The following is a 54,186-nucleotide window of genomic DNA, read 5'->3' as shown; positions in this document are numbered from 1 at the left end:
CCAGCCTGGGTCGGCATGGACGTGTGGGCCGCGACCATCTGCTTCAACACCGTGGAGGCCGAGAAGCAGGGCCTGACCAAGCCGGTGAGCTGGCAGGACCTGACCAAGCCCGAGTACAAGGGCAAGATCGTCATGCCCAACCCGGCGTCCTCGGGCACCGGCTTCCTGGATGTCAGCGCCTGGTTGCAGACCTTCGGCGAGAAGCAGGGCTGGCAGTACATGGATGACCTGCACCAGAACATCGGCCAGTACGTCCATTCCGGCTCCAAGCCGTGCAAGCTGGCCGCCGCCGGCGAATTCCCCATCGGCATCTCCTTCGAATACCCGGCCGTGCAGCTCAAGCGCCAGGGCGCGCCGCTGGACATCGTGCTGCCCAAGGAAGGCCTGGGCTGGGAAATCGAAGCCACGGCACTGATCAAAGGAACACCGCATGAAGACGCGGCGAAGAAACTCGCCGACTTCTCCGCCAGCCCGGCGGCCATGGAACTGTACAAGGAAAACTTCGCCGTGCTGGCCCAGCCGGGTATTGCCAAGCCGCAGACCGAACTGCCGGCGGACTACGAGCAGTGCCTGATCAAGAACGACTTCGCCTGGGCCTCGAAGCACCGCGACCAGATCCTCGCCGAATGGCGCAAGCGCTATGACGGCAAGTCGGAAAAGGTTGCCAAGTAGCAACGATCGGTACTGCTGTGGCGAGGGAGCTTGCTCCCGCTGGGCTGCGAAGCGGCCCTGAGCCCCGACAATGCGGTGCATCTGCCTGGGAGTGCTGTGCACTCCAGCGCGAGCTTGCTTCCGCGCCACAAACAACGAGACATGAACATGACCCATCACAGCGATCTGCTGATCGTCGGCGCCGGCATTCTCGGCCTGTCCCACGCCTACGCCGCTGCCAAGCGCGGTTTGCGGGTACGAGTATTCGAGCGCAGCGCCACGCCCCTGGGCGCCTCGGTGCGCAACTTCGGCCAGGCCCTGGTCACCGGTCAACCGCCGGGCATCATGCTGGAACTGGCCCGGGCCAGCCGGGATATTTGGGCCGACTGGCAACAGCTGGCGGGCCTGCCACTCAAGCGCAACGGTTCCTACCTGTTCGCCCGCAGCGAAGCCGAGGAGCAGTTGCTGGAAGCCTTCTGCGCCGGGCGCGCGCGGGAGCACGGCTACCGCGTCGAACTGCTCCGGGGCGCGGCCCTGAACGACCTGTATGGCGGTCAGTTCCGCCATCATCGAGCGGCCTTGCACGGCCTGGACGACCAGCAGGTGTATTCCCGCGAGGCGTTGCCGCTGCTGATCGACTACCTGCGCCACGACCTGGGGGTGCAGTTCCACTTTTCGACCCTGGTCCGGGATATCCAGCCGGGCCAGTTGCACAGCACCGCCGGCAGCTTTCGTGCGCCGCAGATCGTGCTGTGTTCGGGACACGACTATCAGACCCTGCTGGCCGAGCAGATCGCTACCCTGCAGCCACAGATCTGCCGCCTGCAGATGCTCCGTGCCCGGCCCCAGGTCAACCTCAACTTGCAACATGCCTTGCTCACCGGGCTGAGCTGTGTGCACTACGGCGCCTTCGCCGACCTGCCACAAGCGGCGGCGGTGCGAGCGCAGATCCTGCGCGAGGCGCCGCACTTGGATGAGCATGGTATTCACCTGTTGATTAGCCCGACCCCCTACGGCGAGCTGATCATCGGCGATTCCCACGACTACGGCAGTGATCCGTCGCCGTTCAATGGGGAGCAGGTGGATAACTGGCTGATCGAGCTGGCCGAACAGACCCTGGGCTGCAAGGTCCAGGTGGTGGAGCGCTGGCAGGGGGTGTATGGCGCTCGCGGACCGGGGCCGTTCTCCTTCCTGGAAGCCGCGCCCGGGGTTCATGCCGCGCTGATGCACACCGGCGTGGGCATGAGCGTTGGCCCGGCGCTGGCTGAAGGCAACATCGCCCGAGTGTTGGAGGAAGCGTGATGAGTCGGCAGCGGGTGATTGACGAGGTGTTTGGTCTTTACGAGCGCTTTGGCGACAGTGATTACATCGGCGAGCCGGTGTCGCAGATCGAGCATATGTCCCAGGCGGCGCAGTTGGCCCTGGCCGAAGGTTATGACGACGAAGTGGTGCTGGCGGCGTTCTTTCACGATATCGGGCACATTTGCCAGCAGGATGCCGAGAACATGAGCGGTTTTGGTGTGATCAGCCATGAGCGCCTGGGGGCCGACTATCTGCGTCGGGCGGGCTTCAGCGAGCGTCTGGCGCGGCTGGTGGAATACCACGTCCAGGCCAAGCGCTACCTGACCTACAAGGAACCGGGCTATTACCAGCGCCTGAGCGAAGCCAGCCGCCGCACCCTGGAGTACCAGGGCGGGGCGATGGACGCGGCAGAGGCGGCGGCCTTCGAGCTCGACCCTCTGTGTGCGGTGAGTTTGCGCATGCGCCATTGGGATGAGCAGGCCAAGGACCTGTGGGTGCCGGTGATGGATTTGCAGGTGCTCAAGGACAAGGCCTTGGCGTTGCTCTGATCGTGGTCGACGCTGCTGGTCGCAACCTCGCAACCTCGCAACCTCGCAACCTCGCAGGCTGGGCAGCGGCAGAGGTGTTTTTTGTGGCCGCTGTCGCAGGCTGCGAACGGCTGCGCAGGAGGCGCCGCTCTTGGGATTGTTGAAGGTCCTGCGGACCTTGGCGCAACCTCGCGGGCTCGGCAGCGGCTACAGCAGATGTTGAGCCAAGGCTTCGATCTGCTCTTGGCGCTCGGCCTGGCTCAGGCGTTTCTGCGGATTGAGCGATGACCACTGCGGATGCGCCCGGGCCTTGTTCAAGGCTTCCGGCAGCTTGCCCTCACGCCAGCTTTTGTCCTCCGGAGTGGCCAGGCGGATGCTGTCCATCGCTGCATGCCCGCGCAGGTTCAGTGCCTGGACCAACTGGCGCTGACGCAGGGCCAGCAGGCGCAGTACGCTGTCGTCCACGGTCAGCTCGCGCTGGCCCTTGAGCTTGCCCAGCAAGCGATTGCCATAACTGCGGGCGGTCTGCAACGCGCCCCCGGCAATCGCCCCCGCCAGCGCCGCGGCTCCCAGGGTCAGGCCGCCCACCAGCAGGTCGACCCCGGCACCGGCCGCCGCGCCCGCGGCGATGCCGCCGCCGACGCGCACCCCCAGTTGTTTGAGGGTTTCCGGGTTGAACAGGTCATTGCCCCAACGGCCGTCCAGCAACGGCAGGTCGCTGGCTGAAGCGTCCTGGGGACGGAAAGCGTAGAGCTTGAGCAGCGCTTCGACACAGCGTTGCTCGCGCTGGCGAATGGCTTGGCGCAATTCGCCGATGGCGCGTTGTTCCAACTGGGTGTCGCTGGCCACGCTGCGGCGGCAGGCGGCGCAATCCACCAGCAGTTCTGCAATCAGGCGTGCCGCACTTTGCTGGCGCACCAGGCGTTGTGCCTGTTGGTCGTCGATCAGCCGCTGCAGGGCCGGGCGTGCATGCTCCAGCAGCAGGGCCAGGCTTTCATACAGGCGTCGTTCGCCGTCTTCCGGCGGCGCCACGCTGTCGAACCGCACCAGGGCGTGCAGCCCCAGGCGGGCCAGGGCTTCGCGCCAGTCGCCTTCGCGCTGCTCGGCGCTGCTGACGAAGTTCAGTACTGGCAACAGTGGCTTGCCGCAGCCGCTCAGTACTTCCAGCTCATCGCGGTACTTGGCCAGCACCGGTTCCCGGGCGTCGATCACATACAGGCCGGCGTCCGAGGCCAGTAGCTGGCGCAGGACCTTGGCTTCCTGTTCGAAGCGTTGCCGAGCCTCGCTGGCGTCGAGAAAGCGTGCCACCCGGGCCGGGCCGTCCAGGCGTTCGCCCGGGCGTTCCAGGCGCTCCAGGTAGTCCAGCAGGGCGATGGCGTCTTCCAGGCCCGGGGTGTCGTAGAGCTCCAGCAGGGGCTGGCCATCCACCGACAGGCGGGCGCCTTCCACATGCCGGGTGGTGCTGGGGCGATGGGAGACTTCACCAAAACCCACGTCCCGGGTCAGGGTGCGCAGCAGCGAGGTCTTGCCGACGTTGGTGTGGCCGACCACCGCCAGTTTCAGCGGTGGATTGCGGGCGTCAGTCATGGCCGGTCTCCAACCAGGTGAGGGGCGCGCAGTCGGCGAACGGCAGCTCCAGCTGCTGCAGGGCGGTGTGCCAGTCGCCCAGGCGAGCCGCGTCCAGGGCCTGACCGGGCGGCGCTTGCAGCAGCCAGACTCGGGTGGCCGTGGCGTTGCGGGCCAACTCGGCGATCAGCCCGAGGCTGCCACGATCCGGCGAGCGCCGTGGGTCACAGGCAATCACCAGGCGCGCCGGGGGGAAGCGGCTTATCTGCTCCAGCAGGCGGTTACGCGACTCGCGGCTGTCGAGGATGCCGGCGTCCTTGATGCTGTCCGGCAAGGCTGGCGGCCAGGGCCGTTGGTGGTCGAGTTCGATGGCCACCAACAGTGCGCCGCTGCTGTCCAGGGCGCTGACGCCTCCTTCGACGCGGTGCAACTGCTCGGGTGCCGCATCGTTGACCCCAAGGCGTTCGCTGCTGGGCATCAGGCGTTCACGCAACTGGCTGTAGCCCGGCAACTTGAGGTCCAGTTGCAGGCGGGCCTGTCCGTGTTTCCAGCGCCAGCGGCAGAACAGCATCAGCAGCAGGCGCGGCAGCACGCCGTAGATCATCACCAGCACCACCAGCCAGATGGCCCAGGATTGGCGGACCAGCTCGGTGTTGTAGACGTCCCGAGTGCTGGCCTGGATGGTCGCCACGCTCGGCGCGCCGAAGCCCAGGCTTCGGGGCATGGCACTGAGGGCGTTGGTAATGGCGACGAAGGCATCGGCGCCCAGTAGGGTGCTTTCCCAGACAAAGCTGTAGCGGTGGGTGCTCAGCAGCAACAGCAGCATGACCACGGCGCTGAACAGGGCCAGGCACCACAGGCCGTTGACCAGGGTGCCCAGGGCCCAGCGATTGAGCTTGCGCCGCTGCAGCAACAGCAGCAGGGCGGGTGGCAACTGCGCGGCTTTGGCGTCTCGGGAGAATTTTTCACTCAGCCACAGCCACAGCCGGCCCAGGCTGGCGCTGTGTTCGCCGGCGAACAGCAGGCCGATCAGCCAGCTCAGCAGCAGGATCAGGTTCAGACCCAGCAGGCTGCCCAGGGCCCAGAACACGTTGACCGGTTGCTGGGTGTTGCCCAGGGCGCTGAAGGCCAGGCCGGCACCGCTGAGGACCGCCAATACCGCCAACATCAGCAAGGCCAGGCGTGCGCCTTGCAGCCAGTGCAGCAAAGCGCTGTGCAGGCCGTCGCGCTGGGCCAGCCACAGGGCACGGGTCTGGATGCGGCTCGCCAGGTCGCCGTCCTGGTTGCGGGCCAGGCGGTTGGCTTCCTGGTCGTCCAGTGGCCCGGCGTGTTCCTCGCGCAGGCGCACGGTTTCGGTCAACCACAGTCGTTGCAGGGGAGTCAGTGCAGTCACGCGTCAGTCCATCGCTTACAAAGTGCGCTGAGCATAACTGCTGCAGCGGTGGTCAGGTGAAGTTGCCAGGCCTCGGTCCTCTGGTATTCTCGCCTGCATGAAAAAATCTCTCCCTCTCAGTCTGATCGCGGCCCTCGGTGAAAACCGCGTGATTGGCGTCGACAACAGCATGCCCTGGCACTTGCCGGGGGACTTCAAATACTTCAAGGCCACGACCCTGGGCAAGCCGATCATTATGGGGCGCAAGACCTGGGACTCGCTTGGTCGGCCGTTGCCGGGGCGCTTGAACATCGTGGTCAGTCGTCAGACCGATCTGCTGCTCGAAGGTGCCGAGGTTTATCCGTCATTGGCGGCGGCGGTGGCCCGGGCCGAGGAGTGGGCGCTGGAACAGGGCGTCGGCGAGCTGATGCTGATTGGCGGTGCGCAGCTTTATAGCCAAGGCCTGGAGCAGGCGGATCGCCTGTACCTGACGCGGGTGGCCTTGAGCCCGCAAGGCGATGCCTGGTTTCCGGAGTTCGATGAACAGCAGTGGACATTGGTGTCAGAGGTGCCGAACCCGCCGGAAGGGGACACGCCGGCGTACAGCTTTGAGGTGTGGGAAAGAAGCTGACAGCAGGCAGTTGCAAGTTTCAAGCTGCAAGCAAGAGCCCGTCGGCTTCTACTTGCAGCTTGCAGCTGCTTTTACGCGTGCTCCAGCTCCGAATGCTCATCGGCGTCCAGCAGCGCCTGGTCGGTTTGCTGCATCACCTGGCTGGTGATCGCGCCGGCGGTCATCGAACCGCTGACGTTCAGCGCCGTGCGCCCCATGTCGATCAGCGGCTCCACGGAAATCAGCAGCGCCACCAATGACACCGGCAAACCCATGGCCGGCAGTACGATCAGCGCAGCGAAAGTCGCGCCGCCGCCCACACCGGCCACGCCGGCCGAACTCAAGGTGACGATGGCCACCAGGGTGGCGATCCACAGCGGATCCAGCGGGTTGATGCCCATGGTCGGTGCAACCATCACCGCCAACATTGCTGGGTACAGGCCGGCGCAGCCGTTCTGGCCGATGGTCGCGCCGAACGAAGCGGCGAAACTGGCGATGGACTGCGGGATGCCCAGGCGCCGGGTCTGGGCTTCGATGCTCAGGGGAATGCTGGCGGCGCTGGAGCGGCTGGTGAAGGCGAAGGTCAGTACCGGCCAGACCTTGCGGAAAAAGCGCAGCGGGTTGATCCCGGCCAGGGACACCAGCAGGCCGTGGACCACGAACATCAGGCCCAGGCCGATGTAGGACACCACCACGAAACTACCGAGCTTGATGATGTCCTGCAGGTTGGAACCGGCCACCACCTTGGTCATCAACGCCAGTACGCCGTACGGGGTCAGCTTCATCACCAGGCGCACCAGGCGCATGACCCAGGCTTGCAGGGTGTCGATGGCGTTGAGCACTTTCTGGCCCTTGTCGGCGTCATCCTTGAGCAGTTGCAGCGCCGCCACACCGAGGAAGGCGGCGAAGATCACCACGCTGATGATCGAAGTCGGCTTGGCCCGGGCCAGGTCGGCGAAAGGGTTCTGCGGGATGAACGACAGCAGCAACTGCGGCACGTTGAGGTCGGCGACCTTGCCCGCGTAATCGCTCTGGATCACTTGCAGGCGGGCGACTTCCTGAGTGCCGGCGACCAATCCTTCGGCGCTCAGGCCGAACAGGTTGGTCAGGCCGATGCCCACCAGCGCCGCGATGGCGGTGGTGAACAGCAGGGTGCCGATGGTCAGGAAGCTGATCTTGCCCAGGGACGAGGCGTTGTGCAGACGGGCCACGGCGCTGAGGATCGAGGCGAACACCAGGGGAATCACGATCATCTGCAGCAACTGCACGTAGCCGTTGCCCACCAGGTCGAACCAACTGATGGAGGCCTTGAGGGTTGGGTTCCCGGCGCCGTAGAGGCTGTGCAGGGCAATGCCGAACACCACGCCCAGCACCAGGGCCAACAGGACCTTCTTGGCCAGGCTCCAGGTGGTGTGGCGGGTCTGTGCCAGGCCCAGCAGCAGGGCCAGGAACACCAGCAGGTTAAGGATCAGCGGCAGATTCATTGGGGCTCCGATAAGACGTGTGCCAATCGCGGGTCAGAGCGATTGCGAACCGGAAAGCCTAACAGCTTGATATCTAATGAATTAATAACGATATGGCATGGTGACTGTCGTTTTTGGAATAAGCTGCTGGCGCTTTGGCGCATGGGTTTGACGCTTAGGGAACGTAGGTGGTCGTGCAGAGACGAAAACTGTCACAAGGATTTGTTAGCGTTGATGGCTTTCACTCAGGGAGACAACCGCCGATGAAACTCGCTCCGAAATGGCTCGCCGTCGCACTCTGCCTTGGCCTTGCCGGCCAGGCCTTCGCCACCGAGTTGAAGCACTGGCCCAAGGAACAGGCCAAGCAGTTGGACGCGATGATCGCGGCCAACGCCAACAAGGGTAGCTTCGCAGTGTTCGACATGGACAACACCAGTTACCGCTATGACCTGGAAGAGTCCTTGCTGCCGTTCATGGAGAACAAGGGCCTGATCACCCGCGACACACTCGACCCCTCACTGAAGCTGATCCCGTTCAAGGACACGGCCGAGCACAAGGAAAGCCTGTTCAGTTACTACTACCGCCTGTGTGAAATCGACGACATGGTCTGCTATCCCTGGGTGGCCCAGGTGTTCTCGGGTTTCACCCTCAAGGAACTCAAGAGCAACGTCGATGAGTTGATGGCTTCCGGCAAGTCGGTGCCCAGCACGTACTACGATGGCGATGTGGTCAAGACCATCGAGGTCAGCCCGCCCAAGGTCTTCACCGGCCAGACCGAGCTGTACAACAAGCTGATGGAGAACGGCATCGAGGTTTACGTGATGACCGCCGCCTCCGAAGAGCTGGTGCGCATGGTCGCGTCCGACCCCAAGTACGGCTACAACGTCAAACCGCAGAACGTGATCGGCGTGACGACCTTGCTCAAGGACCGCAAGACCGGCGCCCTGACCACGGCACGCAAACAGATCAGCGCGGGTACTTATGACCCGCAGGCCAACCTCGGCCTGGAGTTGACGCCGTACCTGTGGACCCCGGCCACCTGGATGGCGGGCAAACACGCGGCGATCCTGACCTACATCGATGAGTGGAAGAAACCGGTGCTGGTAGGTGGCGACACCCCGACCAGCGACGGCTACATGCTGTTTCACAGCGTGGACGTGGCCAAAGGCGGCATTCATTTGTGGATCAACCGCAAGGACAAGTACATGAATCAGCTTAACGGCATGATCGCCAAGCACGCCGCGGCCCAGGCCAAGGAAGGGTTGCAGGTGACCGCCGACAAGAACTGGGTGATCGTTAAACCGGACGACATTCAGTAACCATCTGCTGCTCGCCGGCTCAGGTGTTCCCGGCAACACCTGAGCTGACACGCCAGGGTTCATCCAGCGCGGAAGAATGTTTCAACTTGTGACCGCCAAACCCCCTCTGCCATAATCGCGCCCGCTTTATTCCCCCCTCCTGCTCTCCCTGTGCCGGGTGTATTCCCGTCTGCACGTAATGGACTACGTTGTGAGCTATCTCTCGATCGAATTCGGCCTCTGCTTCATTCTGTTCTTCATCCTGTACTGGGGGTTGGGTTTCAGCCTGCGTTTGCAGAACGGCCTGTTGCTGGCAGCCAGCTACGCGATTCTGGCCAGCTTCAGCCTGCACTTTCTTTACATCCTGCTGGGCTACACGGCGCTGGTGTACCTGCTGGGCCTGTTGAGCCAGCGTTACCCGGGACGGGGGTGGGTCAACGGCCTGATGTTGCTGCTGGTGCTCGGGGCCTTCTACTTGTTCAAGTACCAGGACTTCTTCACCAGCACGGTGCAGAACGCCTTCGCCCAGTTTGGCGTGGACGTATCGCTACCGTTGCTAGAAGTGCTGCTGCCGGTGGGGTTGTCGTTCTATGCCTTCCACTCGGTCAGCTACCTGGTGTCGATCAACCGTCGAGAGCTGACGGCGGGCTCGCCCTTTGACCTGGCGCTGTACCTGGCGTTTTTCCCCAGCCTGATTGCCGGCCCGGTGAACCGGGCGATCCCCATGCTGGAACAGATCAACCCGCCGCAGTTGCGTCAGGTGCTGGAGCCTCAGCGGGCCCTGGGCCTGATCGCCGTAGCGGTGGTCAAGCTGTTTTTCCTCAGTTCATGGCTGGCCAATGAGTGGGTCGATCCGGTGTTCGACAGCCCGGTGGCGTTCTCGGCCGAGCAGATCCTGCGGGCGGTGTATGGCTATTCGTTCCTGATCTATTTCAACTTCAGCGGCTACACCGACCTGGTGACCGGCATCGCCCTGTTGCTGGGTTTTCGCCTGCCGTTGAACTTCAACTACCCCTATGCGGCGCGCAACCTCAAGGAGTTCTGGGGACGCTGGCACATCAGCCTGTCGACCTTCATCCGTGACTACGTATACATCCCGCTGGGGGGCAACCGGGGGCCGGTGTGGCGCGGCAACCTGAACATGCTGCTGGCCATGCTGATCTCCGGCTTGTGGCACGGCGCCAGCGCCAACTTCATTATCTGGGGCGCGCTGCATGGCGTGGGACTGGCGCTGTACAAATTATGCAGCCCGTTGCTGGCCCGCGGGCCGAGCTGGATCGGTTCGGACCTGATGGCCCGCTTGCTGACGTTTCACTATGTGGCCTTTGCCTGGATCTTCTTCCGCTGCGCGACCCTGCCCGATGCGCTGGACATGCTCAGTGGCCTGGGCGGTCTGTCCCTTGGCGGGCTGGCCAGCAGCGCGGTATCGCTGCTGGCTTGCCTGTTGTTTGTCGCCTGTTACCCGCGAATCGTGGCGCTGCTGCGTCGTGCGTTCGATGTGGCTACCGGCTTGCCGTGGCTGCTGTATCCCGTGCCGCTGGGGCTGTTCATCTGTGTGGTCATCTTCGCCTCTCCGTCGGGCGTGCCGGGGTTCATCTATGCCAGTTTCTAAGCCTTCGCCCTTGTCGGTCAGCCTCGGTGGCGCGGCCAAAGTGTTCTATGCCCTGGTGGTGACCAGCCTGCTGCTGGTGTGGTTTAACCAACAGTCGATTCGTCTCTACTGCCAGCAGAAGTACCACGAGGGTTGTGACATTCCAGGCTTGTCGCAAAGCCCCGCCTGGCGCTTTGGCGCGCAGCTCAATCAGGCCCTGGAAAATGCCCGGGTGGCCTTTGTCGGCAGCTTTGCCGGCGCCGCTGACCTGAGTCTGGTGGCTGAGGCTGAAGCCGCCGCCGACCCCGTGCCGGCGTCGTTGCCGCCGGTCGCTGCAGTGCCGACGCCAGAGCCCCCGCCGCTGAGTGCTGCGCATTCGTCCGCAAGCCATGCAACAGCCCCCCCCCAGCTCCCGGTACAGTCGCAGCAGGTGACCGTGGCCCCGGTGCTCAGCGCGCCGCCTGAAGTTGAGCCGGCGCTCAGCGCGCCGCTCATGGCCAGCCTGGCCGCAGGCGACGAAGTGTTCTTCGTCGGTGACTCGTTGATGCAGGGCGTGGCGCCGCACATGGCCAATACCCTGCGCAAGCGCTACAACGTCAAGAGCCTGAACCTCAGCAAACAGAGCACCGGCCTGGCCTATCCGAGTTTCTTCAACTGGCCCAAAACCGTTGAAAGCACCCTGGCCAGCAACCCGAACATTCGCCTGATGGTGATCTTCCTCGGCCCCAACGATCCGTGGGACATGCCGGTGGCCAAGGGCAAGCCGTTCCTGCGCTTCAAGACCGCGGACTGGGAAACGGCCTATCGCCAGCGGATCAACTCGATCCTCGACGCTGCCCAGGCCCACAATGTGCAGGTGATTTGGGTCGGACCACCGAACATGGAGAAGACCAAGCTGTCGACGGCCATGGCCTACCTGAGCGGTCTATACCAGCAGCAGATCGCGCAGTATCACCAGCATTACGTGTCGGCCAACGAGATGCTTGGCTACCGGAGCGACGAGTTTTCCTATTACCGCACCAGCGCAGAGGGCAAGAAGGTCAAGACCCGGGTCGATGACGGTATTCATTTCACCACCACTGGGCAGAAGCTGATCGCTGAGCGTGTGATCTCGCTGATCAGCTTTCCCAGCCAACAATTGACGGAGCACTGAATATGGGGCGACTGCAAGGCATTGCGCTGTTGCTGGGCATCACCTTGCTGAGCAGTTGCAGCCCGACCACCGAGGTCCAGGCCACGCCGACCTCGGCCCTGGCCCGGCCTGGAGCCAAGAAAGTCGTGACTGCCGGCACCGACCCGAACCTGGCGCTGCTGGCGCGCAAGTTCAGCACCTCCAACCGCACGCCCATCCACATTGTTCAGCTGGGGGATTCCCACACCGCCGCCGACCTGTTAAGCGGTGAACTGCGGCGCCTGTTGCAGGCGCAGTACGGTGACGGCGGCATTGGTTTCGTGGCCGCCACAGCGGTGCCCGGCACTCGTTATGACCGCGTGATCCTCAGCGCCGCCAAGCGCCAATGGTCCTTGGTGTCGGCGCGTAACCAGCAGAGCAGCCAGTTTCCCCTGGGCGGTTACCTGTCGTTGCCGATGACCCCGGGCGCCCGGGTGCACATTGCCGAACGTCAGCCGAGCAGCCGGCAGTACCGGATTTCGGCGCTGTATCAGGCGTCCAGCAACAACACCCTGACCGCGCGCGACAATCTCAACAAAAGCAGCCGCATGCTGGCCGCCACCGGTGGGCAGTGGCGCTTCAGTCCGCCGTTCAACAACCTGACCCTGCCCCTGGACCTGAACGTGGCCAACAACCGGGGGCTGGCCCTGGGTGGCTGGAACATCCTCGGGCAGAAGAGCGCTGGGGTGATCTATTCCTCCCTGGGCATCAACGGCGCGCGCCTGGATGTGTTGGACAAGTGGCAGCCGGGCTGGCTCGACACCCTCAAGGCCCTGCGTCCGGACATGGTGGTGCTGGCTTACGGCACCAATGAGGCCTTCGATGATGACCTGGACCTGCAGTTGTACCGCAGCCAGTTGCAGGAAAAGGTCACGCTGCTACGCAAGAAACTGCCCAAGAGCGTGATCCTGCTGGTGGGGCCGCCGGATTCCATCAAGCGCCGCAACGCCGGTAATTGTGCCGCCTCGCAGCCGCTGCCCTTGCGGCAGATCATCCAGATCCAGAAGGACGTGGCGAAGAACAGCCGCACGCTGTTCTGGGACTGGCAGGACTTTATGGGCGGCAATTGCTCCATCAGCCAATGGCAGAGCCGCGATCTGGCACGTAACGACTTGGTGCACCTGACCGCTGATGGCTACCGCAAGAGTGCTGATGGCCTGTACCGCTTTTTGCGCGGGCAGTTGGGCGAACGCATGCCGTGATGAGCCGTACTCAGGTCAAATCCCACTCGGTCATGCAGCTGTTGGTGGGGCTGCCGAGGGCCGGTAGGGTCTTGGCCGAGCCTTTGGTGGGGAGTTCGACCACTTGGCCATCATCGGTTTTGGCCAGCAGCTTGCTGGCTTTGCGCAGGCGCTCCCAGGCGTAGCCGAAGTTGTTCTGACCCACCCGAGAGGCTGTTTCATAGGGGCTTGAGATTTCCTGGCCATCAATGATCAAACTGAAGCCTTTTTGTCCGTAGGTACCGTAGTCCACGCCGCCGACGGTCAGGGTCATGCTCACGGCCCTGTCTTCGCTGCAGGCGATGTACAGGGTGGCGCCGCGGGCACTGGTGGCCTGATATTCCGAGACTCCTTGACCCCAGCCACTGGACCATTGCCCGATTTCGCCAAAGGCTAGGGCGTGAGTACACAGCGGCAGTAGAAGGGCGGGTAGAAGCATCCTTTTCATCGAAGTATTCCTTGGAGGGAGAGTGACAAGCGCGGCGGATCTTACCAGGTGGCCACTATTTAGCCACTTGCCATAAGTCTTAGCGGTTCAAGCTGGCCCAGGCGCGGGCAAAAAAAGGCCCCGCACTTGGCGGGGCCTTTTCATTTCAGGGCAACGCGATCACAGGCCGTCGAGCATGGCCTTGTTGCGCACCGCGCCCTTGTCGGCGCTGGTGGCCAGCAGGGCGTAGGCCTTCAGGGCGGTGGTCACTTTGCGTGGACGCGCTTCCACCGGTTTCCAGCCTTTCTTGTCCTGCTCGACGCGGCGGGCCGTCAGTTCTTCATCGCTGACCAACAGGTTGATCGAGCGGTTGGGGATGTCGATCAGTACCTTGTCGCCGTCCTGCACCAGGCCGATGGCGCCGCCGGCAGCGGCTTCTGGCGAAGCGTGGCCGATGGACAGGCCCGAGGTGCCGCCGGAGAAGCGGCCGTCGGTGAGCAGGGCGCAGGCTTTGCCCAGGCCCTTGGACTTCAGGTAGGAGGTCGGATAGAGCATTTCCTGCATGCCCGGGCCGCCTTTCGGACCTTCGTAACGGATGATCACGATGTCGCCTTCTTTCACTTCGTCGGCGAGGATGCCGCGCACGGCGCTGTCCTGGCTTTCGAAGATCTTGGCGTTGCCTTCGAAGACATGGATCGACTCGTCGACACCGGCAGTCTTCACCACGCAGCCGTCCAGGGCGATGTTGCCGTAGAGCACGGCCAGGCCGCCTTCTTTCGAGTAGGCATGCTCGACACTGCGGATGCAGCCGTTTTCACGGTCGTCGTCGAGGCTGTCCCAACGGGTCGACTGGCTGAACGCGGTCTGGGTCGGGATGCCCGCCGGGCCGGCCTTGAAGAAGTGGTGCACGGCTTCGTCGCGGGTCTGGGTGATGTCCCACTGGGCGATGCCCTCGGCCATGGTCTTGCTGTGCACGGTGGGCAGGTCGGTGTGCAGCAGGCCACCACGGGCCAGCTCGCCGAGGATGCTGAAGATGCCGCCGGCGCGGTGCACGTCTTCCATGTGGTACTTCTGGATGTTTGGCGCGACTTTGCACAGTTGTGGAACATTGCGCGAAAGACGGTCGATGTCTCGCAGGTCGAAATCGATCTCGGCCTCTTGGGCCGCCGCCAGCAAGTGCAGGATGGTGTTGGTGGAACCGCCCATGGCGATGTCCAGGGTCATGGCGTTCTCGAACGCCTTGAAGTTGGCGATGTTGCGCGGCAGGACCGACTCGTCGTTATCGCCGTAGTAGCGCTGGCACAGCTCGACGATGGTGCGCCCGGCCCGCAGGAACAGCTCTTCGCGGTCGCTGTGGGTGGCCAGGGTCGAACCGTTGCCCGGCAGGGCGAGCCCCAGGGCTTCGGTCAGGCAGTTCATGGAGTTGGCGGTGAACATGCCGGAGCACGAACCGCAGGTCGGGCAAGCGCTGCGCTCGTACTCGGCAACCTTCTCGTCAGAAGCGCTGGAGTCGGCGGCGATGACCATGGCGTCCACCAGGTCCAGGCCGTGGGCGGCGAGCTTGGTTTTGCCGGCTTCCATCGGGCCGCCGGAAACGAAGATCACCGGGATGTTCAGGCGCAGGGCGGCCATCAGCATGCCGGGGGTGATCTTGTCGCAGTTGGAAATGCACACGATGGCGTCGGCGCAGTGGGCGTTGACCATGTATTCCACGGAGTCGGCGATGATCTCGCGGCTCGGCAGGGAATACAGCATGCCGTCATGGCCCATGGCGATGCCGTCGTCCACGGCGATGGTGTTGAATTCCTTGGCCACGCCACCGGCGCGTTCGATCTCGCGAGCCACCAGTTGGCCCAGGTCCTTCAGGTGCACGTGCCCCGGGACGAACTGGGTGAAGGAGTTGGCAATGGCGATGATCGGCTTCTTGAAGTCGGCATCTTTCATCCCCGTGGCGCGCCACAGGGCGCGGGCGCCGGCCATGTTGCGGCCATGGGTGGATGTTTTCGAGCGGTAATCAGGCATGGAGCACTCCGGGCGGCTAATCAGGTAACAAATGGGGAGTGAGCTTCTATTGACCTTGGGAACACTCAGAAATGGCCGTGTGTCCGAAAGCTGCCGATGACGCCGCGGGATCGCCGCGCGCCTCAGCCTGAGCTCATAAACCCGCCGGGGGATGACTGGCGATGAATTCGCCGATTCTACACCGCTGGCGTCAGGAAGGAATGCCGTGGCCGCTCTGTGGCGTGCGATTGCCAGGATCTGAGAGGGAGGCTGCCCGCCTGGCTGCTCCTGGTTTAGACTCGCCGCCCCTCGATCACCTTCCAATGGAGCTGGAATGTCCGCGAACATGCGATCCCTGAGGTTCTACCTCGGCACGGGCCTGCTGCAAGGGCTGATGCTGATGTGGCTGGTGCTCTATAGCGACTGGCCCGGCAGCACCATGGCCGTGGTGGGCGCGGCCCTGCTGACGGGCGGCGGCTTCGTGCAACTGCTGGCCGGGCAGCGGCGCCAGTGGCGCACCTGGAAGGCCGCGCTGTTGCTGGCCTTTGCGGCGGCGGTCGTGGTGCAGGCCTGCAGTGAGTTGCCCTTTACCCGCGGGGTGATCTACAGCGTGGTGGCGTTCCTGCTACTGATGACGCTACTCAGCGCCAGCTGGCTGCCGGGACGTGACGGTTTTAAACGACGGCTGTTGGGGGACGGAGCCTGGATGCTGGTGGCTCTTTGCGCTGCGTGGCTGATGCAGGCGTTGTTCGATTTCTGGACCCGCGAGCACCATCTGGACCCCTTCAAGAGCGGGTTTTTGTCCTTGCGCTACTTCACTGGCCCGCCCTTGGCGTTTTCCTTCCTGCTGTACCTCAGGGATTTGTGTCGTCTGCGCGATCTTCAGACGCAAGCGTCCTGATAACGACGGTTGACCGGGCTACTCAGGCCCAGGGCGGCAGCGCTCAGCAGCAGAATGACTACCGAGGTCTTTTTCGTGGTAGCGGGGGAGTGGCCCATGGTGTGGCGCTCTCGGTCCTTGAGAAGGTGCCGAGAATCGAGCCGTGGTCGTGCAAAGTCAATCGAGGGCGGTGGCCATTCCCGCGCTAGGCGGGAACGGCCGTCGGCCCGGGCTCAGCTGTTGGGCAGCAGGCGGCAGGTGATGCTCTTGATGTAGCGGGTTTCCGGGATGGCCGGGTGTACCGGGTGGTCCGGGCCCTGGCCGCCGCGCTCCAGCAACTGGATGTTGCGGTCCAGGTGGCGGGCGCTGGTCAGGAGGATGTTCTGCAGGTCGTCCTCGGGCAGGTGCATCGAGCACGAAGCGCTGACTAGGATGCCGTCCTTGTTGAGCAGGCGCATGGCTTGCTCGTTCAGGCGGCGGTAGGCGCCTTCGCCGTTCTTCAGGTCTTTCTTGCGCTTGATGAAGGCGGGCGGGTCGGCAACGATCACGTCGAAGCGCTCTTCGCTGGCCTTGAGTTCCTTCAAGGCTTCGAAGACGTCGCCTTCGATGCAGGTCATTTTCTCGGCAAAGCCGTTCAGCGCGGCGTTGCGCTCCACGCCATCGAGGGCGAAGGCCGAGGCATCGACGCAGAACACTTCGCTGGCGCCGAACGCTGCGGCTTGCACACCCCAGCCGCCGATGTAGCTGTACAGGTCCAGCACGCGCTTGCCCTTGGCGTAAGGCGCCAGGCGGGCGCGGTTCATGCGGTGGTCGTAGAACCAGCCGGTTTTCTGGCCCTGGATCACCGGGGCTTCGAACTTCACGCCGTTCTCTTCCAGGGCAACCCACTCCGGCACCAGGCCGAACACGGTCTCGACGTAGCGGTTCAGGCCTTCGGCGTCACGGGCGGCGGAGTCGTTCTTGAACAGGATGCCGCTGGGCTTGAGTACCTGGGTCAGGGCGGCAATCACGTCGTCCTTGTGGGTTTCCATGGTCGCCGAGGCGATCTGCACCACCAGGATGTCGCCGAAACGGTCGACCACCAGGCCCGGCAGCAGGTCGGAGTCGCCGTAGACCAGGCGGTAGAACGGCTTGTCGAACAGGCGCTCGCGCAGGGACAGAGCCACGTTCAGGCGGTGCACCAGCAGCGACTTGTCCAGGGCCAGTTTGGCGTCCCGGGACAATAGGCGGGCGCAGATCAGGTTGTTCGGGCTCATGGCAACCACGCCCAGGGGCTTGCCGCCGGCGGCTTCCAGTACCGCCTGGTCGCCTGCCTTGAAGCCGTGCAGTGGGGTGGCGGCTACATCGATTTCGTTGCTGTAGACCCACAGGTGGCCGGCGCGCAGGCGGCGATCGGCATTGGCTTTGAGGCGCAGGCTTGGCAGGGACATGACGTCGCTCCGGAAAAAAGGGCGCGATTATACCTTGCCGCGCAACTTCAGCGACGGCCAATGGACCTGCGGCTAAAGGTGCAGGGTAAAGTTCCTGTCCGTTCGCCCAACATTGTGTGGTTAGAGGTTAGAATCGCCGCCTCAGCCAGAGTGTGTACTTATGTCCCAAGAGCTATCAGCCGAACAGATTCAACAGGCCCTGCAAGGCATCAGCGTGCCGCCTCAGCCGCAAATCATGGTGGATTTGCAGATGGAGCAGTACATGCCCGATCCCGATCTGGAGGTGATCGCCAAGCTGATCTCCCAGGACCCGGGCCTGTCTGGCGCGTTGCTGAAAATCGTCAACTCGGCGCATTACGGGCTGGCCAACAAAATCGCCTCGATCCAGCGCGCGGTGAATCTCTTGGGCAGCCGTTCGATCATCAACCTGATCAACGCGCAGTCGATCAAGGGCGAGATGAGCGACGAAACCATCGTCACCCTCAACCGTTTCTGGGACACCGCCCAGGACGTGGCCATGACCTGTCTGACCCTGGCCAAGCGCACCGGCTCCCAGGCGGTGGACGAAGCCTACGCCTTGGGGCTGTTCCACGACTGCGGCGTGCCGCTGATGCTCAAGCGTTTCCCCACCTACATGACCGTGCTGGAAGAGGCCTATTGCAGTGCCGGGCCGGAGCAGCGGGTGGTGGACACGGAAAACCGTGCCTTCAACACCAACCATGCGGTGGTCGGGTATTACACCGCCAAGTCCTGGCGCCTGCCGGAACATGTGACCCACGCCATCGCCAATCACCACAACGCCCTGGCGATCTTCAGCGACGAGTCCTCGCGCAACAGCCAACTGAAGAACCTGCTGGCGATCCTGAAGATGGCCGAGCACATCTGCGCGTCCTACCGGGTGCTGGGCAACCAGGTGGAGGATCACGAGTGGAACAGCATTGGCCATCTGGTTCTCGATTACGTCGGTCTGTCGGATTACGACTTCGAAAACCTCAAGGAAACCGTGCGCGAACTGGGTTCCCACTGATGATTCATGCGGCGCTGAAGGCCTGGGGCGAAGATGCCTGAATTACCTGAAGTCGAAACCACCCGGCGCGGGATCGCCCCGCACCTGGAAGGCCAGAAGGTCAGCCGGGTCATCGTCCGCGAACGGCGCTTGCGCTGGCCGATCCCCGAGGATCTGGATGTGCGCCTGTCCGGGCAGCGCATCGTCCAGGTGGATCGCCGGGCCAAGTACCTGCTGATCAATGCCGAAGTCGGCACCCTCATCAGTCACCTGGGCATGTCGGGCAACCTGCGTCTGGTGGACATCGGCCTGCCGGCGGCCAAGCACGAACATGTGGATATCGAGCTGGAATCGGGCCTGGCCCTGCGCTACACCGACCCGCGCCGGTTTGGCGCCATGCTCTGGAGCCTGGACCCGCTGAACCACGAGCTGCTGGCGCGCCTGGGGCCGGAGCCGCTGACCGAGCTGTTTGATGGCGAGCGCCTGTTCCAGCTATCCCGGGGCCGCTCCATGGCGGTCAAGCCATTCATCATGGACAACGCGGTGGTAGTGGGGGTGGGCAATATCTATGCGACCGAGGCGCTGTTCGCTGCGGGCATCGATCCGCGTCGTGAAGCCAAGGGCATTTCCCGGGCCCGCTATCTGCAGCTAGCGATCGAGATCAAGCGGATCCTGGCGGCGGCCATCGAGCGGGGTGGTACCACCTTGCGCGACTTTATCGGCGGTGACGGCCAGCCGGGCTACTTCCAGCAGGAGCTGTTCGTCTATGGGCGCGGCGGGGAGCACTGCAAGGTCTGCGGCACGGGGCTGCGGGAGATCAAGCTGGGCCAGCGGGCCAGCGTCTATTGCCCGCGTTGCCAGCGCTGAGAAGCTGCGCCGGCAAGCCTGCTCCTACAGGCACAGGCAGGAGCCGGCTTGCCGGCGAAATGCCCTACTAAAGGGCGCTGAACGCCTCAAGCCTTGCCAGTGATCTTCCGGTACTTGGCCATCAACTCTGCTTCGGTTTCCGGGTGCGCTTCGTCCAGCGGAATGCAATCCACCGGGCACACTTGCTGGCATTGCGGCTCGTCGTAGTGGCCGACGCACTGGGTGCACAGGTTCGGATCGATGACGTAGATCTCTTCGCCTTGGGAGATGGCCGCGTTGGGGCACTCGGGTTCGCAGACGTCGCAGTTGATGCAATCGTCGGTGATGATCAGGGACATGGGGGACTCCGGCCTGGGCGGCAGGCCCGGGCATGTAAAAACGAATGCGCGCAATTGTGCCGTATTGACGCCCGCAGTGCACGCGGGCGCGATGGCTGACGCCTGGCAAGGGCCCCTCTGCGGGGCCGCACGGCTTATTTCTTGAAGCGCAGGGTCAGTGCATCGGCGACGGCCGGATGGACGAACTTGGTGATATCACCGCCCAGGGCAGCAATTTCACGAACCAGCGTCGAGGAAATGAACGAGTAGCGCTCCGATGGCGTCAGGAACAGGCTTTCCACGTCCGGCGCCAGTTGGCGGTTCATGTTGGCCAGCTGGAACTCGTATTCAAAGTCCGAAACCGCTCGCAGGCCCCGCAGGAAGACATTGGCGTTCTGTTCCTTGGCAAAGTGCGCCAGCAGCGTGGAGAAGCCGACGACTTCAACGTTGGGCAGGTGCTTGGTCACCTCTTGCGCCAGTTCCACGCGTTGTTCCAGGGGGAACAGCGGGTTTTTCTTGGGGCTGGCGGCAACAGCGATGATCACGTGGTCGAACAGCCGGGAGGCGCGCTCGACCAGATCGCCGTGGCCCTTGGTAATAGGGTCGAAGGTACCTGGGTACAACACTCGGTTCATCGCGTCGTCCTGGCGGGAATCCGTTGGGGAGTCGGATGGTATCGCAGCCTTCCCGGTCGGCCAAGTCGCCTTTTCAGGAAGAAAGCCCTATAGACGACGCCAATACCCCGCTTTTTCACGTCGTTTTCAAGCGCTGTGCCAGGGCCGTGGCCAGTTGCGCTGTCAGGCCGTAGACCGACAGCTGTGGGTTGGCACCGATGCTGGTGGGAAACAGCGAGCCGTCGTGGATCGACAGATTGCGCAGTTGATGGTGGCGTCCGAGGCTGTCGGTCACGGCGTTCTTCGGATCTTCGCCCATGGCGCAGCCCCCCATCACGTGGGCGCTGCCCAGGCGGGTGCGGTACAACGCCAGCTCCAGGCCGTCGATCTGCTCGCGCACTTGTTTCAGGGTCTTGGCGAAGCGGGCGTCGCTGTGCAGCGGCTTGACCGCCTTGGCGCCGCCGGCGAACTGGATCTCCGCCATGCTGTGGAAGGCCCGGCGCAGGCCGTCCCAGGCGTAGGGCGAAATTTGATAGTCGAGCACTGGGGTGCCATCGCCGCGCAGCTCGACGTTGCCGCCGGTGCTGTCGGGGTGGAAGCCGTCCCGTAGCAGGGCCAGCATGGCGTGGGTGTGGGGCAACTGCTCCATGGACAGCCCGCTGTCGGGGCCGAAGCCGCCTAGCAGAGTGCTGGCCAGGGCCGGTTGCAGGGGCGGTACTTCGAGCTTGTAGGACATCTTGCCGGTGGTGCCGTCCTGCCACTGGAAATGGTCGGAGTAGATCGACTGCGGCGCGCCGTAGAAGGGGTTGATCACCTCGTCGAACTGCCCGGCGGAGAAGTTCACCAGATGCAGGAAGGTACGTTTTCCCAGCCGTGAATGCGGGTCCGGGGCAGCGGAGCGCAGCAGCAGGGCCGGGCTGTTGATGCCGCCGCCGGCCAGTACGTAATGTTTGGCCTTGATCGTGATCGCACGGCCGGTAGGCGCCACGCAGCGGGCGTCCATGGCCAGGCATTGCAGCGCGGTCACCTGGTCGTCCTTGAGCTGCAAGCGCTCGGCCCGGGCCAGGTATAGCAGCTCGCCGCCTTTTTCCAGGGCGGCTGGAATGGTGGTCACCAGCATCGACTGCTTGGCGTTGGTCGGGCAGCCCAGGCCGCAGTAGCCCAGGTTCCAGCAGCCACGGACGTTGCGCGGAATCACGTGCCAGCTGTAGCCCAAGGCTTCGCAGCCCTTGCGGATCACATCGTTATTGGCGTTGGGCGGCATAGCCCAGGGCGCCACGCCCAGGCGCTGTTCCATTTTCTCGAACCAGGGCGCCATCTCGGCGGAGCTGTGGCCGACCACTGCATATTCCCGGGCCCAGTGTGCCAGGGTCGGGTCGGGGGTGCGAAAGCTCGATGTCCAGTTGATCAAGGTGGTGCCGCCCACGGCGCGGCCCTGGAGGATGGTGATGGCGCCGTCCTTGCTCATGCGGCCGATACCTTCCTGATAAAGGCTGGCGTAGGCCTGGTCTTCGAGCATCTTGAAGTCGTCACTGGTCTTCAGCGGACCCTCCTCGACCAGTAGCACCTTGTAGCCGGCGGCACTGAGGATCTCGGCGGTGGTACCGCCCCCGGCACCGCTGCCGATGATGGCGACGTCGGCTTCCAGGGTCAGGTCCTGCTCCAGCTGCGAGCCGTTGTAGGTTTTCCAGCCACGGCTCATTCCGTCGCGGAACAGATCAGGTACAGGCATATCGGATGCTCTCTTATTATTGAAGGCTCGGCGCGGATCCACTGTAGCCGCTGCTGAGCCTGCGAAGCTGCGAAAAGGCCCGCAGGGCCTTGCTTGACGATCCCCAACCGCTGCCCCATCGCCCCACGAACGCACCGCTCGTTCGCAGCCTGTGGCAGCGGCTACAAAGGTCAATCAGACCTTGGGCGGTCCTGGGTAGCCGCAATGAGCCCAGGATTCGGGGCAGGTGTACCAGGCCATCATCACCAATTGCAGCAGTGAGGCGTGGCCCATGCGCAGCAGCGACAGGTAACTGTTTTCCCAGCGGCTGAGGAAGTGGCGGATGTCATCCGCGCTGGCGTTTTCCCAGCGCCCCCAGATCCCTGTCAGCGGGCCACGAGTTACGGCCATGCCCAGCACATCGAACAGTTGCTGGGTGAGCTTGAACATCTCCGGCGACAGGTGATGGAGGGCGTTGTCCAGGTGGGTCAGGGTGCCGTCGATGGCGGCGGGCATCTTGTCCGGTGCCACGGCGCCTTCGAGCATCACCGGGATCAGCGCGCGCAGAAACGGCAGATCGTTGCTACGCAGCATGGCAAAACCACTGGCTGGGGGGCTGGCGGAGCACCCGCTGAGGCTTGCGCCCAGCCCGGCGGTGGCCAGGAACGCACTGGCGCAGAGGCCGATTTTCAGCAGTCCGCGTCGAGACAGCGCGGGAGTTTCAGACAGGCTAGGGGTCATTGTTTTTATTACCCGGCGATGTACTGGTTGAGAGAGCCGCTAAACAACGGCTGCACTGGAAGTCGTGGCGTTGACGGAGGCTCCTTAGCGGATGAACAGTTTCTGGATGAGTTTCTGAATGGATTTGCCATAAGGCGGGTAAATCAGGCGCGCCGCGTTGAAGCGCTGCTTGATGAACACGCCCTTGGCCTTGCTGAAGGTCAGGAAGCCCTCGTGACCATGGTAATGCCCCATGCCGGAGGGGCCGATGCCGCCAAACGGCAGATCATCCTGGGCCACATGCAGCAGGGTGTCGTTCAGGCACACGCCGCCGGAGTGGGTTTCGTTGAGCACCCGCTGCTGCTCGGCCTTGTCGTAACCGAAGTAGTACAGGGCCAGGGGCCGGGGACGTTGGTTGATATAGGCCAAGGCCTGGTCCAGGGTCTGGTACGGCACGATGGGCAGGATCGGGCCGAAGATCTCGTCCTGCATCACAGTCATGTCATCCGTGACATTGAGCAGCAGGCTATGGCCCAGGCGCCGTTCCTGGCTTTGCTCGAACAGCGGCACCAGCAGCGCGCCCTTGCTGGTGGCGTCGCTCAGGTACGCATTAAGCCGCGCCAACTGGCGTTGGTTGATGATCGCGGTGTAGTCGGGGTTGTCCGCCAGGGTCGGAAAAAAGCGGCGTACCACTTGGCGATAGGCCTCGACGAAGGCTCCCACGCGCTCTTCAGGCACCAGCACGTAATCCGGGGCGACGCAGGTTTGCCCGGCGTTCAGGGTCTTGCCGAAGGCGATGCGTTCGGCGGCGTCCTTGAGCGGCACGCTGCTGGAGACGATGGCCGGGGATTTGCCGCCCAACTCCAGGGTCACCGGGGTCAGGTTCTCGGCGGCGGCGCGCATGACGTGCTTGCCGATGCTGGTGGCGCCGGTGAACAACAAATGATCAAAGCGCAGCTTGGAAAACGCCATGCCCACTTCAGCTTCGCCCAGCACCACGCACACCAGATCCTCGGGGAACACCCGGGCCAGCAGTTGCTTGAGCAACTGGCCGGTGGCGGGCGTGGATTCGCTGAGTTTGAGCATCACTCGGTTGCCAGCGGCCAGCGCGCCCACCAGCGGCCCCATGCACAGGTACAGCGGGTAGTTCCACGGCACGATGACGCCCACCACCCCCAACGGCTGATAGACCACCTTGGCCGAGGCTGGCTGGAAGGCCAGGCCCACGGCACGGCGAGACGGCTTCATCCATTTTTTCAGGTGTTTGCTGGCGTAGTGAATGCCATGCAGGCTGGGCATCAGTTCGGCCAGCAGGGTCTCATCGGCGCTGCGGTTGCTGAAGTCCTGGCGGATGGCATCGATCAGCGCCTGGCGTTCGCTGTCGAGCAGGTTCTGCAGCGACTTGAGCCATTGTTGGCGTTGTGCGGCCGGAGGCATGGGATTGGCGGCGAAGGCCCGGCGCTGGGCGTCGAACAGCCCATGCAACGCGTCCTGTTGCTGAAGGGAATCCTGCAGGTAAGCAATTTCGGCAGACATGGACGGGCTCCGGTTTTTTTGGCTGGCTAGTTTTTTAGAGCTTATGCTCTAAATTGTCAAATACCCTCCTGTGCCGCTCCTGATTTATCCCCAGAGGGATAGGTCGTAAGATGCACCCCAGCCTTCTGATTAAAGCCCACGCCCATGGCCCCACGCATAAAAACCCGCGAACGCATCGTCCAGTTCAGTCTCGAACTCTTCAACCAGCAGGGCGAACGCAACGTCAGCACCAACCACATTGCAGCACACATGGAGATTTCCCCGGGCAACCTGTACTACCACTTCCCCAACAAGCAGGCGATCATCGCCGTGCTGTTCGCCGAGTACGAGAGCCTGGTGGACAGCTTCCTGCGGCCACCGCCCGGGCGCGCGGTCACCGTGCAAGACAAGCGCTACTACTTGCAGGCGCTGCTGGCGGCCATGTGGCGCTATCGTTTTCTGCATCGCGACCTGGAGCACTTGTTGGACAGCGATGCCGAACTGGCCGCTCGTTACCGACGTTTTTCCCAGCGCTGCCTGATCCAGGGCATGGCCATCTATGGGCGCTTCGTCGAGGCCGGAATCGTCGCCATGGACAAGGTGCAGATCGAATCCCTGACCCTCAATGCCTGGATCATCCTCACCTCCTGGGTGCGTTTTCTGTGCACCACCCGGGAAAACTCCACCCACCTGAGCGAGGAAGCCATCAAGCGCGGCGTCTATCAGGTGCTGGTGCTGGAAGCCGGTTTTGTCACCGAGCAGGCCCGCGAGGCGGTCAACGGCCTGTTCGAAGAGTTTTACGTGCCGCTGGCCCAAGCCCTGGAGGAAGTGCAGTAGGATCAACCTCCGACTTACTCACAGGAGCCCGCTATGCCCCTTGCGCAGTTGATCAGCCCGCTTGCCCTGGACCAGAAGAAACAGCAGCCCGGTCTGGTGATTCTGGATTGTCGCTTTGCTCTGGAAGACCCGGATTACGGCCAGCGCAGCTACGCCGACGGGCATATTGCCGGGGCGCATTTCGCCGACTTGAACCGCGACCTGAGCGCGCCGGTGATCAAGGGCGTGACCGGCCGGCATCCGTTGCCGGAGCCGGCGCAGTTGGTGGCGCGCCTGCAGGCCTGGGGCATCGATAACGACAGCCAGATCGTGCTCTATGACGACGGTCCCGGTGCCTACGCTGCCCGCGCCTGGTGGTTGCTGGCCTGGCTGGGCAAGCGTGATGGCGTGTTCATTCTCGATGGCGGCCTCAAAGCCTGGCACGCCGCCGGCCTGCCCTTGAGCCTGGATGCCCCCGACAATGTGATCGGGCACTTCAGCGGTCAGCCCGATCACGCTTTGCTGCTGGACGCCGAGCACCTGAAGCAGCGTCTGGGCCAGCCGGACCTGACTTTGCTGGACGCCCGGGCCTTGCCGCGTTTTCGCGGTGACGTGGAGCCGATCGATCCGGTGGCCGGGCACATTCCCGGGGCGCAATGCGCGGCCTTCACGGACAACCTGGACAGCGACGGGCGCTTTTTGCCGGCGCAGCAGCTCAAGCAGCGTTTTGCCGAAAAACTCGCCGGGCGTTCTCCGGAGCACTTGGTGGCTTATTGCGGCTCCGGGGTCACCGCCTGCCACAACCTGTTCGCCCTGTGCCTGGCCGGCTACCCGCTGGGGCGCCTGTATGCCGGTTCGTGGAGCGAGTGGATCACCGATACCCAGCGGCCTGTCGCCATCGGCGATTGACGGGCTGCCCCGGTCGGCCTCTTCGCTGGCAAGCCAGCTCCTACGGCCCGCAGGCCCCCGCGAACCTGTAGGAGCGAGTTTGCTCGCGAAAGCGTCGACCGGGACGCGTTGGCGGCAGCAGGCGCGAACGAGCTCGCAAAAGCCGCGCCGTCCTACTGCAGAACGGCGCTGCGATAAGCCGCCGGCGCCACCCCATACACCTGCTTGAACTGCCGACTGAGGTGACTCTGGTCGGCAAACCCCAGTTGTGTGGCCACTTCCAGCGGCAGGCAGCCATCGCGTAACAAGGCTCGGGCCTTGGCGATGCGTTGCTGCATCAGCCAGGTGTGGGGTGGAATTCCGGTGGCCTGGCGAAACACCCGGGCGAAGTGGAATGGTGACAGGTTCACCGCCGCCGCCAGCTCTTCCAATGACGGCGGCGCGGCCAGCTGCGAGCGCAGCAATTCCTTGGCCTGGACAATCGCCCGGTGCTCTTGCCCGGGTGCGCCCAGCGCCCTGACTCCGGCGTGCCGCTGCAACAGCATCAGCAGCATTTCCCGCCACTGGGTCTGTTGTTGCAGGGCGGTGGTCGGGCTTTCCAGCAGGTGGTGCAGGCGGGCAAAACCCTGCACCAGATCCGGGTCCCGATACAGGGTGGCGCCAAAGGCCGGCAGGCGGCCGCTGGGCAGTTCCAGCTCGTCGAGCAGGCCGAGAACCTGTTGGTTGTCCGGGTAAAAGGCCCGATACAACCAGCCGTCCTCGACGCCTTTGGCTCCAGTGTGCAGCTCGTCCGGGTTGATCAGCACCAGGGTGCCGCTGCCCGCCAGGTGCTCGGCCCCGCGATAGCGGTAGCGCTGGGCGCCAGCCATGATCATGCCGATCACATACCCCTCATGCACATGGGGCACGAAGCGCTGCTCGATATAGCGCGCCGCCAGCAACTCGACCCCGGCCAAGGGCGCGGTCTGCCAGAAACGGATCGACTCCCGGGCGGACTTATCCATGACGGCCCAGGCCGGTCAGCCATTGCGGAATGCGCTGCTCCAGGTAGTAGCGCGGATGTTTCAGGCTGCCGCCGACAAAGCCCACGTGGCCGCCTTTGGTCTGCAGTTCGAACCGGGTGCTGGCGGACAGTTCGGCGGCTTCAGGCAGGCTGTGGCGGAACACGAAGGGGTCGTCCGCGGCCTGGATGATCAGGGTCGGGGTACGGATTTCGCCGAGGAAATAGCGGCTGGAGGCGCGGCGGTAATAGTCCTGGGCATCGGCAAAGCCATGCAGCGGCGCGGTGACCCGGCCATCGAAGTCCCAGAAGGTGCGCATCTTGGTCAGCGGGCCCAGTTGCGCCAGGGTGGCGAGGCCGTCGTGGCGGCCGTCGTGCTGGAACTGGCGTTGCTTGTCCTTGATGTAGGCCAGCATCTCGCGCATGAAGTGCGCCTGGTAAATCTTGGAAAAGCCCTGGCCGATGCGGTCGGCGCACTGGTCCAGGCGAAACGGCACCGATACCGCCGTGGCACCCTGCAACGGGCTTTCGCTACCGCGTTCCCCCAAGTACTTGAGCAGCACATTGCCCCCCAGTGAATAACCCACCGCGTACAGCGGTGCTTGGGGGCGCTTGGCCCGCAGATGGGTGATGGCCGAGGCCAGGTCTTCGCTGGCGCCGGAATGGTAGCTGCGCGGCAACAGGTTGGGTTCGCCGGAGCAGCCGCGCCAGTTCAGCGCCGCGCTGGCCCAGCCCCGAGCGGCGAGGACCTGTTGCAGCCCGGTCACATAAGGCGAGTTGGACGAGCCGGTCAGGCCATGCAGCACCAACACCAGAGGGGCTTCGGCGCTATGGGGGCCGTGCCAGTCCAGGTCGAGAAAGTCGCCGTCATCCAGCCACAGGCGCTCGCGCTGGCGCTCCAACTGAGTGGTCGGGCGCCACAGCGGGCCCCACAGGGTCTGCAGGTGCGGGTTGCCAAGGCCGAAGGCGGGGGTGAAACGATCAGGCGAGTCGGGCACGGGGAGGATCTCGATGCAGCGGCGCGCAGCCCGGGCGGGGTGCGCGCCTTGTTCCGGCCGAATGTAGGCAGGTGCTACGCGGCGTTGTCTGCCATACGTTGCCACAGCGAGTAGTACACCTGCCCGGATTTTTGTTCACGGTGCAGGCGCCAGCGCCCGGGCAGCCCCAGGGTCGATGGCGCGGTTTCGCTTTCGGTGTAGATCCAGGCGTCGTCCGCCAGCCAGCCGCGCTCTTCGAGCAGGGCGCAGGCGGCGGGCAGCAGGTTCTGGTTGAACGGCGGGTCGAGAAACGCCAGGTCGAACGGCGTCGCCGGTTGGGTTTCCAGGTAGCGCAGGGCGTCGGCGGTCTGCGCCTGGCCCACGCTGCAGCGCAGGGTGCCCAGGTGCTCGCGCAGACTGGAGATCGCCACGTTGCTGCTGTCCAGGGCCAGGCCGGTGGCGGCACCACGGGACAGGGCTTCGAGGAACACCGCGCCGCTGCCGGCGAACGGGTCGATGACCTTGGCCCCGGCCACATAGGGGGCCAACCAGTTGAACAGGGTTTCGCGCACCCGGTCCGGGGTCGGACGCAGCCCCGGCAAGTCGGGGAAGCTCAGTCTCCGGCTGCGCCATTGGCCGCCAATGATGCGCAGTTGGCCAACGCCGTTGTGCTGGTTATGGACGGGTTTCTTGTTGGGACGGGCTGGACGGGCCATCAGTGCTCCGGAACCCCGAGCGGCTGCTCGGCGGGTTTGTCAGTGGGGGGCGGCAACGGCTTTTGCGCGACGGTGGGGCCGGCGCTGACGATGACCATCTTGTCGACACTCAGGTGTTTGTTCATGGCGGCCTTGACCTGTTCCACCGTCAGTTCCTGGGATTGACGCATGAAGTCTTCCAGGTAGCTCAACGGCAGATTGTAGAAGCCCATGGCGCCCAGCTGGCCGACGATATCGGCGTTGCTGGCGGTGGACAGCGGGAAGCTGCCGGCCAGTTCACGCTTGGCGTCGTCCAGTTCCTTCTGGGTCGGGCCGTTCTTCAGGTAGTCGGCGAATACGTCCTGCACCAGCTTGAGGGTGCCTTGGCTCATTGCTGCGCGAGTCTGCAGGTTGATCATGAACGGGCCGCGGGCCTGCATCGGGGTGAAGCCCGAGTACACGCCGTAGGTCAGGCCGCGTTTCTCGCGCACTTCGCTCATCAGCCGGGTGCCGAAACCGCCACCGCCGAGGATCTGGTTGCCCAGGGACACGGCAGCGTAGTCCGGATCGTCGCGGTCGATGCCCAGTTGCGCCAGCATCAGGTTGGTCTGGCTCGATGGGAACTCGATATGACCGATGCTGGCCTTGGGTTCAGTGGGTTGCTCGACCTTGGCCAGGGCCGGGCCTTTGGGCAAGGCGGCGGAAACCTGTGCGGCGATCGCTTCGGCGTCGCTGCGTGAGAGATCGCCGACCAGGGCGATCACCGCGTTGCCGGCGGCATAGGCCTTGGCGTGGAACGCCCGCAGTTGCGCCAGGCTGATGCTCGGAACGCTCTTGGCATTGCCTTCGCTGGCATGCGCATAGGGATGGTTGCCGTACAGGCGCTGCATCAGTTCCAGGCTGGCCAGCTTGCTGGGGTTCTGCTTTTGGTACTCGAAGCCGGCGAGCAACTGGTTCTTGATTCGCGCCAGGGAGTCGGCCGGGAAGGTCGGTTTGCCCACCACTTCGGCGAACAGCTTCAGTGCCGGCTGGCGTTTGTCCACAGCGCTGAGGCTGCGTAGCGAGACCACGGCCATGTCCTTGTAGGCGCCGTTGCCGATATCCGCCCCCAGGCTTTCAAAGCCCCGGGCGATGGAGCCCACATCCTTGCCGGCCACGCCCTCGTTGAGCATGGCGTTGGTCAGCAGCGCCAGGCCGGGAGTGTTGCCGTCCTGGCTGCTGCCGGCGGCGAAGATCAGGCGCATGTCGAACATCGGCAGCTCGCGGGCTTCGACGAACAGCACCTTGGCGCCTTCGGCGGTGTTCCAGGTCTGCACATTGAGGTTGCGGTGGCTGGGGGCCTTGCCATCCAGCTCGGCCAAGGATTGCAGCCTCTGGCTGCTCTTGGCCTTATCCAGGGCCTGGCTGGCATTGCTCTCGCCGGAACGCGAGAGGTACAGGCCACCGGCGGTGAGCAGGGCGACCAGGGCCAGACCCAGCAGGACCGGTGAAGCATTCTTGCGCTTACTCATGAGCGGACTCCTCAGGCAGTACGTGGGCCACGCTCATACGCTCCCGGGTGAAATAGGTGCGGGCGGCCTTCTGGATGTCTTCCGGGGTCACGCTTTGCAATTCCGCCAGCTCGGTGTCCATCAGCTTCCAGGACAGGCCGACGGTTTCCAGCTGGCCGATGGCGGTGGCCTGGCGGGTGATGGAGTCACGCTCGTAGACCAGACCGGCGATGACCTGGGCCCGGACCCGCTCCAATTCCTCGGCGGACGGCGGAGTGGTTTTCAACTGGTCCAGCAGGCGCCACAGCCCGGCTTCGGCCTGGGCGATGGTTTTCTTCTTCTGACTGTTGGGGGTGGCCGAGAGCAGGAACAGGCTGTCGCCCCGGGTGTAGGCGTCGTAGCTGGTGGAGCCGTTTGACAGCAACTCTTCGCCGCGCTCCAGCTGGGTGGGGATGCGCCCGCTGTAGCCGCCGTCGAGCAAGGCCGCAGCCAGGCGCAGGGCGTTGACCGCACGCTTGTCGTCCGCCGTGGCGATGCTCGGCACGTTGAACGCCAGCATCAGGCTCGGCAGTTGGGTCTTCAGGTGAAGGGTGATCAGGCGCTCGCCGGGTTCGGCCAGTTCCATGGGGATCTTCGCCGGTGGCACATCGCGCTTGGGGATGGCACCGAAATAGCGCTGGGCCAGGGCCTTGACCTCGTCCGGGGTGACGTCGCCGACTACCACCAGGGTGGCGTTGTTCGGTGCGTACCAGGACTGGTACCAGTGGCGCAGCTCTTCGACCTTCATCCGGTTCAGGTCAGCCATCCAGCCGATGGTCGGCGTGTGGTAGCCGCTGGCCGGATAGGCCATGGCCTTGAAGCGCTCGTAGGCCTTGGACAGCGGCTTGTCGTCGGTGCGCAGGCGGCGTTCTTCCTTGATGACCTCGATCTCGCGGGCGAACTCGTCGGCTGGCAGGCGCAGGCTGGCCATGCGGTCGGCTTCCAGTTCCAGGGCCACGCCCAGGCGGTCGCGGGCCAGGACTTGGTAATAAGCAGTGAAGTCGTCGCTGGTGAAGGCGTTCTCTTCGGCGCCCAGGTCCCGCAGGATCAACGAGGCTTCGCCGGGGCCGACCTTCTCGCTGCCTTTGAACATCATGTGTTCCAAGGCGTGGGACAAACCGGTCTGGCCCGGGGTTTCGTAGCTGGAGCCGACCTTGTACCAGACCTGGGACACCACCACCGGCGCGCGATGATCTTCGCGGACCACGACTTTGAGGCCATTGTCGAGGGTGAATTCATGGGTGGGTTGCGGGTCGGCGGCCAGGGCTGCAAGGGGCAGACAAACCGTACTGAGCAGCAGGCCTGCGGCGCGGCGGGCTAGAGCATTCATTCGTTTTTAAACCTGTTGGGCTGCCCGCGTGGTCTTAGCGTCAGCGAGCGAGAGGTTGGGGCGTGTCGCCACTCACTACAGCACTGGTAATGAGTGGTGACACGCCCTAGGATACTGATCCGTTTTACTGGCGGCCACGCCTATCAGGTCTTCGCGGATCAGCACGTACTTGAGCAGGTTGTTTGAGTTCCCGGCAAGAAACCTCGATTTGTCAGCTAGACTTCGACTTTTCGCCGATTTTGCCGTTCCAGTCCTTTAGTAAAATCGATCCTTGAAGTGCCTTTGGGCATTTCGACAACATGTTGCGCGTGAACAAGCTGGATTAAACACAGTCTGTTCTGCATTGAATATTTATTTACCGACGCGCCGGCTGGCGCATCGCTACCTTGAGATAGCCGTCTCCATGTTTGGTTCCAACGACGACAAAAAGACCCCAGCCGCGGCTGGCGAGAAGAAAGGCCTGTTCGGATGGCTGCGCAAAAAGCCGCAGGAACCCGTCGTCGAACAGCCGCCAGTGGCTGCTGAGCCCGTGCCGGCTCCAGTCCCTGAACCCACCCTGAACCTAGCGCCTGCAGAGCCTGTGGCGGCGCCGATCGCCGAACCGCTGCTGCACCAGGCCGAGGCTGAGCCGCCCGCGCCCGTCGCGCCCGAGCTACCGCTGACCCCAAGCCCCGGGCACAAGCCCTGGCTGACCCTGCCGGTGGCGGAAGAGCCAGTGGCGCTGGTGGAGGACACTCAGGCAGAGCACGTGACGCCGCCAATTCCGGCCGTGAGCGCCACGCATGAGCCGGTTGTCGAGGCCCCGCTTGTCGCCCCGGCCCCGGTGAGCGAAGTGCAGGCGCCAGTAGCGCCGGCATTCGTCGCCCCCGAGCCTGTTACGCCTACGCCTACGCCTACGGTCGAGCCGGTTGTGCTGGCGCCAGAGCCAGAGCCGGTCATCGAACCTGCCCGTCCCGCCGACGAGAACAAGGTCGGCTTCTTCGCCCGTCTCAAGCAGGGCTTGTCCAAGACCAGCGCCAGCATCGGCGAAGGCATGGCCAGCCTGTTCCTGGGCAAGAAGGCCATTGATGACGAGTTGCTGGAAGACCTGGAAACCCGTCTGCTGACCGCCGATGTCGGGGTCGAAGCCACTTCGGTGATCATCCAGAACCTGACCCAGAAGGTGGCGCGCAAGCAGCTCACCGATTCCGACGCGCTCTACGCCTCGCTGCAGGCCGAACTCACCAGCATGCTCAAGCCGGTGGAGCAGCCGCTGAAAATCGTCGCCCAGAACAAGCCTTTCGTGATCCTGGTGGTGGGCGTCAACGGCGCCGGCAAGACCACCACCATCGGCAAGCTGGCGAAGAAGCTGCAGTTGGAAGGCAAGAAAGTCATGCTGGCGGCCGGCGATACCTTCCGTGCGGCAGCGGTGGAACAGCTGCAAGTCTGGGGTGAGCGCAACAAGATCCCGGTCATCGCCCAGCACACCGGTGCCGACTCTGCCTCAGTGATCTTCGATGCAGTGCAAGCGGCCAAGGCCCGTGGCATCGACGTGCTGATCGCTGACACGGCGGGGCGTCTGCACACCAAAGACAACCTGATGGAAGAACTGAAGAAGGTGCGTCGAGTGATCGGCAAGCTCGATGCCGACGCGCCTCACGAAGTGCTGCTAGTGTTGGACGCCGGTACCGGCCAGAACGCCATCAACCAGGCCAAGCAGTTCAACCAGACCGTGGCGTTGACCGGCCTGGCCCTGACCAAGCTCGATGGCACCGCCAAGGGCGGGGTGATTTTCGCCCTGGCCAAGCAATTCGGTCTGCCGATCCGTTATATCGGGGTCGGCGAGGGCATCGATGATTTGCGTACCTTTGAAGCCGAACCCTTTGTCCAGGCACTGTTTGCCGAGCGGGAGCGTTCATGATTCGTTTCGAACAGGTCGGTAAGCGCTATGCCAACGGTCACGTTGGCCTGCATGAGCTGAGCTTTCGTGTCCGTCGCGGAGAATTCCTGTTTGTCACCGGCCACTCCGGCGCCGGCAAAAGTACTTTGCTACGCCTGCTACTGGCTATGGAACGTCCGACCTCGGGCAAGCTGCTGCTGGCCGGGCAGGACTTGGGGCAGATCAGCAACGCGCAGATTCCCTTTCTACGACGCCAGATCGGCGTGGTGTTCCAGAACCACCAGTTGTTGTTCGATCGCACGGTCTTCAACAACGTCGCCTTACCCCTGCAGATCCTCGGCTTGTCCAAGGCGGAAATCGCCAAGCGGGTGGACTCGGCCCTGGAGCGGGTGGCGCTGTCGGACAAGACCGACCTCTACCCGGGCGACCTGTCCACCGGCCAGCAACAGCGCGTCGGGATTGCCCGGGCCATCGTCCACCGTCCGGCGTTGCTGCTGGCGGATGAACCCACTGGTAACCTCGATCCGCGTCTTGCGGCGGAAATCATGGGCGTGTTCGAAGACATCAACCGCCTGGGCACTAGCGTGCTGATCGCCAGTCACGACCTGGCGCTGATCGCACGCATGCGTCACCGCATGCTGACCTTGCAACGCGGCCGATTGATCGGCGATGGGGAGGCTGGCGTATGAGTGCAACACGTACCCCTAAAGTAGCGGAGCGCGTCGCGCCCAAGGCTTCCGAGGCGCCGCCGCCGAAGAACAAGCGCGATGAGGATGACGGTCCGGATTTTGGCACGCTGTTGCACGCCTGGCTCGAAAGCCACCGTGCCAGCCTGCTGGACAGCCTGCGGCGCCTGGGCAAGCAACCCATTGGCAGCTTCTTCACCTGCCTGGTGATGGCCGTGGCCCTGAGCCTGCCCATGGGCTTGTCGCTGCTGCTCAACAACGTTGAGCGTCTGGGCGGTTCCTGGCAGCGCGCAGCGCAGATTTCGCTGTACCTGGATCTGGATGCGTCTGCCACTGAGGGGCAGAAACTCAGTGAAGAGATCAAAGGCTTGCCCGGTGTGGCCGATGCCGAGTTCATCAGCAAGGAAAACGCCCTGGAAGAGTTCCAGCAGCAGTCGGGGTTGGGCGAGGCCTTGCGCGAGTTGCCCCATAACCCGTTGCCGGGTGTGGTGCTGGTGACGCCCAACGAAGTGGACAAGGCGACGCTTGAGGCCTTGCGCCAGCGTTTGGCGGACATGCCCAAGGTGCAACTGGCGCAGCTGGACCTGGTCTGGGTCGAGCGGCTGGCGGCGATCCTCAAGCTGGGGGACCGCTTTGTCTTCGGCCTGACGGTGCTGCTGGTGTCCGCATTACTTTTGGTGATAGGCAATACCATTCGTCTTCATATTGAAAACCGCCGCACCGAGATAGAAGTGATTAAACTCGTCGGCGGCACTGACAGTTATGTGCGACGCCCCTTCCTTTATATGGGCGCGCTGTATGGCTTCGGTGCGGGGATTCTGTCCTGGGGCGTGCTGGCGTTCGGCCTGAACTGGCTGAACGACGCGGTGATTGGGTTGGCCGGTTTGTACGGCAGCGATTTTGCTCTCGCCGGTGTGCCGGTTGCCGATGGATTGTCGCTCTTGCTAGGGGCGGTACTGTTGGGTTATATCGGTGCGTGGATTGCGGTGGCCCGCCACCTGAGGGAGCTGGCACCGAAGTAATGTCTTTTTGCTTGTATTGACCTTTCAGAGTCTTTGGGAACTTGTTTTGTGGTTCCCGGTCAATTTTTGCAGTGCCTAATGGCACGAGTTATGTGAGTCGGAGGTTTTTTCGTATGACCACTTCTTTGCAACCTGCTTACGCATTGGTTCCAGGCGCAAACCTGGAAGCGTATGTGCACACGGTAAACAGCATTCCATTGCTGACGCCCGAGCAGGAGCGTGAACTGGCCGAGAGTCTCTACTATGAGCAGGATCTTGAGGCGGCTCGGCAGATGGTGCTCGCCCACCTGCGTTTTGTTGTACATATCGCCCGCAGCTATTCCGGCTACGGGTTGGCCCAGGCCGACCTGATCCAGGAAGGCAACGTGGGTCTGATGAAGGCCGTGAAGCGCTTCAATCCTGAGATGGGCGTACGTCTGGTGTCCTTTGCGGTGCACTGGATCAAGGCGGAAATTCACGAGTTCATTCTGCGTAACTGGCGGATTGTCAAAGTCGCGACCACTAAGGCCCAGCGCAAACTGTTCTTCAATCTGCGCAGTCAGAAAAAGCGTCTGGCTTGGCTGAACAACGAGGAAGTCCATCGCGTTGCCGAAAGTCTGGGCGTCGAGCCCCGTGAAGTGCGGGAGATGGAAAGCCGCCTGACTGGCCAGGACATGGCCTTCGATCCGGCTGCCGAAGCGGATGACGACAGTGCGTTCCAGTCGCCAGCCAACTACCTGGAAGACCATCGCTACGACCCGGCGCGGCAATTGGAAGATGCCGATTGGAGCGACAACTCCACCAGCAATCTGCACGAAGCGCTGGAAGTGCTGGATGAGCGCAGCCGTGACATCCTCTACCAGCGTTGGCTGGCGGAAGAAAAAGCCACGCTGCACGACCTGGCACAGAAGTACAACGTTTCGGCCGAGCGAATTCGCCAGCTGGAAAAAAGCGCGATGAACAAGTTGAAACTGTCCATCGCCGCTTAAGCATCACAGGCCATGCAAACAAAAACGCCCCGATCATCTCGGGGCGTTTTTGTTTGCGTGGCCGCTGATCCCCGGCCCACCATCCATCTCCAAAACGCTCAAGAAGAGCGGGGGGCAAAGGGCCCCGCTTTACTCCGCCCAAGGCGTTTTGCGGGACGCGTCCAGACGGTTCAGGTAATCAGATCCGCCCAACTGGCTCATCTGTCGCCGAATCCAGCCTGCGCGCTGCAACACATAAGTGCTGGGCCGGGCGGCGCTCCATACCCTGGGGTTGGGCAGGACGGCGGCCAGGAGGCTGGCCTGTTGGCGGGACAGCTGGGCGGCGCTAACGCCAAAGTGGTGGCGCGCAGCCGCTTCGGCGCCGAATACCCCTTCGTCCCATTCAGCGCTGTTGAGATAGACCTCAAGAATGCGCTGCTTGGACCAGAATATTTCGATCAGGGCGGTGAACCAGGCTTCCAGGCCCTTGCGCAGGTAGCTGCGGCCGGACCACAGGAACAGGTTTTTCGAGACTTGCTGGCTCAAGGTGCTGGCGCCGCGGATCGAACCGCCGCGTTCGTTGTGGGCCAGGGCGGCCTGGATGGCGTCGATGTCGAACCCCCAGTGTTCGGGGAATTTCTGATCTTCGCCGGCTATCACCGCCACTTTGAGGTTGTCGGAGATTTCGCCCCAAGGTTTCCAGGTGCGTTGCAGGTCGATAGGGTCGTTATCGACCCAGGATTCGATCTTGCGCTCCACCATCAGGGCGGTGCCCGGTGGCGGTACGACGCGAAACAGCAGCACCAGCAGCACGCTGCCGACGACGAACCACATCAAGGCTTTTACAAGGCGACGAAACAGATAACGCAGCATAGAGATGGCTTGGCCGAACCCGTTGAGCGCGCCATTATACAGACCCTTTGCGCTGAATCTGACTGGAGTTCCTCATGTTGCGTGGCTTCCTGATGCTGGCCGCTTTCTTCGGTTTCACCGGGGTCGCTCTCGGCGCTTTCGCCGCCCACGGTCTGAAGAACCGCTTGAGTACCGAATACCTGGCTATTTTTCATACAGGGGTCACTTATCAGTTGGTGCACACTTTGGCCCTGTTCGGCGTCGCCTTGCTGGTGGCCCATATTCCGGGGCGGCTGGTGACCTGGGCCGGTGCGGCCTTCGCCCTGGGCATCCTGTTGTTCTCCGGCAGCCTGTATCTGCTGACCCTGAGCGGCATCAGCAAGCTGGGCATCATCACCCCGTTCGGCGGTTTGGCGTTCCTGGTTGGCTGGCTGTTGCTGGGTCTTGCCGCCTGGCGCCTGCAAGGGGCCGGCTGACGCTTGTAGCTGACCTTTAGGTCACGATCGGGCTAGAATGCTGGCCCCTAAAAATGATGGCGGCCTTGAGCATGCGCATTCAGTTGAACGGTGAATCCTTTGAACTGCCCGACGGCTCGACCGTTGCGGCCCTGCTGACCCGTCTGGACCTGAGCGGACGGCGGATCGCGGTGGAGCTCAACCTGGATATCGTTCCGCGCAGCCAGCACGCCGAGACCGCTCTCAACGAGGGCGATCAGGTGGAAGTCGTCCACGCCATCGGCGGCGGCTAGCCACTGGGTGCAATCGCGCCGCCATTGATCTGCGCCCCGGCCCGGCTCCGGGCCTCTCCCATGGAAGAAACGTTCGCCGGTCCCGGATGAGGGCTCCAGGGCCCCGGGCCTGATACAGAATTCTGCAAGAACCTCACCCCAACAGAGGATTTCCGATGAGCAACGTTCGTAGTGACAAGCCTTTCGTCCTGGCCGGTCGGACCTACCAATCGCGTTTGCTGGTAGGCACCGGCAAGTACCGCGACATGGAAGAAACCCGTTTGGCTATCGAAGCCTCGGGTGCCGAGATCGTCACCGTCGCCGTGCGCCGGACCAATATCGGCCAGAACCCTGGCGAACCGAACCTGCTGGATATCCTGCCGCCGGATCGCTACACCATCCTGCCCAACACCGCCGGTTGCTATGACGCGGTGGAAGCGGTGCGCACTTGCCGCCTGGCCCGTGAGCTGCTGGATGGCCACAACCTGGTAAAGCTGGAAGTCCTGGCTGACCAGAAGACCTTGTTCCCCAACGTGCTGGAAACCCTCAAGGCCGCCGAAGTGCTGGTCAAGGAAGGGTTCGACGTGATGGTCTACACCAGCGACGACCCGATCATCGCTCGCCAGTTGGCGGAAATGGGTTGCATCGCGGTCATGCCGCTGGCCGGCCTGATCGGCACCGGGCTGGGGATCTGCAACCCGTACAACCTGCAGATCATCCTCGAAGAAGCCAAGGTGCCGGTGCTGGTGGATGCCGGTGTCGGCACCGCTTCCGATGCCACCATTGCCATGGAACTGGGCTGTGAAGCGGTGCTGATGAATTCGGCCATCGCCCACGCGCAGCAGCCGGTCATGATGGCCGAAGCCATGAAACACGCGATTGTCGCGGGCCGTCTGGCGTACCTCGCCGGTCGCATGCCGAAGAAACTCTATGCCAGCGCCTCCTCGCCGCTGGATGGTCTGATCAAGTAAGAGCCATTGATGACTGAATCAAACGACACGCCAATCCAGCCGGACGCCGGCGACGAGCGCCAACACCGGCGCATCAAGAGTTTCGTGATGCGCGCCGGGCGCATGACCGAAGGCCAGCAGCGCGGCCTGGATCAGGGCGCGCCGCTGTACGTGCTGCCCCTGGCTGACGCTCCGGTGGATTACGACCAGGTGTTCGGCCGCTCGGCGCCGCGCTCTTTGGAAATCGGCTTCGGCATGGGCCACTCGCTGCTGGAAATGGCCGCGGCGGCCCCGGAGCAGGACTTCATCGGCGTGGAAGTTCACCGTCCGGGTGTCGGCGCGCTGCTCAACGGCGTGCTGACCCAGGGCTTGACCAACCTGCGGGTCTACGATTGCGACGCGATTGAAGTGCTCAACCGCTGCATCGCCGACAACAGCCTGGACCGCCTGATGCTGTTTTTCCCCGATCCGTGGCACAAGAGCCGGCACCACAAGCGCCGTATCGTCCAGGCCTCCTTCGCCGAACTGGTGCGCAGCAAGTTGAAGGTTGGCGGCATTCTGCACATGGCCACCGACTGGGAGCCTTATGCCGAATACATGCTGGAAGTGATGAACGTCGCCCCGGGTTATCGCAACCTGGCCGAAGACGGCAAGTGCGTGCCGCGCCCGGCTGAACGCCCGATCACCAAGTTCGAGCGTCGTGGCGAGCGCCTGGGTCATGGCGTGTGGGATTTGAAGTTCGAAAAACTCGACTGAGCCAGCGGACTCGCTGTTGTAGGCGCTGGCTTGCCAGCGAAGAGCCTCTCAGGGGGAGCTTCGCCAGCCAGCTGGCTCCTACAGGGCTCGGATGAAATCGACCGGCACCTGGTCGGTCAGCCACACCCCATTCTCTGCCTGATAGAACCTGAAGCCCTGGGTCTGCATGGCTTGGGCGTCGATCTGCAGGATCACCACCTGGCCATAACGCTGGCCCACGGTCCGGGCGGTGTCGATTTCCCGGGACAGGTGCACGTGATGCCGTGAGCCGGGGATCAGCCCCTTTTCATTGATCGAATCCATGAAGCGCGTGGCGGTGCCGTGGTAGAGGATGGCGGGTGGCTGTCGGGCCTCCAGCTGCAAGTGCACGGCTTTGTTGGAATGCCCCTGGACGGCGCGGATGCGCTGGCCGTCGGCGGACAGGGCAAAGCGCTTCTTGTCGTTGCCTTCGATGACCCGCTCCAGCAGTTCCCGACTCAGTTGCCGGCCGCTCTTGGCTGCGCCGCTGATCAGCGCGTCGACATCGCCCCAGCCTTCGCTGTCCAACTCAAGACCGATGGCCTGTGGTTCGTGGCGCAGCACGTAGCTGAGGAACTTGCTGGTGTCGTCGATGATTTTCTTGCTCATGTTCTTCCTTGATAACGGCGGCGGCCGTTGGATGGCGTTCGCCGGTAAGCCGGCTCCTGCCAGGGTGCCGTAGGAGCCGGCTTACCGGCGAAGGGCTCCGGCGAATCAGCGACGGTCGGCGACCACGCCAATCAACACCAGCACCACCAGCAGCACCGGTGCCAGGCTGTAGTTGTTGAACTGGCTCAGGCCGCGAACGATCCAGGGCGTGGCATAGATCAGTGCCAGACCGCTGCCGACCATGCACAGCAGGGCCATCAGCGGAACGCGCAGGGCACCGGCAATACCGCCCAGGCGTTGCTCGACCCAGCCCTTGATGTCCGCGCCAAACAGCACCAGCAGGCAGCCCACCAGCGACAGGGCGATTTCCGAAAGGTTGCTGCGACTCCAGCGAGACACGGTGGCAAGCAGATCGAGTACCAGATCCATGTGATTTCCTTAGATCAGAAAGTATTGCAGCAGGTCATTGAGGAAGAGTTGGCCACGAGCGGTGGCCGCCAGGCGTGAGGGTTCGACTTGCAATAAGCCGCTTTGTTCGGCCTGGCGCCGACCTTCGGCGAGGCTGGCCAGATCCAGCCCGGTGCGCTGGGCGAACAGCGCCGCGTCGACGCCATCGGTGAGGCGCAGGGCGTTCATCAGGAACTCGAACGGCAGTTCTTCGTTGGCCAGGGTCTTCTCGCCGGCTTTGAAGGGCTTGGCCGGGTTCAGGTAGTCCTTGGGCAGGCGGGTCTTCCAGGTGCGCTGGATGCGCCCGTCCGGGTGGCTGAGCTTGCCGTGGGCGCCCGCGCCGATGCCGATGAAGTCGCCGAAGCTCCAGTAGTTCAGGTTGTGCCGCGCTGCACGGCCAGGCTGGGCGTAGGCCGAGACTTCGTACTGGGCGTAGCCATGCTCGGCCAGCAGTGCCTGGCCGGCCTCCTGGATATCCCACAAGGTGTCGTCTTCGGGCAGCACTGGCGGCTGATTCCAGAACACCGTGTTGGGTTCCAGGGTCAACTGATACCAGGACAGGTGAGTCGGCTTCATCGCAATGGCCTGGCGCAGGTCGCTCAGGGCATCGTCCAGGGACTGATCCGGCAAGCCGTGCATCAGGTCCAGGTTGAAGTTGTCGAACCCGGCCTGACGCGCCATGCCGGCGGCGCGTACTGCTTCATCGCCGTTGTGGATGCGGCCCAGGGCCTTGAGCTTCTGTTCCTGGAAGCTCTGGATGCCGATGGACAGACGGTTGATTCCCAGGGCGCGGTAGGCGGTGAACTTCTCCTGCTCGAAGGTCCCGGGATTGGCCTCCAGGGTGATTTCGATATCACCGGCGAAGGCGATGCGCTGTTCTACGCCCTTGAGCAGCCGGCCCAGGGCCTGGGCGCTGAACAGGCTCGGGGTGCCGCCGCCGAAGAAGATCGAGCTCAGCTTGCGGCCATGTGCCGCGTGCAGATCCAGGTCGAGGTCGGCCAGCAGGGCGTCGACGTATTCTTCTTCCGGCAGCGTCGGGCTGGCGGCGTGGGAGTTGAAATCGCAATAGGGGCATTTGCGTACACACCACGGAATGTGGATGTACAGCGCCAGGGGGGGCAACTGGGGCAGCGCCGCCCGAGGCGTTGGCGCGCCGCCGAGAATCAGCGGCGACGCGGAGGGGGCGTGGCTCATTGCAGGCCCAGGCGTTGGCGCAGAATGGCCATGGCGCGGGCGCGGTGGCTGAGCTGGTTTTTCTCCACTGGGCCCAGTTCGGCGCTGGAGCAGTCGCGCTCCGGCACCCAGAACAGCGGGTCGTAGCCGAAGCCGTGTTCGCCGCTGGGTGCGGTGAGGATGCGCCCGTGCCACAGGCCTTCACAAAGGATTGGCAGTGGATCGTCGGCGTGCCGCACCAGTGCCAGGACGCAGACGAACTGCGCGCCGCGCTGAGCTTCGGGCACGTCTTTCAGGGCGTCCAGCAACTTGGCGTTGTTCGCCGCGTCGCCCTGGCCGTCGGCATAGCGCGCCGAGTAGATGCCCGGCGCGCCGCGGAGATAGTCCACCGCCAGGCCGGAGTCGTCCGCCAGGGCCGGCAAGCCGGAAATGCGCGCGGCATTGCGTGCCTTGAGGATGGCGTTTTCGACGAACGACAGGCCGGTTTCTTCCGGCTCGACACTGCTGAATTCGCCGATCGAGCGCAATTGCACCGAGGTGCCGAGCATGGCCTGGAGTTCTTTGAGTTTGCCGGCGTTGTGGCTGGCCAGTACGAGTTGCGTAAGGTTCATTATTCGCCCGGGAATAGCTCTTGGTTAAAGCTGAAACTGTGGGTGTTACCGCCCGTTTGCACATTGATCGTGAAGGTGCGGTTCTCTTGCTGTTCGACCGGGAACTGGGCGATGTAGTAAATCGCGCCCTGTTCGTTGATCTGGCGGAATTTCAGCGTCAGGCTTTTGCTGGTCAGGTCCTTGATGGTTCCGGTGACTTGAGCGACCAACGGTTTGCCATCTTTGATCAGCGAGACGTTGATCACGCCCTGGTTCTTGCTACGGATCAATTCCGCCGCCTTGGCGATGTCAGGCTGCAGGTAGGTGGAGTTGAAGGTGTTGTAGTGCACGGTGATGTCGCCAAAGACTTCCCGGCGCTCGCCCTTGATCGGGTCCGCTGCCAGGGCGCTGAAGCTCAGGCAGGTGACCAACAGCAATGTAATCAGACGTCCCATGATGCTTCTCCTCGATGCTACGTGGTTTATACCGCGACCTTGTGATCTTGCAGCCCGGGGCTGCTGACGCGGTAGATGCCTATTTCTCCTAAGAGATTAGGCCATAGCTTACTGGCCCACCCGTGGCGGTGTTGTTGATCGACGGCAAGGCGGTTGATCACCTGGGCTTGCCGCTCGCGGCACAGTTCCTCGAAGTCCTCGAAGGTGCAGAAGTGGATGTTCGGCGTGTTGTACCAGGTGTACGGAAGGAATTCCGAGACCGGCATCCGGCCCTTGCTGGCCAGGTACCAGCGGCAGCGCCAGTGGCCGAAGTTGGGGAAGGTGATGATGCACTGGCGGCCGACCCGGAGCATTTCGTCGAGGATCTTGTCCGGGTAGTGCACGGCCTGCAGGGCCTGGGTCATGACCACGATATCGAAGCTGTTGCTGGCAAAGTTGCCCAGGCCCTTGTCCAGGTCCTGCTCGATCACGTTGATGCCCTTGGCCACGCACTCGGCAATGTTGTCCGGGTCGTTTTCCAGGCCGTAGCCGGTGACTTGCTTGTGCTCTTGCAACCAGCTCAGCAGCTCACCGTTGCCGCAGCCCAGGTCGAGGACGCGGCTGCCGGCGGGGATCCATTCCTGGATGATTTCCAGATCGGCTCTCATCGTGTCCTCATAGCGCTATGCGGTTCATGTAGTGACTAAAAGCCTGCAGATAACGGGGGATCGGGATCAGAAAGGCGTCATGCCCCTGTGGCGCGTCGATCTCCAGATAGCAGACGTCCTTGCGCGCGGCCATCAGCGCGTCCACCAGCTCCCGGGAACGGGCCGGGGAGAAGCGCCAGTCGGTGGTGAAGGACATCACGCAGAACTTGGCGCTGGCGTTGGCGAAGGTCTTGGCCAGGTCGTCGCCGAAGTTCGCCGCCGGGTCGAAGTAATCCAGGGCCTTGGTCATCAGCAGGTAGGTGTTGGCGTCGAACCGCCCAGAGAACTCCTCGCCCTGATAGCGCAGGTAGCTCTCCACCTGGAACTCGACGCTGTGGAAGTCGTAGTTGAGCTTCTCGCTCTTAAGACCTCGGCCGAATTTTTCGCCCATGGAGTCATCGGACAGGTAGGTGATATGGCCCACCATGCGTGCCAGCATCAGCCCGCGCTTGGGGATCACCCCATGTTCCTGGAACGAGCCGCCGTGGAATTCCGGGTCGGTAAGGATTGCCTGGCGCGCCACCTCGTTGAAGGCAATGTTCTGCGCCGAGAGCTTGGGCGCCGAAGCAATGGCCAGGCAGTGCCGCACTCGATCCGGGTAGGTGATGGTCCATTGCAGGGCCTGCATGCCGCCGAGGCTGCCGCCGATTACCGCGGCCCATTGATCAATGCCCAGACGATCGGCCAGGCGCGCCTGGCTATGGACCCAGTCTTCTACGGTCAATACCGGGAAGTCGGCCCCGAAGGGCTTGCCGTTTTCCGGATTGAGGCTGCTGGGGCCGGTGGAGCCGTTGCAACCGCCGAGGTTGTTGAGGCTGACCACGAAGAACTTATTGGTATCGATCGGCTTGCCGGGGCCGATACAGCTGTCCCACCAACCGGGCTTGCGATCATCGGGGCTATGGTAGCCAGCGGCGTGATGGTGGCCGGACAGGGCGTGGCAGATCAGTACCGCGTTGCTGGCATTGGCGTTGAGCTGACCATAGGTTTCATAGATCAGGTCATAGGCTGGCAACGCACGCCCGCAGGCCAGGGCCAGGGGTTCGCTGAAATGGGCAATGTGCGGTGTGACCAGACCAACAGAATCGGGGGGAAAGGCAGTTGGCATCGACCCTGCTCTCATTCAAATGAGGCGTAAGTCTAAAGACCACTGCCCGCAGCGGCAAGCAAAGCCCGGGGCTTATTCTCCCGGGATTCATGAGCAGGCTTGTAGCGGCTGTCGCAGGCCGTATTGACTGTGCAGAAGACGTCCGGTCGAGCCTTGCGCAAGGCTCGGCGCAGCGTCTTGCAGGCCGCGGCGGTGGCCGTGTACAGCCCTTATGGGCGGGCCAGCCCCGGAAGATCCGGCAGTTTCTTCGGCGCTAGCAGGCGCACCCGTTTTTGCCGGTTCAACTCGCCACTGACCAGGCTGACGTTGCTTTTGGGGATGCCGAAGGCCTTGGCCAGGAACGCCATCAGGTGCGCGTTGGCCTTGCCTTCGACAGGCGGCGCGGTGAGGCGGATCTTCAGCCGATCCCCATGCAGGCCAGCGAACTCGTCGCTGCTGGCCTTGGGTTGCAGGTGGCAATCGAGAAGCAGATCCTCACCGTCCCAGCGGAAATAGCTCATTCAGGCTGCCCGTCGGTCAGATCAGCAGACGCAGGATGTCCGGCATCATGGTCATGGCCGCCAGGTTGTTGATCACCAGCATGTCCAGCAGCTTGAGCACCATGAAGGCCAGGATCGGCGAGATGTCCAGACCGCCCATGCTCGGCAGGATGCGGCGAAACGGCGCGAGGGCCGGCTCGCAGATCTGGTTCACCAGTTCCGCGCCCGGGTTGTGGCTGCCCGGCGCGACCCAGGACAGGATCACACTGATGATCAGGGCGAAGAAGAAGATTTTCAGGAACAGCGCGGTCACGCCAATGATCGACCAGATCAGCAGTTGCAGCGGGTTGCCGGTGGTGCCATAGGTCAGCAGCAGGGTCAGGGCCATCAATGCCAACTGCACCAGAATCGCCAGGATCAGCGAGGACATGTCCAGGCCTCCGATGCTGGGAATGATCCGGCGCATCGGCTTGAGCAGCGGCTGGGTGGCTCGCACGATGAACTGGCACAGCGGGTTGTAGAAGTTGGCGCGAACCAGTTGCAGGATGAAACGCATCAGCACGATCAGCAGGTACAGGCTGCCCAGGGTTTGCAGCACGTACACCGCGGCGGTGTTCAATCCAATCATCATTGGCTCCTTATTGGCCCAGTTGTTCGGCCATCTCGGCCGAGCGGTGCGCGGCGGCACCCAGTGCTTTTTCCACCAGGGCTTCAAAGCCGCTGGTCTGGAACGATTTGATCGCAGCTTCGGTGGTGCCGGCCGGTGAGGTCACGCGGCGGCGCAGCTCGGCGGCGTCGACGTCGCTGGACACGGCCATGTGAGCGGCCCCCAGGGCGGTCTGCAGGGTCAGTTGGGCGGCAGTTTCCCGGGGCAGGCCGAGTTTTTCGCCGGCGGCGGTCATGGCTTCGATCAGCAGGAAGAAATACGCCGGACCGCTACCGGACACTGCGGTTACGGCGTCCAACTGCTGCTCTTGATCCAGCCACAGGGCGAGGCCCACCGCAGACAGCAGTTCCTCGGCCTGATGGCGCTGTTCAGTGCTGACCTGGGCGGTGGCGTACAGGCCGCTGACGCCCTGGCGCAGCAGCGCCGGGGTGTTGGGCATGCAGCGCACGATCGGTTGGTCGCCGAGCCAGTGGTTCATGCTGGAGCAGGTGATGCCGGCAGCGATGGACACCACCAGTTGCTGGGGTTGCAGGCTTGGGCGCAGCGCTTGGCACACGGCTTTCATGGCCTGGGGCTTGACCGCCAGGACGATCACGTCGACACCGGCGATGGCTTCGGCGTTATCGGCGAACACTTGAATGCCGTGTTCGGCGGCCACTTTGGCCCGGGTTTCGGCTCCGGGGTCACTGGCGCGAATCTGCGCAGCCTCAAGGCCTTTGGCCCGCAGGCCGCCGATGAGACTGGCCGCCATGTTGCCGGCACCGATAAAGGCGATACGAGTCGTGTTCATGACAGGTCCTTATGAGAGGTCGGGGTCAGTCGCATCAGGACTGACTGTAGTCGCGGGCACCAAACAGCGCGGTCCCGATCCGCACCCAGGTGGCGCCCTGGGCGATGGCTGCTTCGAGGTCGTGGCTCATGCCCATGGAAAGGGTGTCCAGGGGGAGCTTGAGGTTGTCGCGCAGGTGGTTGTTCAAGGTTTGCACCGCAGCAAAGGCGGCGTTCTGAGCGGCCCGGTCTTCAGTGGGTTCGGGAATCGCCATCAGTCCGCGCAGGCGCAGGCGCGGTAAGGCGCTGATGGCACTGGCCAGGGCTGGCAAGTCCGTCGGGGAGCAACCGGACTTGCTGGCTTCGCCACTGACATTGACCTGGATACAGATGTTCAGCGGCGCCAGCCCGGCGGGGCGTTGCTCGGACAGGCGTTGTGCGATTTTCAAGCGATCCACGGAATGCACCCAGTCAAAGTGCTCGGCAATAGCGCGAGTCTTGTTCGACTGAATGGGGCCGATGAAGTGCCAACTCAAGGGCAGATCGAGCAGTTCCTGCTGTTTGCTCAGGGCTTCTTGCAGGTAGTTCTCGCCGAAATCACAGAGTCCGGCCGCATGGGCTTCACGTAGGGCGGTAGCGGGCTTGGTCTTGCTCACGGCGAGCAGTCGGACGCTGCGTTCGTCACGCTGTACGGCCTGGCAGGCGCCGCGTATGCGCTCGGCTACTTGGGCAATGTTGTCTGCTATCGTGGACATTCGATTTCGTCTCAAAGTACCGGCGACCGTGAGCCTGTGACCTGGGCCGTCAGCCGCCGCGTGAATCCACCAGACCCTAATCGTCGACCGGCCCGGGCATCGCTCTAGGGGCGCGTCGGGTATTGCCCGGCATCAGGCAATTGAATCTGCCAGGGCGGGCGGGTCTGAAGCTCGCGGCATTCTACTGGAATTGGGGGGCACTATGGATATCCGCGAACTCTTGGTCTTGAGCGTCTCTCGGGGCGCTTCCGACCTGCATCTGTCTGCCGGGCTGGCGCCGATGTTGCGTATTGACGGTGATATTCTTCCGCTCGCGGTCCCGGCCCTGGACGCGTCGCAGGTGCTGGCCTTGATTCACAGCCTGATGAGCGAGCCGCAGCGGCAAGCCTTCGCCAGCCATCAGGACCTCGACTTCGCTTACGAGCTGCCGGAACTGGCTAGGTTCCGGGTCAATGCCTTCCAGCACGCCCGGGGTGCTGGTGCGGTGCTGCGCTTGATCCCCTCGCGGGTGCAAAGTCTGGAAGAGTTGGGGTTGGGGGATGTGTTTCGGCAGATTACCGAGGCCCCCCGGGGGTTGGTGCTGGTGACCGGGCCCACCGGCAGCGGTAAGTCCACCACCCTGGCAGCGATGATCGACCACCTGAACCAGCACCGGCAGCAGCACATTCTGACCATCGAAGACCCCATCGAATTTGTTCATCCACACAAGCGTTGCCTGGTCCATCAGCGCGAAGTGCCGCGCGACACCCACAGCTTCGCCACGGCCTTGCGCGCAGCCCTGCGGGAAGACCCGGATGTGATTCTGCTGGGTGAACTGCGAGACCTGGAAACCATTCGCCTGGCCCTGACTGCCGCAGAAACCGGGCATCTGGTGTTGGCCACGCTGCACACGTCGTCGGCGGCCAAGAGCATTGACCGGCTGGTGGACGTGTTTCCGGGTGAGGAGAAAGCCTTGGTGCGCTCAATGCTGGCCGAATCGCTGCAGGCGGTGATCGCTCAAGTGTTGTTGAAGAAAAAGGGGGGTGGCCGAGTGGCGGCCCACGAGATCATGTTGGGCACTGTGGCGATCCGCAACCTGATCCGCGAGGACAAGGTGGCGCAGATGTATTCGGCGATCCAGACCGGTGGCGCGCAGGGCATGCGGACCTTGGACATGAGTCTCAAGGTGTTGCTGGGGCAAGGGGTGATCAGTCGCGAGCAGGCTCGGGAGCAGGCGCGGATGCCGGAGAGCTTTTGATGGGGCTGGCAATGCATTCGCCGGCAAGCCGACTCCTACACAACCTGGAGCTGGCTTGCCGGCGAATCGGGGTGTTAGCGCTGCACGACCCGCAGAGGGGCATGTTCCTTGGGCAGGACCCGCTTGGCAACCACGTAGTGGCTTTGCCAGTAGGGTTTTTTCAGCGTGTCGATGGTCACCGACTTGCCGCGCCGTGGGGCGTGGATGAAGCGGCCCTCGCCCAGGTAGATGGCGACGTGGTTGACCTTGCGGCTCTTGATGTTGAAGAACAGCAGGTCGCCCGGTTTCAGGTCCTTGCGATCGACCTTCTGCCCGTGGCCGCGGGCCATGGCGTTGGAGGTGCGTGGCAGGTCCACGGAGGCGATGTCATTGAAGGCATAACGCACCAGCCCGCTGCAGTCGAAACCTTTGCTTGGGCTGCTGCCGCCCCAGCGATAAGGTGTGCCGAGAACATTGACCGCACGGCTAAGGACCTTGGTGCTCGGGCGGCCAGGGTTGCTCTCCACCCGTTGGCTGTCGGCCTTGCTCAGGCGGGTAGAGTGTTTGATCGAAGTCTTGTGCGTGGCGGAGGCTGTCGAAACATGGTGTTTCGGAGTGTAGCCATTCACATTGGGAAGTCGTTGCTCACGGTTGGTGGCGTGGGCGGCCAGTGGCATCAATAGGCAAATGGTTAGCCATGTCTTGAAAAATGGACGCATTAGGCAAGGCTCTTATTTGGTTAGCGCGCAACTTTATAACAGCTTTCAGGTCGCTTCCGAGTCCGTTTGTCGATTGAACCTTGGGGTCAATTTCGGCAAAGAGGTGGCAAATTGACGCAGAACGTCGTCAGAAGTCAGGCAGTACAAGGCTTTGGCGCGACAGAGAGTAACACCGGCTGCACATCGAATGCCTGTAAAAAAGTCACAAAAAAATTGAGAATATTTATCTATCACCTGCAAAGAGGCTCTTCATGAACACCTATCGTCAGGATGCATTTGCCCATGACACCCACAGCAAGGTGATCGGTTACCTGTTGTGGATTTTCGGCTTTACCGGTGCCCACCGCTTCTATTACGGCAAGCCGGTGACCGGGACCCTTTGGTTCTTCACCCTCGGTTTGCTGGGGATTGGCTGGTTGATCGACTTGTTCCTGATTCCGTCCATGGACCGGGAAGCAGACTTGCGTTTCACCTCGGGACCGCTGGAGTACAGCGTCGCCTGGATCCTTCTGACTTTTCTCGGGGTATTTGGCGTACACCGCATGTATCAAGGGAAATGGTTGAGCGGTGTGCTCTACCTGTTCACCGGCGGTCTGTTCTTTCTCGGAGTGCTGTACGACTTCTGGACCCTGAACGATCAGGTATCGCTGGAAAACGCCAAGCGCCGCTGATTCAGTCATCGGCGCAGGCGGTGATGGCGTTGCATGTAGCTGTTGCCGCAGGCCGCCATCAGGAGCGGCGGCTCCTTCGGAGCCGTTCGCAGACTGCGGCAGCGGCAACAGGGCGCCAGCCAGGCTATCAGCCCTGATAGCTGATATGCCCATCCACCAGGGTGTAGCGCACCGCGCCCGGCAGGCTATGGCCGAGGAACGGGCAGTTCTCACCCTTGGACAGCCAGCGCTCGCCGGCCACGGTGGAACTGGCCGGGTCGAACAGCACCAGGTCTGCCGCGCCCCCTTCCACCAGCTTGCCCGCCGGCAGGCGCAAAGCCTCGGCCGGGCCGGCGCTGAGGCGCGCCAGCAGGGTCGGCAGGTCCAGCAGGCCATCCTGAACCAGAGTCAGGGCCAGTGGCAGTAACAGCTCGACGCTGCTGATGCCGGGCTCGGTGGCGCCGAACGGTGCCAGCTTGGCGTCACGTTCATGGGGCTGGTGATGGCTGGAGATGGCTTGCACCACCCCGGACTTCACCGCCTGGCGCAGGGCGTCACGGTCGGCCCGCGAACGCAGTGGTGGCTGCACGTGATACAGGCTGGAGAAGTCGATCAGCGCCTCGTCGGTGAGGATCAACTGATACAGCGCCACGTCGGCGGTGACCGGCAGGCCGCGGGCCTGGGCCTGGGCAATCAGCTCAACGCCCCGGGCGCTGGTCAGCTGGCTGAAGTGGGCGCGCACGCCGCTTTGTTCCACCAGCAGCAGGTCCCGGGCCAGGGCCACGGTTTCCGCGCTTTCGGGAATCCCCGGCAAACCGAGGAAACTGGCGGTAGCGCCTTCATGGGCCAGGCCGCCTTCGGCCAGGTCGCGATCCTGGGAGTGGAAGATCACCGTCAGGTCGAAGGTGGCGGCGTATTCCAGGGCGCGGCACAGGGTGCGGGTGCTGCGGAAACCGTCCAGGCCGTTGCCGAAGGCCACGCAGCCGGCGTCACGCAACGCGATCAGCTCCGCCAACTGCTCGCCCTCCAGGCCCTTGCTCAAGGCGCCGATGGGGAACACCTTGCTGTGGCCGGCTTCCCGGGCACGGTCGAGGATCAGCTCGGCCACCGCTGAGGTATCCAGTACTGGCTTGGTCCGTGGTGGGCAGCACAGGCTGGTGACGCCACCGGCCGCGGCGGCGCGGGTTTCGCTGGCGATGCTGCCCTTGCGGCTGTAGCCCGGCTCGCGCAGGGCCACGCTCAGGTCCACCAGGCCGGGCGCGGCCACCAGGCCTTTGGCGTCGATGAGGGTGACGGCATTGAAACCGCCCGGAGCGGCGCCGATGGCGACCATCTTGCCGGCTTCCAGGTGCAGATCAGTGATTTGATCCAGGCCGCTGCTTGGATCGATGACGCGGGCGCCGAGAATGCTGAGCTTCACTGGGCGTTCTCCTGCTCGAATTGTCGCTGGGCGGTCTGCCCGCTCATGGCCATGGACAGCACGGCCATGCGCACTGCAATGCCGTAGGTCACCTGGTTGAGGATCACCGAGTGCGGACCGTCGGCCACCGCCGATTCGATCTCCACGCCACGGTTGATCGGGCCCGGGTGCATGACGATGGCGTCGGGCTTGGCCCCGGCCAGGCGTGCGGTGGTCAGGCCGAACAGGCGGTAGAACTCGCCTTCGCTGGGCAGCAGACCGCCCTGCATGCGCTCACGTTGCAGGCGCAGCATGATCACCACATCCACGTCCTTCAGGCCTTCGGTCATGTCGGTGTAGACCTTGACCCCGTATTGCTCGATGCCGATGGGCAGCAGGGTTTTCGGTGCGATCACGCGAATGTCCGGGCAGCCGAGGGCTTTCAGCGCCAGCATGTTCGAGCGTGCTACCCGCGAGTGCAGGATGTCGCCGACGATGGCCACCGAGAGGTTCTCGAAGCCGCCCTTGTGCCGGCGGATGGTCAGCATGTCGAGCATGCCCTGGGTCGGGTGGGCGTGACGGCCGTCGCCGCCGTTGATGATCGCCACTTGCGGGCACACGTGTTCGGCGATGAAGTGCGCGGCGCCGGAGTCGCCGTGGCGCACCACGAACATGTCGGCGGCCATGGCTTCCAGGTTGCGCAGGGTGTCCAGCAGGGTTTCACCCTTGCTCGCCGAGGAGGTCGAGACATTCAGGGTGATCACGTCCGCCGACAGCCGCTGGGCCGCCAGTTCGAAGGTGGTGCGGGTGCGGGTGGAGTTTTCGAAGAACACGTTGCACACGGTCTTGCCGCGCAGCAGCGGGACTTTCTTCACTGCCCGGGCGCCGACTTCGAGGAAGGAGTCGGCGGTGTCGAGGATTTCTGTCAGCAGCTCGCGGTTCAGGCCGTCGAGGGACAGGAAATGGCGCAGCTGGCCCTGATCGTTGAGCTGCAGCGGGCGCTTGGCGTCTAGAGGCGTCATCGCAATGGACTCTTAAAAGGGCGAGTTAGAGGGCGAGGTCTTGGAGCTCGAGTTGAAGCGGCGCAGGACCGGACAATTTTACCCGCTCGTGGGCCGCCAGCGACAGGGTCGCGCCCACCACATTCGGGCGGATCGGCAGCTCGGCGGCATTTAGGTCCAGCAGGCAGACCAGGGTCACGCTGGCCGGACGGCCATAGTCGAACAGCTCGTTGAGGGCGGCGCGGATGGTCCGGCCGCTCATCAGCACGTCGTCGATCAGCACCAGGTGCTGGCCTTCGATCTCGAACGGCAGTTCCGAAGGGCGAACTTGTGGGTGCAGGCCGTTCTGGCTGAAGTCGTCGCGGTAGAAGGACACGTCCAGAGTGCCCAGGGGCGCGTCGCTGCCCAGGGCTTCCAGCAGGGCCTGGGCCACCCACACGCCACCGGTACGGATACCGATGAAGCGCGGCTCGCTGATGGCGCGCTGGGCCAGGTGGGCGTTGAGATCAGTGGCCATCTGGCTGATCAGGGCGGCGGGATTGGGCAGGCTCATGGTGGCTCCTTCGTGGGCTCGCGCCTGCTGCCGGGCAGCAGGCGCGTGGACTTAGAACCTGTTTACGATCGGCTGCGCTTAGCTCATGCGGCGTTAAAAATGGCTTAAAAATGCTCATTTAGCTGCCTAAACTCCGCGTTCTCAGCCATTTTCGCCTGGCCTGAGCATCGCTCGCTAAATCGTTAACAGGTTCTTACGGCTGGTGTTGGGCCAGGAGGCGCGCAGCCCGGGGCCGCGCATCTTCAGGATTCGGGATCTCAGGTATTCAACAGCGTGGCGTTTTCGTCGAGCCAGCCCTGCAGCAGCAGGGCCGCGGCGATGGCGTCTACTGGGTTGTCGCGGTAACTGCCTTTCTGCCCGCCCCGGGCCAGGCGTTCGCCCTTGGCCTCGAAGGTGGTCAGGCGTTCATCGTGGGTATAGAAGGGCACATTGAAGCGGCCGTTCAGGCGCCGCGCGAACTTCTCGGCGCGCGCGCACATGTCGCTGGGGCTGCCGTCCATGTTCAGGGGCAGGCCCACCACCACGGCGTCAGGTTTCCATTCCTCGATCAGCGCTTGCACCTGATTCCAGTCCGGTACGCCGTTCTGGGCCTTGAGGGTGCACAGCTCCCGGGCCTGGCCGGTGATGGCCTGGCCCACGGCGACGCCGATCTGCTTGGTGCCGTAGTCGAAGCCGAGGATCAGTCGCAGGGCCATCAGGCGTGGCCTGCCTGGCTGGTGAGCAGGCTGAGGTTGACCCCCAGGTGCCGGGCGGCGGCTTCCAGGCGCAATTCGCTGCTGGTGTTGAACAGGATGTCGGCGTCGAAGGGGCAGGTCAGCCAGGCGTTGTCCGCCAATTCGGCTTCCAGTTGCCCGGCTTCCCAGCCGGCGTAGCCCAGGGCGATCAGGCTTTTGGCCGGGCCCATGCCGTCGGCGATGGCAAACAGCACGTCCTGGGAGGTGGAGAGCGACAAGCCCTCAAGCTCCACCGTGGCCTGATAGACCGGGCCGCTGGGGTGCAAGACAAAGCCGCGATCGGTTTGTACCGGGCCGCCGCTGAAGATCGGCACATGCTGACACAGCAAGGGCGGCTCCTCGTCGGGGCGCAGTTGTTCGAGGATATCCGCCAGGTTCAGGTCCTGGGGCCGGTTGATCACCAGACCCATGGCGCCACTGGCGTTGTGCTCGACGATGTAGGTCAAGGTCTGCGCAAAGTTCGGGTCGGCCATATGGGGCATGGCGATCAGGAAGTGATGCTTGAGATAGCTTGGGCTGACATTTTTCATGAGCGCTAGTGTGGCGGTGGCGGAGGCGGCTGACAAGCGCCAGCCGGTGGGTGTTGGCCTGCCGGTGGGTGTGTCGGGTGAGGGGGCTCTTCGCCGGCCAGCCGGCTCCTGCGGGCGATGGGCTCTTGCCAGCGGGAGCGGGTTAATTGCTGGACAGTTTGTCGCCCCGGGCGAAGCGCCAGGTGCGGATGATTTCCAGGCGGTCGATGTCCGACAAATCACCGGTAAACGGTGCGAATGGGGCCGCCAAGCGCACGATGCGCTGGGCCGCCTGATCCAGCAGCGGCTGGCCGGAAGACTCCAACACCAGCACTTC

At 63.4% G+C, this 54,186-nt stretch carries 58 protein-coding genes (2 of these 58 cut by a window edge); 23 read left to right on the top strand and 35 right to left on the bottom strand.

From position 1 onward, the window contains the following. The 3 genes from PLD_RS02980 to PLD_RS02970 form a co-directional block, all read left to right on the top strand. Positions 1-672, top strand: partial view of a putative 2-aminoethylphosphonate ABC transporter substrate-binding protein gene (locus tag PLD_RS02980; RefSeq protein WP_159889668.1) — the 3' portion only. The gene continues 351 nt to the left of window position 1, outside the view; only the last 672 of its 1,023 coding nucleotides appear in the window; its start codon lies off the left edge, out of view; it ends in the stop codon at positions 670-672. A 147-nt stretch (positions 673-819) separates the two neighbouring features. Next, positions 820-1,953 (top strand): TIGR03364 family FAD-dependent oxidoreductase, encoded by a 1,134-nt coding sequence (locus PLD_RS02975; protein ID WP_159889666.1) that lies wholly within the window; start codon positions 820-822, stop codon positions 1,951-1,953. Continuing rightward, the gene (locus tag PLD_RS02970; protein ID WP_159889664.1) at positions 1,953-2,501 is read left to right on the top strand and encodes a phosphonate degradation HD-domain oxygenase; all 549 of its coding nucleotides are present in this window, start codon (positions 1,953-1,955) and stop codon (positions 2,499-2,501) included. Before PLD_RS02975 ends, PLD_RS02970 begins: the two co-directional genes overlap by 1 nt. 186 nt (positions 2,502-2,687) lie before the next feature. On the opposite strand, the gene PLD_RS02965 is transcribed toward PLD_RS02970, so the two are convergent. Together PLD_RS02965 and PLD_RS02960 are read right to left on the bottom strand one after the other, a co-directional pair. Then, positions 2,688-4,067: a GTPase/DUF3482 domain-containing protein gene (locus PLD_RS02965; protein WP_159889662.1), complete on the bottom strand. Its 1,380-nt coding sequence runs from the start codon at positions 4,065-4,067 to the stop codon at positions 2,688-2,690. Continuing rightward, positions 4,060-5,439, bottom strand: coding sequence for a DUF2868 domain-containing protein (locus PLD_RS02960; protein WP_159889660.1), 1,380 nt, complete (start codon positions 5,437-5,439; stop codon positions 4,060-4,062). The genes PLD_RS02965 and PLD_RS02960 overlap by 8 nt, the downstream gene beginning before the upstream one ends. A 97-nt stretch (positions 5,440-5,536) precedes the next feature. Between PLD_RS02960 and PLD_RS02955 the strand changes: the two genes are divergently transcribed. Next, the gene (locus PLD_RS02955; RefSeq protein ID WP_159889658.1) at positions 5,537-6,049 is read left to right on the top strand and encodes a dihydrofolate reductase; all 513 of its coding nucleotides are present in this window, start codon (positions 5,537-5,539) and stop codon (positions 6,047-6,049) included. 71 nt (positions 6,050-6,120) lie between these two features. Here PLD_RS02955 and PLD_RS02950 read toward each other — a convergent pair whose 3' ends face one another. Further along, positions 6,121-7,512, bottom strand: coding sequence for an L-cystine transporter (locus PLD_RS02950; RefSeq protein ID WP_159889656.1), 1,392 nt, complete (start codon positions 7,510-7,512; stop codon positions 6,121-6,123). Positions 7,513-7,754: 242 nt separating this feature from the next. Between PLD_RS02950 and PLD_RS02945 the strand changes: the two genes are divergently transcribed. The 4 genes from PLD_RS02945 (at position 7,755) to PLD_RS02930 (ending at position 12,753) form a co-directional block, all read left to right on the top strand. Beyond that, positions 7,755-8,810: a haloacid dehalogenase-like hydrolase gene (locus PLD_RS02945; protein ID WP_159889654.1), complete on the top strand. Its 1,056-nt coding sequence runs from the start codon at positions 7,755-7,757 to the stop codon at positions 8,808-8,810. A 190-nt stretch (positions 8,811-9,000) separates the two neighbouring features. Beyond that, positions 9,001-10,401 (top strand): MBOAT family protein, encoded by a 1,401-nt coding sequence (locus PLD_RS02940; protein WP_256674525.1) that lies wholly within the window; start codon positions 9,001-9,003, stop codon positions 10,399-10,401. Next, a complete protein-coding gene (locus PLD_RS02935; protein WP_159889650.1) occupies positions 10,388-11,533 on the top strand; it encodes an SGNH family hydrolase in 1,146 nt (381 codons plus the stop codon). The genes PLD_RS02940 and PLD_RS02935 overlap by 14 nt, the downstream gene beginning before the upstream one ends. A gap of 2 nt (positions 11,534-11,535) precedes the next feature. After that, the gene (locus PLD_RS02930; protein WP_159889648.1) at positions 11,536-12,753 is read left to right on the top strand and encodes an SGNH/GDSL hydrolase family protein; all 1,218 of its coding nucleotides are present in this window, start codon (positions 11,536-11,538) and stop codon (positions 12,751-12,753) included. Positions 12,754-12,763: 10 nt separating this feature from the next. On the opposite strand, the gene PLD_RS02925 is transcribed toward PLD_RS02930, so the two are convergent. After that, positions 12,764-13,219, bottom strand: a complete 456-nt coding sequence (locus PLD_RS02925; protein WP_159889646.1) for a hypothetical protein — start codon at positions 13,217-13,219, stop codon at positions 12,764-12,766. Positions 13,220-13,378: 159 nt separating this feature from the next. Beyond that, entirely contained in the window at positions 13,379-15,220 is a 1,842-nt protein-coding gene (gene ilvD / locus PLD_RS02920) for a dihydroxy-acid dehydratase (protein WP_159889644.1), read from the bottom strand. A 313-nt stretch (positions 15,221-15,533) separates the two neighbouring features. On the opposite strand from ilvD, the gene PLD_RS02915 reads away from it, so the two are divergent. Then, the gene (locus PLD_RS02915) at positions 15,534-16,100 is read left to right on the top strand and encodes a hypothetical protein (protein ID WP_159889642.1); all 567 of its coding nucleotides are present in this window, start codon (positions 15,534-15,536) and stop codon (positions 16,098-16,100) included. Between the two features lie 212 nt (positions 16,101-16,312). Here PLD_RS02915 and PLD_RS02910 read toward each other — a convergent pair whose 3' ends face one another. Continuing rightward, entirely contained in the window at positions 16,313-17,509 is a 1,197-nt protein-coding gene (locus tag PLD_RS02910) for a class I SAM-dependent rRNA methyltransferase (protein ID WP_102862104.1), read from the bottom strand. Between the two features lie 214 nt (positions 17,510-17,723). Here PLD_RS02910 and PLD_RS02905 point away from each other — a divergent pair, with 214 nt between their 5' ends. Next, positions 17,724-18,536, top strand: coding sequence for an HDOD domain-containing protein (locus PLD_RS02905; RefSeq protein ID WP_178116113.1), 813 nt, complete (start codon positions 17,724-17,726; stop codon positions 18,534-18,536). Between the two features lie 33 nt (positions 18,537-18,569). After that, positions 18,570-19,382 carry a bifunctional DNA-formamidopyrimidine glycosylase/DNA-(apurinic or apyrimidinic site) lyase gene (mutM, locus tag PLD_RS02900; protein WP_159889638.1) on the top strand — a complete coding sequence of 271 codons (813 nt, stop codon included), beginning with the start codon at positions 18,570-18,572 and terminating at the stop codon, positions 19,380-19,382. A gap of 86 nt (positions 19,383-19,468) precedes the next feature. On the opposite strand, the gene PLD_RS02895 is transcribed toward mutM, so the two are convergent. The 5 genes from PLD_RS02895 to PLD_RS02875 form a co-directional block, all read right to left on the bottom strand. Further along, positions 19,469-19,720 (bottom strand): YfhL family 4Fe-4S dicluster ferredoxin, encoded by a 252-nt coding sequence (locus tag PLD_RS02895; protein ID WP_159889636.1) that lies wholly within the window; start codon positions 19,718-19,720, stop codon positions 19,469-19,471. A gap of 134 nt (positions 19,721-19,854) precedes the next feature. Further along, on the bottom strand, positions 19,855-20,334 hold the full coding sequence (gene coaD, locus PLD_RS02890; RefSeq protein ID WP_003195136.1) for a pantetheine-phosphate adenylyltransferase: 480 nt from the start codon (positions 20,332-20,334) through the stop codon (positions 19,855-19,857). 115 nt (positions 20,335-20,449) lie between these two features. Continuing rightward, positions 20,450-22,045 carry a GMC family oxidoreductase gene (locus PLD_RS02885; protein WP_159889634.1) on the bottom strand — a complete coding sequence of 532 codons (1,596 nt, stop codon included), beginning with the start codon at positions 22,043-22,045 and terminating at the stop codon, positions 20,450-20,452. Between the two features lie 174 nt (positions 22,046-22,219). Next, positions 22,220-22,765 carry a twin-arginine translocation pathway signal protein gene (locus PLD_RS02880; protein WP_159889632.1) on the bottom strand — a complete coding sequence of 182 codons (546 nt, stop codon included), beginning with the start codon at positions 22,763-22,765 and terminating at the stop codon, positions 22,220-22,222. Between the two features lie 84 nt (positions 22,766-22,849). Continuing rightward, positions 22,850-24,325: a coniferyl aldehyde dehydrogenase gene (locus PLD_RS02875; protein ID WP_256674529.1), complete on the bottom strand. Its 1,476-nt coding sequence runs from the start codon at positions 24,323-24,325 to the stop codon at positions 22,850-22,852. A gap of 99 nt (positions 24,326-24,424) precedes the next feature. Here PLD_RS02875 and PLD_RS02870 point away from each other — a divergent pair, with 99 nt between their 5' ends. Together PLD_RS02870 and PLD_RS02865 are read left to right on the top strand one after the other, a co-directional pair. Further along, positions 24,425-25,096, top strand: coding sequence for a TetR/AcrR family transcriptional regulator (locus PLD_RS02870; protein WP_159889628.1), 672 nt, complete (start codon positions 24,425-24,427; stop codon positions 25,094-25,096). Between the two features lie 33 nt (positions 25,097-25,129). Continuing rightward, a complete protein-coding gene (locus PLD_RS02865) occupies positions 25,130-25,984 on the top strand; it encodes a sulfurtransferase (RefSeq protein ID WP_159889626.1) in 855 nt (284 codons plus the stop codon). 152 nt (positions 25,985-26,136) lie between these two features. Here the strand turns inward: PLD_RS02865 and PLD_RS02860 are convergent, their stop codons facing one another. The 5 genes from PLD_RS02860 to PLD_RS02840 all read right to left on the bottom strand — a co-directional run bounded on the left by PLD_RS02860 (position 26,137) and on the right by PLD_RS02840 (position 31,494). Then, positions 26,137-26,967: an AraC family transcriptional regulator gene (locus tag PLD_RS02860; RefSeq protein WP_159889624.1), complete on the bottom strand. Its 831-nt coding sequence runs from the start codon at positions 26,965-26,967 to the stop codon at positions 26,137-26,139. Next, positions 26,960-27,961: a hydrolase gene (locus PLD_RS02855; RefSeq protein ID WP_159889622.1), complete on the bottom strand. Its 1,002-nt coding sequence runs from the start codon at positions 27,959-27,961 to the stop codon at positions 26,960-26,962. The genes PLD_RS02860 and PLD_RS02855 overlap by 8 nt, the downstream gene beginning before the upstream one ends. Positions 27,962-28,035: 74 nt before the next feature. After that, positions 28,036-28,656: a 16S rRNA (guanine(966)-N(2))-methyltransferase RsmD gene (gene rsmD, locus PLD_RS02850; protein WP_159889620.1), complete on the bottom strand. Its 621-nt coding sequence runs from the start codon at positions 28,654-28,656 to the stop codon at positions 28,036-28,038. Continuing rightward, positions 28,656-30,146 (bottom strand): pitrilysin family protein, encoded by a 1,491-nt coding sequence (locus tag PLD_RS02845; protein WP_159889618.1) that lies wholly within the window; start codon positions 30,144-30,146, stop codon positions 28,656-28,658. The genes rsmD and PLD_RS02845 overlap by 1 nt, the downstream gene beginning before the upstream one ends. Then, a complete protein-coding gene (locus PLD_RS02840) occupies positions 30,139-31,494 on the bottom strand; it encodes a pitrilysin family protein (RefSeq protein ID WP_159889616.1) in 1,356 nt (451 codons plus the stop codon). Before PLD_RS02840 ends, PLD_RS02845 begins: the two co-directional genes overlap by 8 nt. Before the next feature lie 403 nt (positions 31,495-31,897). Between PLD_RS02840 and ftsY the strand changes: the two genes are divergently transcribed. The 4 genes from ftsY (at position 31,898) to rpoH (ending at position 36,049) form a co-directional block, all read left to right on the top strand. After that, the gene (gene ftsY, locus PLD_RS02835; protein ID WP_159889614.1) at positions 31,898-33,394 is read left to right on the top strand and encodes a signal recognition particle-docking protein FtsY; all 1,497 of its coding nucleotides are present in this window, start codon (positions 31,898-31,900) and stop codon (positions 33,392-33,394) included. Continuing rightward, a complete protein-coding gene (gene ftsE, locus PLD_RS02830) occupies positions 33,391-34,062 on the top strand; it encodes a cell division ATP-binding protein FtsE (protein WP_159889612.1) in 672 nt (223 codons plus the stop codon). The genes ftsY and ftsE overlap by 4 nt, the downstream gene beginning before the upstream one ends. Then, positions 34,059-35,081: a permease-like cell division protein FtsX gene (ftsX, locus tag PLD_RS02825; RefSeq protein ID WP_159889610.1), complete on the top strand. Its 1,023-nt coding sequence runs from the start codon at positions 34,059-34,061 to the stop codon at positions 35,079-35,081. Before ftsE ends, ftsX begins: the two co-directional genes overlap by 4 nt. A gap of 113 nt (positions 35,082-35,194) precedes the next feature. Next, positions 35,195-36,049, top strand: coding sequence for an RNA polymerase sigma factor RpoH (rpoH, locus tag PLD_RS02820; protein ID WP_159889608.1), 855 nt, complete (start codon positions 35,195-35,197; stop codon positions 36,047-36,049). 129 nt (positions 36,050-36,178) lie between these two features. Here rpoH and mtgA read toward each other — a convergent pair whose 3' ends face one another. After that, complete coding sequence (mtgA, locus tag PLD_RS02815) at positions 36,179-36,901, bottom strand: monofunctional biosynthetic peptidoglycan transglycosylase (RefSeq protein WP_159889606.1); 723 nt, start codon at positions 36,899-36,901, stop codon at positions 36,179-36,181. Positions 36,902-36,975: 74 nt separating this feature from the next. Here mtgA and PLD_RS02810 point away from each other — a divergent pair, with 74 nt between their 5' ends. The 4 genes from PLD_RS02810 to trmB all read left to right on the top strand — a co-directional run bounded on the left by PLD_RS02810 (position 36,976) and on the right by trmB (position 39,313). Continuing rightward, positions 36,976-37,356, top strand: a complete 381-nt coding sequence (locus tag PLD_RS02810; protein WP_159889604.1) for a DUF423 domain-containing protein — start codon at positions 36,976-36,978, stop codon at positions 37,354-37,356. Positions 37,357-37,427: 71 nt separating this feature from the next. Further along, entirely contained in the window at positions 37,428-37,628 is a 201-nt protein-coding gene (gene thiS, locus PLD_RS02805) for a sulfur carrier protein ThiS (protein ID WP_178116105.1), read from the top strand. A gap of 155 nt (positions 37,629-37,783) precedes the next feature. Further along, a complete protein-coding gene (locus tag PLD_RS02800) occupies positions 37,784-38,578 on the top strand; it encodes a thiazole synthase (RefSeq protein WP_011064024.1) in 795 nt (264 codons plus the stop codon). A gap of 9 nt (positions 38,579-38,587) precedes the next feature. Continuing rightward, positions 38,588-39,313, top strand: coding sequence for a tRNA (guanosine(46)-N7)-methyltransferase TrmB (gene trmB / locus PLD_RS02795; protein WP_159889600.1), 726 nt, complete (start codon positions 38,588-38,590; stop codon positions 39,311-39,313). A gap of 78 nt (positions 39,314-39,391) precedes the next feature. Here trmB and PLD_RS02790 read toward each other — a convergent pair whose 3' ends face one another. The 11 genes from PLD_RS02790 to PLD_RS02740 all read right to left on the bottom strand — a co-directional run bounded on the left by PLD_RS02790 (position 39,392) and on the right by PLD_RS02740 (position 47,068). After that, complete coding sequence (locus PLD_RS02790; protein ID WP_159889598.1) at positions 39,392-39,940, bottom strand: RNA 2'-phosphotransferase; 549 nt, start codon at positions 39,938-39,940, stop codon at positions 39,392-39,394. A 105-nt stretch (positions 39,941-40,045) separates the two neighbouring features. Continuing rightward, positions 40,046-40,369 carry a DUF3392 domain-containing protein gene (locus PLD_RS02785; protein ID WP_159889596.1) on the bottom strand — a complete coding sequence of 108 codons (324 nt, stop codon included), beginning with the start codon at positions 40,367-40,369 and terminating at the stop codon, positions 40,046-40,048. 9 nt (positions 40,370-40,378) lie between these two features. Continuing rightward, positions 40,379-41,581, bottom strand: coding sequence for a radical SAM family heme chaperone HemW (gene hemW / locus PLD_RS02780; RefSeq protein ID WP_159889594.1), 1,203 nt, complete (start codon positions 41,579-41,581; stop codon positions 40,379-40,381). Continuing rightward, on the bottom strand, positions 41,578-42,174 hold the full coding sequence (rdgB, locus tag PLD_RS02775; protein WP_178116111.1) for an RdgB/HAM1 family non-canonical purine NTP pyrophosphatase: 597 nt from the start codon (positions 42,172-42,174) through the stop codon (positions 41,578-41,580). Before rdgB ends, hemW begins: the two co-directional genes overlap by 4 nt. Further along, on the bottom strand, positions 42,171-42,605 hold the full coding sequence (locus PLD_RS02770) for a DUF4426 domain-containing protein (RefSeq protein ID WP_159889590.1): 435 nt from the start codon (positions 42,603-42,605) through the stop codon (positions 42,171-42,173). The genes rdgB and PLD_RS02770 overlap by 4 nt, the downstream gene beginning before the upstream one ends. A gap of 26 nt (positions 42,606-42,631) precedes the next feature. Next, positions 42,632-43,252, bottom strand: coding sequence for a methionine biosynthesis protein MetW (gene metW, locus PLD_RS02765; RefSeq protein WP_159889588.1), 621 nt, complete (start codon positions 43,250-43,252; stop codon positions 42,632-42,634). A 7-nt stretch (positions 43,253-43,259) separates the two neighbouring features. Continuing rightward, positions 43,260-44,399 carry a homoserine O-acetyltransferase gene (locus PLD_RS02760; RefSeq protein WP_159889586.1) on the bottom strand — a complete coding sequence of 380 codons (1,140 nt, stop codon included), beginning with the start codon at positions 44,397-44,399 and terminating at the stop codon, positions 43,260-43,262. Positions 44,400-44,608: 209 nt separating this feature from the next. Then, positions 44,609-44,899, bottom strand: a complete 291-nt coding sequence (locus tag PLD_RS02755) for a DUF167 domain-containing protein (protein ID WP_159889584.1) — start codon at positions 44,897-44,899, stop codon at positions 44,609-44,611. 16 nt (positions 44,900-44,915) lie between these two features. Then, on the bottom strand, positions 44,916-45,506 hold the full coding sequence (locus PLD_RS02750) for a YggT family protein (RefSeq protein WP_159889583.1): 591 nt from the start codon (positions 45,504-45,506) through the stop codon (positions 44,916-44,918). 10 nt (positions 45,507-45,516) lie between these two features. After that, positions 45,517-46,335 carry a pyrroline-5-carboxylate reductase gene (proC, locus tag PLD_RS02745; protein ID WP_159889581.1) on the bottom strand — a complete coding sequence of 273 codons (819 nt, stop codon included), beginning with the start codon at positions 46,333-46,335 and terminating at the stop codon, positions 45,517-45,519. A gap of 34 nt (positions 46,336-46,369) precedes the next feature. Further along, complete coding sequence (locus PLD_RS02740) at positions 46,370-47,068, bottom strand: YggS family pyridoxal phosphate-dependent enzyme (protein ID WP_159889579.1); 699 nt, start codon at positions 47,066-47,068, stop codon at positions 46,370-46,372. A gap of 202 nt (positions 47,069-47,270) precedes the next feature. Here PLD_RS02740 and PLD_RS02735 point away from each other — a divergent pair, with 202 nt between their 5' ends. Further along, positions 47,271-48,305, top strand: coding sequence for a type IV pilus twitching motility protein PilT (locus PLD_RS02735; RefSeq protein WP_159889577.1), 1,035 nt, complete (start codon positions 47,271-47,273; stop codon positions 48,303-48,305). A 74-nt stretch (positions 48,306-48,379) separates the two neighbouring features. Here PLD_RS02735 and PLD_RS02730 read toward each other — a convergent pair whose 3' ends face one another. Continuing rightward, positions 48,380-49,003, bottom strand: coding sequence for a C40 family peptidase (locus tag PLD_RS02730; protein WP_159889575.1), 624 nt, complete (start codon positions 49,001-49,003; stop codon positions 48,380-48,382). Positions 49,004-49,254: 251 nt separating this feature from the next. On the opposite strand from PLD_RS02730, the gene PLD_RS02725 reads away from it, so the two are divergent. Continuing rightward, a complete protein-coding gene (locus PLD_RS02725) occupies positions 49,255-49,674 on the top strand; it encodes an NINE protein (protein WP_159889573.1) in 420 nt (139 codons plus the stop codon). Between the two features lie 127 nt (positions 49,675-49,801). Here the strand turns inward: PLD_RS02725 and PLD_RS02720 are convergent, their stop codons facing one another. From PLD_RS02720 to PLD_RS02695, 6 genes are all read right to left on the bottom strand, one after another. Continuing rightward, positions 49,802-51,073 carry a dihydroorotase gene (locus PLD_RS02720; RefSeq protein WP_159889571.1) on the bottom strand — a complete coding sequence of 424 codons (1,272 nt, stop codon included), beginning with the start codon at positions 51,071-51,073 and terminating at the stop codon, positions 49,802-49,804. Further along, entirely contained in the window at positions 51,070-52,074 is a 1,005-nt protein-coding gene (locus PLD_RS02715) for an aspartate carbamoyltransferase catalytic subunit (RefSeq protein ID WP_159889569.1), read from the bottom strand. The genes PLD_RS02720 and PLD_RS02715 overlap by 4 nt, the downstream gene beginning before the upstream one ends. 25 nt (positions 52,075-52,099) lie before the next feature. Next, positions 52,100-52,606 (bottom strand): bifunctional pyr operon transcriptional regulator/uracil phosphoribosyltransferase PyrR, encoded by a 507-nt coding sequence (gene pyrR / locus PLD_RS02710; protein WP_060841533.1) that lies wholly within the window; start codon positions 52,604-52,606, stop codon positions 52,100-52,102. A gap of 257 nt (positions 52,607-52,863) precedes the next feature. After that, entirely contained in the window at positions 52,864-53,301 is a 438-nt protein-coding gene (gene ruvX / locus PLD_RS02705) for a Holliday junction resolvase RuvX (protein ID WP_159889567.1), read from the bottom strand. Continuing rightward, positions 53,301-53,870 (bottom strand): YqgE/AlgH family protein, encoded by a 570-nt coding sequence (locus PLD_RS02700; protein WP_159889565.1) that lies wholly within the window; start codon positions 53,868-53,870, stop codon positions 53,301-53,303. Before PLD_RS02700 ends, ruvX begins: the two co-directional genes overlap by 1 nt. 142 nt (positions 53,871-54,012) lie before the next feature. Further along, positions 54,013-54,186, bottom strand: partial view of an energy transducer TonB gene (locus tag PLD_RS02695; protein ID WP_159889563.1) — the end only. The gene runs 726 nt beyond the window's last position; the window shows 174 of its 900 coding nt (coding positions 727-900); its start codon lies off the right edge, out of view; the stop codon is at positions 54,013-54,015.

Source organism: Pseudomonas sp. LD120 (genome assembly GCF_009861525.1).
Lineage (GTDB): Bacteria > Pseudomonadota > Gammaproteobacteria > Pseudomonadales > Pseudomonadaceae > Aquipseudomonas.
This window is presented reverse-complemented; position numbering and strand designations above follow the sequence as displayed.

What these genes read in the sequence shown, in the direction of transcription:
- mutM (WP_159889638.1), top strand. Translation starts at nt 18,570, where the DNA reads ATGCCTGAATTACCTGAAGTCGAAACCACCCGGCGCGGGATCGCCCCG.
- PLD_RS02785 (WP_159889596.1), bottom strand. Translation starts at nt 40,369, where the DNA reads ATGGATCTGGTACTCGATCTGCTTGCCACCGTGTCTCGCTGGAGTCGC.
- rsmD (WP_159889620.1), bottom strand. Translation starts at nt 28,656, where the DNA reads ATGGCCCGTCCAGCCCGTCCCAACAAGAAACCCGTCCATAACCAGCAC.
- PLD_RS02880 (WP_159889632.1), bottom strand. Translation starts at nt 22,765, where the DNA reads ATGACCCCTAGCCTGTCTGAAACTCCCGCGCTGTCTCGACGCGGACTG.
- PLD_RS02840 (WP_159889616.1), bottom strand. Translation starts at nt 31,494, where the DNA reads ATGAATGCTCTAGCCCGCCGCGCCGCAGGCCTGCTGCTCAGTACGGTT.
- PLD_RS02715 (WP_159889569.1), bottom strand. Translation starts at nt 52,074, where the DNA reads ATGACGCCTCTAGACGCCAAGCGCCCGCTGCAGCTCAACGATCAGGGC.
- PLD_RS02700 (WP_159889565.1), bottom strand. Translation starts at nt 53,870, where the DNA reads ATGAAAAATGTCAGCCCAAGCTATCTCAAGCATCACTTCCTGATCGCC.
- PLD_RS02730 (WP_159889575.1), bottom strand. Translation starts at nt 49,003, where the DNA reads ATGCGTCCATTTTTCAAGACATGGCTAACCATTTGCCTATTGATGCCA.
- PLD_RS02845 (WP_159889618.1), bottom strand. Translation starts at nt 30,146, where the DNA reads ATGAGTAAGCGCAAGAATGCTTCACCGGTCCTGCTGGGTCTGGCCCTG.
- PLD_RS02860 (WP_159889624.1), bottom strand. Translation starts at nt 26,967, where the DNA reads ATGGATAAGTCCGCCCGGGAGTCGATCCGTTTCTGGCAGACCGCGCCC.
- PLD_RS02965 (WP_159889662.1), bottom strand. Translation starts at nt 4,067, where the DNA reads ATGACTGACGCCCGCAATCCACCGCTGAAACTGGCGGTGGTCGGCCAC.
- PLD_RS02770 (WP_159889590.1), bottom strand. Translation starts at nt 42,605, where the DNA reads ATGGGACGTCTGATTACATTGCTGTTGGTCACCTGCCTGAGCTTCAGC.
- coaD (WP_003195136.1), bottom strand. Translation starts at nt 20,334, where the DNA reads ATGAACCGAGTGTTGTACCCAGGTACCTTCGACCCTATTACCAAGGGC.
- PLD_RS02810 (WP_159889604.1), top strand. Translation starts at nt 36,976, where the DNA reads ATGTTGCGTGGCTTCCTGATGCTGGCCGCTTTCTTCGGTTTCACCGGG.
- PLD_RS02975 (WP_159889666.1), top strand. Translation starts at nt 820, where the DNA reads ATGACCCATCACAGCGATCTGCTGATCGTCGGCGCCGGCATTCTCGGC.
- PLD_RS02870 (WP_159889628.1), top strand. Translation starts at nt 24,425, where the DNA reads ATGGCCCCACGCATAAAAACCCGCGAACGCATCGTCCAGTTCAGTCTC.
- PLD_RS02735 (WP_159889577.1), top strand. Translation starts at nt 47,271, where the DNA reads ATGGATATCCGCGAACTCTTGGTCTTGAGCGTCTCTCGGGGCGCTTCC.
- proC (WP_159889581.1), bottom strand. Translation starts at nt 46,335, where the DNA reads ATGAACACGACTCGTATCGCCTTTATCGGTGCCGGCAACATGGCGGCC.
- ilvD (WP_159889644.1), bottom strand. Translation starts at nt 15,220, where the DNA reads ATGCCTGATTACCGCTCGAAAACATCCACCCATGGCCGCAACATGGCC.
- PLD_RS02950 (WP_159889656.1), bottom strand. Translation starts at nt 7,512, where the DNA reads ATGAATCTGCCGCTGATCCTTAACCTGCTGGTGTTCCTGGCCCTGCTG.
- hemW (WP_159889594.1), bottom strand. Translation starts at nt 41,581, where the DNA reads ATGAGCCACGCCCCCTCCGCGTCGCCGCTGATTCTCGGCGGCGCGCCA.
- PLD_RS02925 (WP_159889646.1), bottom strand. Translation starts at nt 13,219, where the DNA reads ATGAAAAGGATGCTTCTACCCGCCCTTCTACTGCCGCTGTGTACTCAC.
- PLD_RS02755 (WP_159889584.1), bottom strand. Translation starts at nt 44,899, where the DNA reads ATGAGCTATTTCCGCTGGGACGGTGAGGATCTGCTTCTCGATTGCCAC.
- PLD_RS02915 (WP_159889642.1), top strand. Translation starts at nt 15,534, where the DNA reads ATGTCCGCGAACATGCGATCCCTGAGGTTCTACCTCGGCACGGGCCTG.
- PLD_RS02895 (WP_159889636.1), bottom strand. Translation starts at nt 19,720, where the DNA reads ATGTCCCTGATCATCACCGACGATTGCATCAACTGCGACGTCTGCGAA.
- thiS (WP_178116105.1), top strand. Translation starts at nt 37,428, where the DNA reads ATGCGCATTCAGTTGAACGGTGAATCCTTTGAACTGCCCGACGGCTCG.
- PLD_RS02725 (WP_159889573.1), top strand. Translation starts at nt 49,255, where the DNA reads ATGAACACCTATCGTCAGGATGCATTTGCCCATGACACCCACAGCAAG.
- ftsE (WP_159889612.1), top strand. Translation starts at nt 33,391, where the DNA reads ATGATTCGTTTCGAACAGGTCGGTAAGCGCTATGCCAACGGTCACGTT.
- trmB (WP_159889600.1), top strand. Translation starts at nt 38,588, where the DNA reads ATGACTGAATCAAACGACACGCCAATCCAGCCGGACGCCGGCGACGAG.
- pyrR (WP_060841533.1), bottom strand. Translation starts at nt 52,606, where the DNA reads ATGAGCCTGCCCAATCCCGCCGCCCTGATCAGCCAGATGGCCACTGAT.
- mtgA (WP_159889606.1), bottom strand. Translation starts at nt 36,901, where the DNA reads ATGCTGCGTTATCTGTTTCGTCGCCTTGTAAAAGCCTTGATGTGGTTC.
- rpoH (WP_159889608.1), top strand. Translation starts at nt 35,195, where the DNA reads ATGACCACTTCTTTGCAACCTGCTTACGCATTGGTTCCAGGCGCAAAC.
- PLD_RS02740 (WP_159889579.1), bottom strand. Translation starts at nt 47,068, where the DNA reads ATGTCCACGATAGCAGACAACATTGCCCAAGTAGCCGAGCGCATACGC.
- PLD_RS02790 (WP_159889598.1), bottom strand. Translation starts at nt 39,940, where the DNA reads ATGAGCAAGAAAATCATCGACGACACCAGCAAGTTCCTCAGCTACGTG.
- PLD_RS02750 (WP_159889583.1), bottom strand. Translation starts at nt 45,506, where the DNA reads ATGATTGGATTGAACACCGCCGCGGTGTACGTGCTGCAAACCCTGGGC.
- PLD_RS02945 (WP_159889654.1), top strand. Translation starts at nt 7,755, where the DNA reads ATGAAACTCGCTCCGAAATGGCTCGCCGTCGCACTCTGCCTTGGCCTT.
- ftsX (WP_159889610.1), top strand. Translation starts at nt 34,059, where the DNA reads ATGAGTGCAACACGTACCCCTAAAGTAGCGGAGCGCGTCGCGCCCAAG.
- PLD_RS02970 (WP_159889664.1), top strand. Translation starts at nt 1,953, where the DNA reads ATGAGTCGGCAGCGGGTGATTGACGAGGTGTTTGGTCTTTACGAGCGC.
- PLD_RS02955 (WP_159889658.1), top strand. Translation starts at nt 5,537, where the DNA reads ATGAAAAAATCTCTCCCTCTCAGTCTGATCGCGGCCCTCGGTGAAAAC.
- PLD_RS02800 (WP_011064024.1), top strand. Translation starts at nt 37,784, where the DNA reads ATGAGCAACGTTCGTAGTGACAAGCCTTTCGTCCTGGCCGGTCGGACC.
- PLD_RS02885 (WP_159889634.1), bottom strand. Translation starts at nt 22,045, where the DNA reads ATGCCTGTACCTGATCTGTTCCGCGACGGAATGAGCCGTGGCTGGAAA.
- PLD_RS02910 (WP_102862104.1), bottom strand. Translation starts at nt 17,509, where the DNA reads ATGTCCCTGCCAAGCCTGCGCCTCAAAGCCAATGCCGATCGCCGCCTG.
- ruvX (WP_159889567.1), bottom strand. Translation starts at nt 53,301, where the DNA reads ATGGCCCTGCGACTGATCCTCGGCTTCGACTACGGCACCAAGCAGATC.
- ftsY (WP_159889614.1), top strand. Translation starts at nt 31,898, where the DNA reads ATGTTTGGTTCCAACGACGACAAAAAGACCCCAGCCGCGGCTGGCGAG.
- PLD_RS02935 (WP_159889650.1), top strand. Translation starts at nt 10,388, where the DNA reads ATGCCAGTTTCTAAGCCTTCGCCCTTGTCGGTCAGCCTCGGTGGCGCG.
- PLD_RS02865 (WP_159889626.1), top strand. Translation starts at nt 25,130, where the DNA reads ATGCCCCTTGCGCAGTTGATCAGCCCGCTTGCCCTGGACCAGAAGAAA.
- metW (WP_159889588.1), bottom strand. Translation starts at nt 43,252, where the DNA reads ATGAGAGCCGATCTGGAAATCATCCAGGAATGGATCCCCGCCGGCAGC.
- PLD_RS02760 (WP_159889586.1), bottom strand. Translation starts at nt 44,399, where the DNA reads ATGCCAACTGCCTTTCCCCCCGATTCTGTTGGTCTGGTCACACCGCAC.
- PLD_RS02930 (WP_159889648.1), top strand. Translation starts at nt 11,536, where the DNA reads ATGGGGCGACTGCAAGGCATTGCGCTGTTGCTGGGCATCACCTTGCTG.